We start from the raw sequence: 57,540 nt of genomic DNA on the forward strand, positions 1-57,540 counted from the left end.
TTGGTGCAGAACTGGCCGGCCCCCATGTTGAGCGAACCGATAAAGGCCTCACCCAGTTCCTTGCCGCGTGCCTTGAGGGCCTCCGGCAGCAGGAAGACCGGGTTGATCGAGCTCATCTCGGCGTAGACCGGGATCGGCTCCGGGCGCTCCTGGGCGGCCTTGGCCAGCGCCGTACCGCCATTGCGTGAGCCCGTGAAGCCGACCGCCTTGATGCGGGCATCGCGAACCAGCGCCTGACCGATGTCATTGCCGGAGCCGTAGATCAGCGAGAAGACCCCTTCGGGCAGCTCGCACTTGGTCACCGCCCGCTGTATGGCACGACCGACCAGCTCAGAGGTGCCGGGGTGGGCCGAGTGAGCCTTGACCACCACCGGGCAGCCCGCCGCCAGTGCCGAGGCGGTATCGCCGCCGGCCACCGAGAAGGCCAGCGGGAAGTTGGAGGCGCCGAAGACGGCGACCGGGCCCAGGGCAATATGGCGCTGGCGCAGGTCGACCCGCGGCATCGGTTCGCGTTCGGGCAATGCCGGGTCGATGCGCACGTCCAGCCACTCGCCGGCGCGGACTACCGAGGCGAACAGACGCAGCTGGCCACAGGTGCGGCCGCGTTCGCCCTGCAGGCGGGCCTGTGGCAGGCCGGATTCGGCCACGCCACGCTCGATCAGCTCATCGCCGATGGCCTCGATCTCGTCAGCGATGGTCTCGAGGAAGCGCGCCCGCGCCTCCAGGCCGGTCTCGCGGTAGGTCTCGAAGGCTTCCCAGGCCAGCTCACAGGCTTGCTCGACCTCGGCCTTGCTGCCGGCGGGATAGCCCGGCGACAGGGTCTCGCCGGTGGCGGGATTGATGGCGTGAATGGCCTGGCCATTGGCGGTCACGGCACGCTGGCCGATCAGTTGCGTTCCTTCCAGAGTCATAGAGCCTCCTGGGGTTACAGGGAATGGATCGAAAATTCGGTGTCTTCGGTAACGAACGCCAGCGGATTGCGCAGCGTGCGGCCGAAGGCCGGCAGGGCGATCTCGAAGCGATCGCCGTCGCGGGTCTTGATGCCATCGGCGAAGCTCAGCGTCGCGGTGCCGAAGAAGTGCACGTGGACGTCACCGGGGCGCCGGAAGCCTTGGTACTTGAAGTGGTGATGCTCGAGATTGGCCAAGCTGTGCGCCATATTGGCTTCGCCAGTGAGGAACGGCTTCTCCCACAAGGTCTCGCCGTCACGCACGATGCGGCTGACGCCCTCGAGGTGCTCGGGTAGCTCGCCGATCAAGAGCTCCGGGCCGAAGCTGCAGTGGCGCAGCTTGGAGTGGGCCAGCCACAGGTAGTTGAAGCGTTCGGTGACGTGGTCGGAGAACTCATTGCCGATGGCGTAGCCGATGCGCCAGGGCTGGCCGTCGTCGCCGATCACGTAGAGCCCAGCGAGCTCCGGCTCCTCGCCGGCGTCCTCGGCGAAGGCCGGTACCGGCATCGGCGCCTCGGGAGCCACGACGCAGTCGCCGTCGCCCTTGTAGAACCATTCGGGCTGGGCGCCGGTTTCGCCGGCGGCGGGCTTGCCGCCCTCCACGCCGAGCTTGAACATGCGCATCGAGTCGGTCAGCTCGGATTCGTCGGCCTGGGGCTGACTCGAGGACTGGGCGTGCATCGCCGAACGGGTATCGGCGCTGCCCAGATGGGTCAGGCCGGTGCCGGTGACCAGGCAATGCGCGGGGTCGGCGTGGGTCAGCGGCGGCAGCAGGCGCGCCTCCTCGATCAACTGCTGATAGTCGAGGCACGTCTCGGTCAGTGACGCCTCGATCACCTCAGCGAGACCGCGGCCATCAGCGATGGCGCGCCGTGCCAGGGTGTAGGTATCGGCGTCGGTCAGGCGGACCGTTTGCTCGTTTTCTACCAGCGCCGCTAAGGGCCGGTTCTGGTGCAAACATTGGATGATTCGCATTGCGTGATTCCTCGACATCCAGATGAGAAAAGGAGAGTCAGGCGCCGGTCGAGCATCGAAGTGACCTCATCATAGCGCCGCATCTCGGTGTATGTACAACATTAATGGTTATATGTTGATTCTATAGCCTTGCTTAGCGGAGCCAAGGTGGCGTCGGCTTTTACAAGGCACCGGCGACATTCCCTTGCCGCCAGGTGAGCTAACCGTTGGATCAGCCCACCAGCCACATGGCCAGGTTGGGATAGAACAGCAGGGCGAACAGCACGCACAGCTGGATGGCAATGAACGGCAGCAGTGCCACGAAGATATCTTTCAGGCTGATGCTGGGGGGAGCGACGCCCTTGAGGTAGAAGGCGGCCGGGCCGAACGGCGGTGACAGAAAGGAGACCTGCATGTTGACCGCGAACAGGATGCCGAACCAGACCGGGCTGTAGCCCAGCTGCTCAACGATCGGCACGAAGATCGGCAGGGTCAGCATCGCCACGCCAATCCAGTCGAGGAACATGCCGAGTACCAACAGGATTGCCATCATGACGAGGATGATCACCACCGGTTCGACGTCGAGGCCGAGAATCACTTGCGAGATGAATCGGTTGCCGCCCATCAGGTTGTAGACCCCGACCAGCGCCGCGGCGCCAATCCCGATCCAGATGATCATGCCGCAGGTGGTCATGGTCTGGCCGAGGCTGCCGTGCAGGGTCTTCAAGGAGAATTCGCCGCGGGCGACCACGGCCAACAGCACACCGAAGACACCCATCGCTGCGGCTTCGGTGACCGAGGCCACGCCGCCGTAGATCGAGCCCAGCACCATGAAGGCGATCAGGCCGGGGACGATGATGGCCTTGAGCGCCTGACCCTTGGTGGCGAAACTTTCCTCGCGATCGGCATCGGTCATCGGTGGGCCGAGCCGGGGATTCTTCAGACAGCGGATCAGCACATAAGCGATGTAGGAGCCCATCAGCAGCAAGGCCGGGGTGATGGCCGCAGTGAACAGATCGGCAATCGACTGGCTGGCGATCAGGCCATAGATGATCAGTACGATCGACGGCGGCATCATGGTGCCCAGCGAGCCACCGGCACAGACCACACCGATCGATAGATGCTTGTCATACCCCAGGCGCAGCATCTGCGGTAGCGCCAGAATGCCCAGCAGCACGATCTCGCCGCCGATGATCCCTGACAGTGCGGCCAGGAAGAAGGCCACCACGATGGTCTGGATGGCCACGCCGCCAGGCAGGCGCCCGGCGAACACGCGCATGGCGTTGAAGAGATCCTTGGCTATCCCTGATCGGTCCAGTAGCGAGGCCATCAACACGAACATTGGCACCGCTACCAGCGAATACTCGGTGACGAAGCCGAAGACGCGGCTGGTGACCAGTGGCAGGGCCTCAGGTCCGAACCAGCCGAAGGTGAAAACCAGCGCCACCAGGCCGGTGATGAAGGCAAGCGGCAGTCCGGTCACCAGCAGGGCGAAGATGGCCCCTACCAGCAACAGTGTTCCGTCGGCGATATCCATTACACGCTGCCCTCGGTGGAGGTGGGAGGTGTCGGCGGAGCCTGTCTGGCGCGCAATGACTGAACGCTATGAATGAGCGCCTGCACGCTCATCAGCACCAGCGAGGCCATGATGATGCCCTTGACCAGGGCCGGGAACGGAGGGTTCCAGGAGGTGCCCGAGCGCTCCAGCGACCATTCGCCGAGCGGGTTGTGAGAGGCGTCCCAGAACATCACGAAGGCGGCGTAGCTCATGCCCAGACAGAAGCCCAGGGTGACCAGATCATTGAAGCGGTCGAGCCATAGCTTGAGCCGCGGCCCGGCATTGTCGTAGAGCACCCGCACGCGGATGTGGTGGTTGCCGGCCATGGCCGCGGGGCCGCCGATGGCGAAGCTGACGGCGACCAGCATGACTACGCTCTCATGGACCCAGGAGGTCGGCGAGTTGAAGCCGTAGCGCATCAGGACTTCGAAGACACTGATCACCATGGCGATGAATACCAGCCAGGCGGCGCCGCGGGCACACCAGACGACGCCTCGATCGAAGGCGTTGCGCGACTTGTCGTCCGCTGCCGTCTCATCCGCCTTGGCGGCGGCGACGTCATCGTCGCCGGGTTGGGAAAACTTGGAAGACATGGTTCCTCCACGTGACGCCGCTTGGCGTCACGATGCTCAGGAAGTGGAGAAACGGGGCCGATCGAGATCGGCCCCCTGAAGATGTGAACGGTCGGTTTACAGCTGGTTGCGAGCGCGTAGGAAGGCGGTGACAGAGTCATAGTATTTCTGGGTCATCGCGTTCTTGCCTGCCCACACCTGCCATTCCTGCTCGGCGGCCTGGCGGAACTTCTTGCGCTCTTCCTGAGACAGGTCGATCGGATGCACGTCCGGGTTGTCGTTGAGCTCTTGCAGCGTCTGCAGATCCTGTTCCTTGAGCTGGGCAATCAGGTCATAGGCCATGTCGTCGAAGGCCGTTTCCAGGGTGACCTGCAGGTTCTCGGGCAGCCCGTCCCAGATATCCTTGTTGATCGATACGGCGATCATCGGCATGGAGTGGAAGCCCGGGTACAGCGGGTAGGGCGCGAAGGCGTGGATGCCCTGGGCATCGTTGTTGGAGAGCACCGTAGAGTCGGCGGCATCGATCACGCCCTTCTCGAGGGCCGTGTAGACCTCAGAACCCGGCAAGTTAACCGGTGCAGCGCCGATACGCTCGAAGATGTTGTAGACCATGCCCTGCGGAGCGCGGATCTTGAGGCCCTGAAAGTCATCGATGGACTCGATAGGCACCGAGGAGGGAATTGACTCCAGCGGGAAGGTCGCCGCACTGATCAAGTGCGTGCCATAGGGTTCGGCCAGTTCGTTGTAGAGCGCTTCGCCACCGCCTTGCTTCATGTATTCAAGGAAGTCGTAAGGGTTGCTCCATGCCCCTACCAGGTTGCCCATCATGCCGAAGGCCGGATCCTGGCCGGAAAAGTAGCTGGGATCGGTCATGTGGCCCTGAAGGATGCCCGAGGACACGGCCTGCAGGGTCTCGGTGGGGCCTACGATGGAGTTGATCGGCATGATTTCGATGTGCACCTGACCATCGGTCATGGTTTCGACCTTGTCGGCCCAGGCTTGCTTGATCTTGAAGCTGGGCTCGCCTGAGGTCTCCGACGCTTGGAACTTCCAGTCGTATTCGGCGGCCTGGGCGGTGCCAAGCCCGACCAGGAGGGCCGAGCCGGTGAGGACTATGACGTGTTTAAGCTTGAGCATGAAACTCTCCATAGAGGGAAGATTCTTGTTGTGGCGTGAGCTGACAGGGCAGCATCCCCATCTGGGAGGCTTAATGTTGAACATATAGCGTATTTGTTCAACATATACTTTTGTATGTATCGACTACCATGGCGGTTATCGGTAACGTCTAGCTCAATCTTCGCCGCATACAGGATCGAGCCGCAGGCCGCGATCCTTCGATAAGGAGTGACCTCCATGTCTCAGAATAAACGCCCGCTGCGCAGTGCTGCCTGGTTTGGTACCGCCGACAAGAACGGTTTCATGTACCGCAGCTGGATGAAGAATCAGGGCATTCCCGATCATGAGTTCGAAGGCAAGCCGATCATCGGTATCTGCAATACCTGGTCGGAGCTCACGCCCTGCAACGCGCACTTCCGCAAGCTTGCCGAACACGTCAAGCAGGGCATTCTCGAGGCCGGTGGTTACCCGGTAGAGTTCCCGGTGTTCTCCAACGGCGAATCCAACCTGCGTCCCACTGCGATGTTCACCCGCAACCTCGCCAGCATGGATGTCGAAGAGGCAATCCGCGGCAATCCGATGGATGCGGTGGTGCTGCTGGTGGGCTGTGACAAGACCACCCCGGCACTGCTGATGGGGGCGGCGAGCTGTGACCTGCCGACGCTGGTGGTCACCGGCGGGCCGATGCTCAACGGCAAGCATGAAGGCAAGGACATTGGCTCGGGCACTGTGGTCTGGAAACTCTCGGAGGAGGTCAAGGCCGGCAAGATCTCGATTCACGACTTCATGGCCGCCGAGGCTGGCATGTCGCGCTCTGCGGGTACCTGCAACACCATGGGAACGGCCTCGACCATGGCCTGCATGGCCGAATCGCTGGGCGCCTCGCTGCCGCACAACGCGGCCATTCCTGCGGTCGATTCGCGTCGCTATGTACTGGCCCACCTGTCGGGCAATCGCATCGTCGAGATGGTCCACGAGGATCTCAAACTCTCCAAGGTTCTCACCAAGGGCGCCTTCGAGAACGCCATTCGCACCAATGCCGCCATCGGTGGCTCCACCAATGCGGTCATCCACCTGAAGGCGATCGCCGGACGTATGGGCGTCGATCTGGCCTTGGATGACTGGAACCGCATTGGCCGCGGGACGCCCACGATCGTCGATCTGCAGCCGTCCGGGCGCTTCCTGATGGAAGAGTTCTACTATGCGGGCGGCCTGCCGGCGGTGCTGCGCCGCCTCGGCGAGGCCGACCGGCTGCCCCACAAGGGTGCCCTGACCGTCAACGGCCAGACGCTGTGGGACAACGTCAAAGATGCCCCGCTTTACAATGATCAGGTGATTCGCCCGTTGGACAACCCGTTGGTAGACGACGGCGGCATGTGCGTGCTGCGCGGCAACCTCGCCCCGGGAGGGGCGGTGCTCAAGCCCTCGGCGGCGAGCCCGGAATTGATGCGCCACCGCGGCCAGGCCGTGGTCTTCGAGGATTTCGACGACTACAAGGCACGCATCAACGACCCGGATCTCGAGGTGTCGGCAGACAGCGTGCTGGTGATGAAGCATTGCGGTCCACGCGGTTATCACGGCATGGCCGAGGTGGGGAACATGGGGCTGCCGTCGAAGCTGCTGGAGCAGGGGGTAACCGACATGGTGCGCATCTCCGATGCCCGCATGAGCGGCACCGCCTATGGCACCGTGGTGCTGCATGTGGCGCCGGAAGCCGCCGCCGGTGGGCCGCTTGCCGCCGTGCAAAACGGCGACTGGATCGAACTCGATGCCTATGACGGCCGCCTGCATCTGGACATCAGCGAAGACGAACTCGCCTCACGGCTGGCCGAAAGCGATCCCCGCGCGGCGTCGACACGCATTGCCAGCAGCGGCGGTTACCGCCAGCTCTATATCGAGCATGTACTGCAAGCCGACGAAGGCTGCGATTTCGACTTCCTGGTTGGCTGTCGCGGCGCCGAGGTGCCCCGGCACTCGCACTGAATACGGACACCGGCCAATCGCCGCGTTCCCCTCCCGTCTTGCCGCCATCCGATCCCATGCCTGCGACGCCCGAGACAGGCGTCGCAGGGACTAGGAGTTTGACCATGTCCTCGCCCCGTCTGACCTCGGATCAGCTGCGCTCGCGCTGGTGGTTCGATAACCCCGATCATCCCGGTACCACGGCGCTGTGCATCGAACGCTATCTCAATTACGGCATCACGCTCGAAGAACTGACCTCGGGTAAGCCGATCATCGGCATCTGCCAGTCGGGCTCGGACCTCACGCCCTGCAATCGCCACCACATCGAGCTGGTGAAGCGGGTCAAGGACGGCATCCGCGCCGCGGGCGGGGTGCCCTTCGAGTTCCCGCTGCATCCGATCCACGAGAACGTGCGCCGCCCCACTGCGGCACTGGATCGCAACCTGGCCTACCTGGGCCTGGTCGAGGTGCTGCACGGCTATCCGCTGGACGGCGTGGTGCTGACCACCGGCTGTGACAAGACCACTCCGGCCAGTCTGATGGCCGCCGCCACGGTCAACATTCCGGCCATCGTGCTGTCCGGCGGGCCGATGCTCAACGGCTGGCGCGGCGCCGAGCGTGTCGGCTCCGGCACCGTGGTGTGGGAGATGCGCAAGCGCCTGGCCGCCGGCGATATCGACTACCCCGAGTTCCTGTCGCGGATCGCCGATTCCGCGCCCTCGGTGGGCCATTGCAACACCATGGGCACGGCCTCGACCATGAATTCGCTAGCCGAGGCGCTGGGCATGAGCCTGCCGGGGTCGGCGATGATCCCAGGTCCTTACAAGGAGCGCGGGGCGGTGGCCTATAAGACCGGCGAGCGCATCGTCGACATGGTCTGGGACGACCTGCGGCCGAGCGACATCATGACCCGCGAGGCGTTCGAGAACGCCGTGGTCACCTGCTCGGCGCTGGGCGGCTCGTCCAATGCCCCGGTCCATATCAACGCCATCGCCCGCCACGCTGGCGTCGAATTCGACAACGACGACTGGCAGCGGCTCGGCCACGAGGTGCCGCTGCTGGCCAACGTGATGCCGGCCGGCGCCTATCTCGGCGAGGAGTTCCACCGCGCCGGCGGCGTGCCGGCGGTGATGCACGAGCTGCTCGAGGCCGGGCGGCTCCATGGCGAGGTGCCGACCGCCAACGGCCGCACCCTGGCCGATAACCTGGCCGGTCGTGAGACTGTCGACGAGGAAGTGATCCGCCGCTACGCTAACCCGCTGGTCGAGCACGCGGGCTTCCTCAACCTCAAGGGCAACCTGTTCGACTCGGCGCTGATGAAGACCAGCGTGATCGCGACGGACTTCCGCCAGCGCTTCCTCAGCGATCCCGAGGACCCCAATGCCTTCGAAGGCAAGGTGGCGGTGTTCGACGGCTCCGAGGACTATCACGCGCGCATCGACGATCCTGCGCTCGGTATCGATGAGCGCACCATCCTGGTGATGCGCGGCGCCGGGCCCGTTGGCCATCCGGGCGGCGCCGAGGTGGTCAATATGCAACCGCCGGAGGCGCTGATCCGCGCCGGCATCGACTCGCTGCCCTGCCTGGGCGACGGTCGCCAATCGGGCACTTCCGGCTCGCCGTCGATCCTCAACGCCTCGCCGGAAGCCGCCACCGGCGGGCCGCTGGCGCTGCTCGAGAGCGGCGATCGGCTGCGAGTGGATCTCGGCCGCTGCGAGGTGCGTCTGCTGGTCGATGAAGACGAACTGGCTTTGCGCCGCGAGCGACTCGAGTCCGCCGGTGGTTACCCCTATCCGGCGCATCAGACGCCCTGGCAGGAAATTCAGCGCTCGATGGTCGAGCCGCTGGACCGTGGCATGATTCTACGAGGTGCGACTGAGTATCAGGACGTCGCCCGTCGCAGCCCCCCGCGGGACAACCACTGACGCCATAGCAGCAAACGGCCGCCTCACCCCGGGGCGGCCGTTTACCGGAGAGCCTGCCGGGGCCATTAGGTGATGAGGTCGCAAGGTGGCTCAGGGTGTCGTGGCGGTAGAGGGTGTCGTGGCGCTACACTGCGGGCCGGTTTTCATTGCTTGCAGGAGGGTGTCATGTCCGAATTTCGCCTGGGTCTGGTCGGGGTCGGCAAGATCGTGCGCGATCAGCATCTGGCGGCTATCCAGTCCACTCCGGGGATAGAGCTTGTCGCTGTGGCTGATCCCTTCTCCGAGCTGGAAGGCATCGCGAGCTACAAAGACCTTGCCACCATGCTCGACGCCGAGCCGGCTCTCGATGCCATCGCGATCTGCACACCGACCCACCTGCGCCACGAACTGGCGCGGCTGGCCCTGGAGCGTGGCAAGGCGGTGATGCTGGAGAAGCCGCCGGGAGCGACGCTTGCCGAGACGGAGGATCTCAAGGCGCTGGCCAAGGAGCATGACGCCGTGCTGTTTGCCGCCTGGCACTCGCGTTTTGCACCAGGCATCAGCCACGCCCAGGATTGGCTCACCTCAAGAACTGTGACCGGGGTGACGATCGACTGGCATGAGGATGTGCGAGTCTGGCACCCAGGCCAGGATTGGATCTGGCAGGCGGGCGGTATGGGCGTCTTCGATCCTGGCATCAATGCGCTATCCATCGCCACACAGTTGATGTCGGTGCCGTTCTTTCTCAAGCACGCAGATCTCGAGGTGCCTGAAAACTGCCAGACGCCGATTGCCGCCAAGCTCGGCTTTCGCACCGCGGCCGGCGTTGCTGTAGACGCCGACTTCGACTTCCGTCATCAGGACCCGCCGCGCTGGGACATGCGCATCGACACCGATGCCGGGGTTCTCAAGCTTGAAAGCGGCGGTTCGCGCCTGATCATCGATGGCGAGGTGGTAATCGACGAGCCCGAACACGAGTACCAGGGCGTCTACGCGCATTTTCGTGAACTGCTGAAGACCGGCGAAAGCGATATCGATATTGCACCGCTGCGCCATGTGGCCGACGCCATGATGCTGGGTCACCGGCGCGCGGTTGAAGCGTTTATCGAATAGCGGCTGTTTATCGGATAGCGGTTGTTTATCGAGTGGCGGCCTTAGCGATGCCGATGACACCCTGATGTTACAGCCGCCGCCCGTCAGGCGGTTGAGCCGTGTCTATCGTTCAGGTGTCCGGCGTCAGGTTCATGCTGCTTCCCAATACCGATTCGCCGGGCTTGAGGCCGAGCGCATCGGCGGTGCCGGCAAGCACGGATTGAGCGGCGCGGAAGGCCTCGTGAGGGCGGCGGGTACGAATGGCCTCCATCATCTTACGATGGCGCTCCAGGCTCGCCTCGGGGTCTGTGGCGCTGACGTTGGACATCTTGATCAGCAGATAGATGGATGGGCGCAGGATATGGGAAAGCTGCGCCCATACAATATTGTGGGTGGCCTTGTAGATCGCGACATGAAAGGCCACATCGTAATCGCTGTGCAGGCGCTTCGTTTCCGGGCCAGCATCGCTGTGCATGTTCTGGCCCATGCCTTCAAAAGCTTCCTCAATCGCGACCAGGTCGCGCGCCGTGGCGCGTTGGGCGGCCATCATGGCGACATAGGGCTCGACATCCAGTCGAAATGACAGGATCTCGCGCTGGATCTTGGGGTTTGGCGCGGCATAGCGCGTCATCCATCCGGTGACGGTGGGGTCGAGAATATTCCACTCGGAATACTCGCGAACCCTGGAGCCATGCCCAGAAATGCGCTCGATGATGCCGACATCCACGAGTTGCCTTAGGTCGCTGCGCACCGCCGAGCGGTTGATGGCGAACTGTTCGCAGAGGTCGACTTCCTTGGGCACGTAGTCGCCGGGCTGATAGCGGCCGGAGAAAATCTCCTCGGCCAGAAATTCGGCGACGCTAGGGCGTTGGTTGGGCTTTTGCTGCTTTTCCTTCACGTAGGCTCTGTCCGGCAAAATGTAGGCTCAAGTTGTCATATGTTGAACATATGAGCAAGCTGACTAAAAACTAGCGACTATCCGCTGGAGATTTCTCTAGCAGGGCGATGAAGTGCTCGAGCAGGTCGTTGGCCTCGGGTGTCGCGTGGATGCCCTCGCACAGGGCCTCGACGTTCTGGCCGGCTTCACCCAGCCCCTCGCGCTGGTGCTCGAGGTAGTCACGCATCACCGGTGAGGTGAATTCCGGGTGGAACTGCACGCTCCACTGGCGCGGCCCCAGGCGCAGCGCCTGATAGGGATCGTGGGCATTGCACGCCAGCACCACCGCACCTGCTGGTGGCGTGAGCACCGATTGGGCATGCGTCAGGTGAGCCGGGAACCTGTTGGGCAGGGCGCCGAGCAGGGCATCCGCCTGACCGGCCTCGGTGAGTGCGACCTCGAAGGTGCCGACCTCTCGGCCGTCCGGGTGATAGCCGCTTTTACCGCCCAGCGCCTCGGCCAGCAACTGATGCCCGTAGCAGACCCCAAGTATTGGCAGGTCGCGTTCGCAGGCCTCGTGCAGCCAGGGCTTCAGCGCCTCGCTCCAGGGCTCGCCGTCGCTGACCATGGCGTGTGATCCGGTAATTAGCACCCCATCGAACTCTGCATGCTCAGGCGGCAGCGTATCTCTTTGCGCATCCTCTCTCGCATCCCAAACGGTCAGCTCATGGTCGGGCAGGCGGGCCTGGAACAGCGCCTCGAAGTCGCCATGCTTGGCGACAACGTCGGGGAAGCTGTCCCCGGTCTTGATCAGCAGCAGTCGTGGCGTGTGACTTTTCATACAGTGGTCTCGCTCATACAGAAGGCTCGTCCAATGGAAGCTCAGTCCTGGTGCATTGCCGTGCCCAGCGCCTGCATGAACTGGTCGCAGGCCGCGAGCTGATCACGTTCGACATACTCATCGGGCTGGTGGGCCTGGCCGATGCTGCCCGGCCCGCAGATCACCGTGGGCAGTCCCACCCCCTGGAACTGGCCGGCCTCGGTGGTGTAGGCGACCGCTTCATTAGGCTTGTCACCCAGCAGTGTCTTGCACAGCGCCACCGCCTCGGCATTGTCGCGATCGGCAAGCGCCGGCACGGTCTGAGTAATGTGCTCGGTGACGATGCCGGTACCCGGCGAGCGAACCTGCATCTCAGCCTCGAGTTCCCGGGCGTAGGCATCGAAGCGCGCATAGAGCGCCTCGAAGCTGTCACTTGGCAGATGGCGAATCTCCCAGTCGAAGTGACAGTCGCGGGCCTTGATGTTGATCGCCGTGCCGCCCTGGATACGGCCCACATGCAGGCTCGAATGCGCCACGTTGAAGGCCTCATCGATGCGCCCCTCGGCCTTGAGCTCCTCCATGATGTCCTCGATGCGGGTGACCAGCCGCGCGGCGACGTGGATCGCCGAGACGCCCTGATACACCTGGCTCGAGTGGGCCGCCTGGCCGGTGACAGTGGTGCGCAGATTGGTGATGCCCTTGTGGGCCACTACCGGCGCCATCAGCGTCGGCTCACCGACGATCACTGCCGCCGGGCGAGGCTCGTCGGCCATCAGCCGTTCGATCAGCCGCGGCGCGCCCAGGCAGCCGATTTCTTCATCGTAAGACAACGCGAGATAGATCGGCCGTTCGAGGGTCTGCTCGACCCAGTGCGGCACCTGGGCCAACGCGCAGGCAATAAAGCCCTTCATGTCACAGGTGCCGCGGCCATAGAGGCGACCATCGTCGCCGTCGCGCAGCGTGAACGGATCACTCGTCCAGGGCTGACCATCGACCGGTACCACATCGGTGTGCCCGGATAGCACCACCCCGCCCTCGACCGCCGGGCCGATGCGTGCCAGCAGGTTGGCCTTGCTGCCATCGTCGTTTTCAATCCGCTGGTAGGGCACGCCGTACTCGTCGAGATAGGATTCGATGAAGCGAATCAGCTCAAGGTTGGAATCGCGTGAGACGGTGGCAAAGCCCACCAGCGTCTCGAGCAGGGCGGTGGCGGTCATGATCTGACTCCTGAGAAAGGGGCGGACCAAAGTCTATCATGGGGCTGCATACTGATGAGGTGGTCGCACAATTGGAGTGTTCTTAATTTTGAACGCTGAGCGTTGAACGAAGGATTTGCGATCTATTGCTTGCTTATCCTACTATCATCGGCTTGGGCCCTACTCCATTTGTTCTTAGAAGGATAATAATATGTTGAATAAATTCAGCAGTCTGAAGAAAAACCTTTCCACATCGGCGCTGGGGTTGGGACTGGCACTCAGCGTCGTGGCCACTGACGTGGCGGCAGCGGATTACAACTGGCGTTTCAGCAACCTTTATAGCCGAGGCACCGCCTTTGGCGAGCTGTACGAAAATCTGGGCAAGAACATCGAGGAGCTCTCTGATGGCCGCATCAAGGTCCAGGTCCTCTATTCAGGCGAAGGGGTTGGAACCAGCGGGCTGCTGGGTGCCGTCAAATCTGGCCTGATCACCATGGGCGCTCCGTTCCAGTCGATGCACGCGGGTGAGCTGCCGGCGGGTGTCGTCGAGATCGGCCTGCCTGGTGGCACCGCCGATACCGATGAGCTCTACAGCCTTTTTCACGAAAAGGGATGGGGAGACGTCCTGGAAGAGGCGTATGGCTCCCAGGGACTGGTATGGCTCGAGCCGTACATCCAGCCGCCGGTCTACATCCTGACCAAGGAACCGATCGAGTCGGTGGAAGATTTCGAGGGTCTCAAGATCCGCGCCCCCGGCGCTTACGGCAAGTTCCTGCGTAACCTGGGGGCCTCGCCGGTTTCGCTGGCCTGGAGCGAGATTTACACCAGCCTGGCCACTGGCGTCATCGACGGTTCTATCGGTAGCAACATGATCGACCACCGCGACGGTAACCATGTTGAAGTCGCCAAATACATGTACCCCTTGCCGCTGGCCGGCGCTCAGGTGCTGCCGATCGTCGTCAACCGCAGTGCGTGGAACAAGCTGCCCGATGATCTCAAGGACGCCGTGCGCAAGGCCACCGAGATCCATGCTGAAGAGCAGTTGACCATGTCCAAGCAGTGGGAAAGCGAGGCGGTGGCAGAAATGGAAGCCAATGGGCTGAAGTGGAGCCCGGAGCCGAGCGAAGCTGACAAGGAGGCTTGGGCCGAAGCCGCTGCGACGCTGCGTGAAGAGTACGCTCAGCAGGACAAGTACAGCGAGCGGTTGATCGAAATCCTGAATGAGACCGGTTATTGATGATATGGCAGGCACATCGCCCGCCGTATCATCGCTCTTGAAAACGGGCAGAACGTTAAGACGCTCCCATGTTTTCAATTGTCAGTATCGGTCTTGTAGCCAATCGAGAGGCACTGCAGCACCTCATCGAGATTGGCATATATCTTGGCTTGCTGATTCTCAGCGGTGAGTAAGTCAAGAGAAGGCGGAAAGCACATGGTGCTTTCCGCCTTTTACATGATTTCAGGAGATCCCTTATGTTCCTCACCCTGCTGAGGGGGCTCTGCCACGGTATTGATCTTATCGTCATGCTGACCGGCAAAGCAGCTTCCTACCTAATGCCGGTACTGGCCGGTATCGTCGTCTTCGAAGTGTTCGCCCGTTATGTGCTCGGTAGTCCCACGATCTGGGCCTACGACCTGTCACTGTTTCTGTTTGGCTACATCACGGCGCTGGGCGGTGCTTATGCCCAGCAGAAACGAGCACACATCAATGTCGACATCCTCTATCTGAAGGTCTCGCCCAAGGCCAAGAGCGTCTTCAACCTCCTTGGTTACGCCCTGGCCATCTTCTTCCTGGCCATCATCATCAAAGTGAGCATGGGTAAGTTTTTCGAGGCCATCGAGTTCGACTATCGCCGCCAGAGCGAGTGGGCACCGCCCATGTATCACTTCTGGGTAATGATGGTCATCGCCTGTGCGCTATTCATTGCGCAATTTGTGCGAGACGCGCTGAACGACATTTTTTACCTGGCGACGGGTACCCCGCTGCTAAAACAAAAAGAGGGGGTCCATCATGGACATTGAACTGCTGACTGGGGTGCTGTTGCTGTGCATCCTGATCTTCTTCGCGCTGGGGGCCGCCGTGGGCCTTGCGCTGGGCGGTATCGCCATGGCCATTGGTTACATGACCTGGGGCGAGGGCATCTTCAACGTGATTCCCACCACCCTGGAATCGACCTTCTTCAGCTTTATCCTCCTGGCCATCCCGCTCTATATCTACATGGGGCAGCTGCTGACCAAGTCTGGGATCGGCGATGCCATGTTCAACGCCAGCCAGCTGTTGATCGGCAAGGTACGCGGTTCCCTGGCCATCAGCGTTATCGGGGTGTGCTCGATGATCGGTGCCATGGTCGGCATCATCGGTGCCGGCATCATGACCTCCGGCAGCATTGCGCTGCGCCCCATGCTGGACCGCGGGTATAACCGGCGCCTGGCGCTGGGCGTCATCATGGCGGGTGGCGGTCTGGGTATCCTGATTCCCCCCAGCATCCCCATGATCATGTTTGCCGCGGCGACTCAGAACTCGGTCGGGCGCATGTTCCTGGGCGCCATGATGCCGGCCTTGTTGACGATCGTGCTTCTGATTACCTATGTGGTTGTCAGCTGCTGGCTTAACCCGTCCCGCGCGCCCAAGGACGATGAGCATGACGACGCACCGGATCGCACACCTCGGCAGACATTCGTCATTCTTCGCGATGGCCTTTCCGCGCTGTTGCTGATCTTCGTCGTGCTGGGCAGCATCATCTCCGGCATTGCCACGCCGACCGAGTCGGGGGCTATCGGCGTCTTCGGTGCCATTCTGCTGGCGATTCTCTACAAGCGCTTCCGGCCGGCCATGTTTCAGTCTGCCGGTCTCCAGACCGCCACCCTGGTCAGCGTGGCCATGTGGATCATCTTCGGCGCCTCGGTGTTCAGCAATTTCCATCTGCTGATGGGGGTGCAGAGCATGGTGGCCGATCTCGCTGCAAGCCTGGACCTGCCGCCTATCATGATCATTATCCTGTTTCAGGTGATCATGCTGCTGCTGGGCTTCATTATTGACGAGTTCATCATCGTGCTGATGTGTGCGCCGCTGTTTACGCCCATCGCCGTATCCATGGGCTATGACCCCATCTGGTTCGGTGTACTGATGATTCTCAATATATTGATCGCTGTGCAGACGCCGCCCTATGGGTTCGCCTTGTTCTACCTGAAAGGCATTGCGCCACCTGATGTCGGGATGGGAGAGATCTACCGGTCAGTCACGCCCTTTGTGGCCGTGAACTTAGTGGTACTGATCCTGTGCATGGTCTTCCCGGAAATCGTGCTATGGCTACCTAATAAAGTCATGGGTTGAGGTGACACTATGTTCAATCACATCTTGATTCCCGTCGATCTCGTTCATCAAGAGCAGCTCGCTAGGCTAAAGGAGTCCGCCCGTTTGTTGATCGATGGTGCGGGCAGCATCACCTTGCTTTATGTGGACCCGATCACGGTCCACAAGGAAGCGCTGATGACTCAGTTGGGGGAAGACCAATACGCTGAGCATCAACGGGAGGCCGAGGCCCAGCTGCAGAGCCTGTCCGAGTCGCTGCAGCTGGAGAACGTCGCCATGAATGTCGTTACCCGAGAAGGCAGCGCTCATGATCAGATTCTCGAGTACGCCTCGGAGATCAGTGCCGACGCCATTCTGATGATGGCCAGCCGTCCTGGGCTCACCGACTACTTCATTGGTTCCACAGCCGAACGGGTGGTGCGACATGCCGATTGCTCGGTCTTCGTGATTCGCTAAGTCGTTAACCTCGTCGGAAAGCGGCCGTCAGATGTTTCTGGCGGCCGTTTTTTTTGTGCCGACAATCGAGACGCCATGGCCAGCAATGGATAGTCTTCGGCTGTGTCACAATTGCTATACGGCACCTAGCGCTGCCTGATATGTTTAGCTGGAAAACGACACTCCACGAGGAAGGCTGCATGCAGCACACCGAACGACATAGAACGCACCGCATTGGTTGGCTTCGCGCGGCTGTGCTCGGCGCGAATGACGGCATTGTCTCCACGGCGAGCCTGGTGTTGGGCGTGGCGGCATCGGGGGCGACGACGCAGACGATTCTGGTGGCGGGTGTGGCCGGCCTTGTCGCCGGTGCCATGTCGATGGCGGCCGGCGAGTACGTGTCGGTCAGCTCTCAATCCGATACCGAAAGCGCGGACCTGGCGCGGGAGAAACAAGAGCTCGCCGACAACCCCAGGCAAGAGCACGCGGAACTGAAAGCCATCTATGTCGAACGTGGTCTCGATGAGCAACTGGCCGGCCAGGTCGCAACGCAACTGATGGAACACGACTCGCTTGGCGCCCATGCGCGAGATGAGCTCGGCATATCGGACACCTTGGCCGCCAAGCCAGTGCAAGCCGCTTTCGCGTCGGCGGCCACCTTTGCGGTGGGTGCGGCAATGCCGCTATTGATGGTCGCGTTACTGCCGGCTGCCACGCTCATGTGGGGGCTGTCCGGCAGCTCGCTGGTTTTCCTGGCGCTATTGGGTCTGTTGGCTGCTCGGGCGGGTGGTGCCCCGATCGTTACTTCGGTGGTGCGCGTCGCCTTTTGGGGCGCCTTGGCGATGGGGTTAACCGCCGGGGTAGGGGCGCTCTTTGGTGTGGCGGCGTGATTGGGAAATCGCATGGACCGTGACGCCTACCGACGTGAGCCGTCGAAACTAAAACTCCACCGCCGCTTATTTTAAGTTCGGATGGAAAATAAAATAAGGTGCCTAGCGGGGCACGGATGAGCCGCCCTCGGCGATTGGCGCCCTGAGACGCTGCAGCGTAGCATTGCCGCCAAGATTCTCCTGCGGCTGCCGACACTACGTCCGGCGGCCGTCTGCATGACACCCTTTGATAAGGACCTGCGAACCCCATGTTCGAGCAGACCTTCAAGAACATCGACGATGTGCTGTGGAAAGAAGCCGGCTGCGCCACCGAGCTGGACTACACCGAACAGACCTCCTGGTTGCTGTTCCTCAAGTACCTGGACGACCTCGAGCAGCGCCGGGCCGTCAACGCCACTCTTTCCGGCAAGCCCTTCGACTTCATCATCGACACAGCCTATCAATGGTCGACCTGGGCGGCGCCCCGCAAGCGCGATGGCACCCTGGACCATGACAGAGCCCTGACCGGCGATGACCTGCTCGACTTCGTCAATCGCGAGCTCTTCCCCTACCTGCAGGGCTTTCGCGAGCGCGCCAGCGGCCCCGATACCATCGAGTACAAGATCGGCGAGATCTTCGGCGAGGTGCGCAACAAGTTCCAGAGTGGCTACAGCCTGCGCGATGCCCTGGAGCTGGTGGACAGCCTTCAGTTCCGCTCCCAGGCCGAGAAGCACGAGCTCTCGCACCTCTATGAAGCCAAGATCAAGAACATGGGCAACGCCGGGCGCAACGGCGGCGAGTACTACACCCCGCGCCCGCTGATCCGCGCCATGATCCGGGTGATCGATCCCAGGATCGGCGAGCGCCTCTACGACGGCGCGGCCGGGTCGGCGGGCTTTCTCTGCGAGGCCCACGAATACCTGCGCTACGGCTTCGGCAGCGACGAGCCGCGAAGGCTCACCACCGAGCAGCTCGACACCCTGCAGAACCGCACCTTCTCCGGCAAGGAGAAGAAGAGCCTGCCCTATGTAATCGGCATCATGAACATGATCCTGCATGGCATCGAGGCGCCCAACCTGGTGCACACCAACACCCTGACCGAGAACCTCGCCGACCTGCAGGAGAAGGACCGTTTCGACGTGATCCTCGCCAACCCGCCCTTCGGCGGCAAGGAGCGCAAGGAGGTCCAGCAGAACTTCCCGATCAAGACCGGCGAGACGGCCTTCCTCTTCCTGCAGCACTTCATCAAGCGCTTGAAGGCCGGCGGCCGCGCCGCGGTGGTGATCAAGAACACCTTCCTCTCGAATGCCGACAACGCCTCGAAGGCGCTGCGCCAGGAGCTCTTGGAGAGCTGCAACCTGCACACCGTGCTCGACTGCCCCGGCGGCACCTTCCTCGGCGCCGGCGTGAAGACGGTGGTGCTGTTCTTCGAGAAGGGCGCCCCGACCCGCGATATCTGGTACTACCAGCTCGACCCCGGCCGCAGCCTGGGCAAGACCAATCCGCTCAACGACGATGATCTCGCCGAGTTCGTCGACCTGCAGGCCAGCTTCGCCGACTCCGACAACTCCTGGAAGGTCAGCGTCGATGATCTGGACCGCGAGACCTTCGATCTGTCGGTGAAGAACCCCAACAAGGCAGAAGAAGCCCCGCTGCGCGACCCCGAGGTGATCATCAACGAGATCGAGACGCTAGACCGCGAGGCCGAGGAGATCCTGGAAGGGATTCGGGGGATGTTATGAATGAGGAGTGGACAAGGAAAAGCCTGGGTGAAGTCTGCGAAATTCTGGATAGCAGGCGTAAGCCAATCACCAAGAGAAACAGAGTCGCGGGCCCTTACCCGTACTACGGTGCTACAGGAGTTCTGGATTATGTAGATGGATATATCTTCGATGAGCTATTAGTGCTTATTGGAGAAGATGGCGCAAAGTGGGGCGCAGGCGATAATACGGCCTATGCCGTAGAAGGAAAGTGCTGGGTGAATAATCACGCTCACGTGATCCGTCCCAATCGAAATGTGATGCTTGATTCATGGGTTATTTATTATCTTAACACGACGGATTTAGCTCCTTTCATTTCCGGATTAACGGTACCAAAACTAAATCAGGGAAGGCTGCGTGAGATTCCGATCCCAATTCCGCCTCTCCCCGAACAAGAACGCATCGTCGCCATCCTCAATGAAGCCTTCACCGGGATCGATACGGTCGTTGCTAATACCGAAAAAAACCTCGCTAACGCCCGCGAGTTGTTCGATGAGTTCGTGGTTTCTTCTTTGAAAGATAATAGTCGTGAGTGGACTACATTGGGCGAACTATCTGAGAGGATGGAGTACGGATCTTCCTCGAAATCTGCAGGCGATGGATTGGTTCCCGTGCTACGCATGGGAAATATCGCAAGGGGAAGATTTTCCTGGTCTGACCTCAAATACTCTAGTAACCCTAGCGAGATTGAAAAGTATAAACTTGATTGCAATGATGTGCTTTTCAATCGGACAAATAGTCCAGAGTTGGTCGGAAAGACTGCAATTTATAAAGGAGAAAAAGAGGCAATATTTGCCGGCTACTTGATTCGAATTCACAGGAATAAGGCGTTGTTAGACCCTGATTTTCTCTGTTACTTCTTGAATAGCTCGCTTGCAATGAACTATGGGCGTTCAGTAATGAGCAGTAGCGTAAATCAAGCCAATATCAATGCTACGAAGCTTAAATCTTACCCCATGCCGGCACTCTCTATTGACGAACAGCAAAGCCTGGTTGAAATTTTCGAAGAGTTTTCTTCTGAAACCCAACGACTTGAGGTCATCTACCAGCAAAAACTCACCGCCCTGGCCGAGCTCAAGCAGTCCCTGCTGCAGAAGGCCTTCTCCGGCGAGCTGACGGCCAATGTGGCCGAAGCGTCGGTGGAGGAGGCGACGGCATGAGTACCGAGAGCCAGGCCCCCATCGTCATCTACCAGGGGGCCGACCAGGCGGTCGAGGTGCGGCTGGATGCCGAGCATGAGACGGTCTGGCTCACGCAGGCACAGATGGCCGAACTGTTCGACGTCAAGCCTCAGAACATCACCATGCACCTGAAGAACGTTTACGCGGATGGCGAACTGGTGGAGGAGGCAACCTGTAAGGATTTCTTACAAGTTCGGCAGGAGGGGCAGCGAGAGGTTAAACGCAAGCGCAAACACTACAGCCTGGATGCGGTGATCTCGGTCGGATACCGGGTCAGCTCCACACGGGCGACCCGCTTCCGGATATGGGCGACGCGCACCCTGCGCGAGCACCTGACACAGGGCTGGACGCTGAACCGCCAGCGCTTCGAGGAGAACGCCCGCGAGCTGGAGGCCGCCATGGCGCTGGTGCGCAAGACGGCCGGCAGCCCGGCGCTGGATGCGGCAAGCGGCCGTGGCCTCGTCGATATCGTCACCCGCTATGCCCAGACCTTCCTGCTGCTGCAACGCTATGACGAGGGCCTACTGACCGAGCCCCATGCTCAGGCTGGCGGCCGACTGCCGACGATTGAGGAAGCCCGCTCGGCGGTCACCACGCTCAAGGCCGAGCTGATCGCTAAGGGTGAGGCCACCGACCTGTTCGCCCGGGAGCGCGGCGACGGCCTCGAGGCGCTGCTCGGCAACCTCGACCAGACGGTCTTCGGCGAGCCGGCCTACCCCTCTGTGGAGGCCAAGGCGGCGCACCTCCTTTACTTCGTGGTCAAGAACCACCCCTTCGCCGACGGCAACAAGCGCAGTGCGGCCTATCTGTTCGTGGACTTCCTCTACCGTAATGATCGCCTGCTCGATGCTCACGGCGAGGTAGTGGTCAACGACGTGGGCCTCGCCGCCCTGACGCTGTTGATCGCCGAGTCCGACCCGGCCAACAAGGCGACCATGGTCCGGCTGGTTATGAACATGCTGGCCAGCCCTGTAGAAGACTGAAGGGATGGCTCGTTGGGAAAGGCCAAAGCTGGCTTCGCCCGCCAGAAACCCATATGTTGTGAAGGGTTACGGAGCTGGAAGGCTCCCGATCGTGCACCGACCGGACAAGGATTGACCGATGAATGAAGCCGATACCCGCGCCGAGCTGATCGACCCCGCCCTCAAGGAAGCCGGCTGGGGCAGGGTAGCAGGCAGCCGGGTACGGCGTGAGGTGATCACCCTGGGGCGACTGCAGGGCGGCGGGCAGCGCACCCGCGGCGACATCGCCGATTACGTGCTCTTCTACCAGGGCCAGAAGCTGGCGGTGATCGAGGCCAAGAAGCGTGATCTTCCCGTCACCGAGGGCCTGGCTCAGGCCAAGCGCTACGCCGAGCGGCTGCAAACACGCTTCGCCTATGCCACCAACGGGGTGGGCCTCTACCGTGTCGACCTGCACACCGGCGAGGAAGGCCCGGTAGCCGGCTATCCCACGCCGGAGGCGCTGTGGGCCGAGACTTTCCCCGAGCCCAATCCCTGGCGCGAACGCTTCGGCGAGGTGGCCTTCCACGACAACGGCAGCCAGTGGCAGGCGCGTTACTACCAGCATAACGCCATCAACCAGGCGCTGGAGGCCATCGCCGCCGGCCGTCGCCGCGTGTTGCTGACCCTGGCCACCGGCACCGGCAAGACGGCCATTGCCTTCCAGCTCGCCTGGAAGCTGTTCCACAGCCGCTGGAACCTGGCGGCCTGGCAGGGCGACGACGGTACTCGCCGTCGGCCGCGCATTTTATTCCTCGCCGACCGCAATATCCTCGCCGACCAGGCCTACAACAGCTTCTCCGCCTTTCCTGAGGACGCCCTGGTGCGCATCGCGCCCGATGCGATCCGCAAGCAGGGCAGGGTGCCCAAGAACGGTAACCTCTTCTTCACCATCTTCCAGACCTTCATGAGCGGTTGCGACGCGGTAGGTAACCCAGCCCCCAGCTTCGGTGACTACCCGCCGGACTTCTTCGATCTGATCATCATCGATGAATGCCACCGCGGCGGTGCCAACGACGAGAGCAGCTGGCGGGCCATCCTCGAGTACTTTGCCCCGGCGGTGCAGCTGGGCCTGACCGCCACGCCCAAGCGCACCACCAATACCGACACCTACGCCTACTTCGGCGAGCCGGCCTACGTCTACTCGCTGAAGGAGGGCATCAACGACGGCTTCCTGACGCCGTTCAAGGTACGCCAGATCGCCACCACCCTGGACGACTATGTCTATACGCCCGACGACGCGGTGGTTCAGGGAGAAGTCGAGCAGGGCCGGCGCTATACCGAAGCCGACTTCAACCGTCTCATCAAGATCAGGGAACGAGAGCAGTACCGGGTGCAGGTGTTCATGGAGATGATCGACCCGCGCGAGAAGACGCTGGTGTTCTGCGCCAACCAGGAGCACGCCCTGGCGGTGCGCGATCTGATCAACCAGATGAAGACGAGCCCCGATCCCAACTACTGCGTGCGGGTGACGGCCGATGACGGCGCCGAGGGCGAGCGGTTCCTGCGCCGCTTCCAGGACAACGAGAAGACCATTCCCACCATCCTGACCACCTCGCAGAAACTTTCCACCGGCGTAGACGCCCGCAACATCCGCAACATCGTGCTGATGCGCCCGGTGAACTCGATGATCGAGTTCAAGCAGATCATCGGCCGCGGCACGCGACTGTTCGATGGCAAGGACTACTTCACCATTCTCGATTTCGTGCGTGCCTACGAGCACTTCAGCGACCCGGAGTGGGACGGCGAGCCCGTCGCTCCCGAGCCGTGTTCCCGTTGCGGTGAGATCCCCTGTGTGTGCGAGGTGACCCCGCCCGAGCCTTGCGAACAATGCGGCAAACGCCCCTGCACCTGCGAAAAGGAGTCGCCGGAGCCTTGCGCGGTGTGCGGCGAGATGCCCTGCCAGTGCGAGGGAGGAGGGCAACAGGTGCTGGTGATCGAACTCGCGCCGGGCAAGGTGCGTCAGCTGCAGCACATGAGCGCGACCACCTTCTGGAGCCCGGACGGCAAGCCGATGTCCGCTGCCGACTTCATCCGTCAGCTCTACGGTGACCTGCCGGCACTCTTCCATGATGAGGAGACCCTACGCGAACTCTGGAGCCGACCGGATACCCGCCAGGGCCTACTAGATAGCTTGGCCGAAAAGGGCTACGGCGCCGAGCAGCTCAAGGATATTGGCCGCCTGGTAAACGCCGAAAACAGCGATCTTTTCGACGTGCTGGCCTACATCGCCTTCGCACTGCCGCCGCTCAGCCGCGAGCAGCGGGTGGCTACCCACCGCGAAAGGCTCTTCTCCGACTACGACTACCGCCAGCGCGAGTTTCTGAACTTCGTCATAGACCACTATATTCAGGACGGCGTTGGTGAGCTTGCCCAAGACAAGCTGCCTCAACTGATCGAACTCAAATACCAGACCCCGACGGATGCTATCGCCGAACTCGGCAGCGTCGAGAATATTCGCGAGGCCTTCATCGGGTTTCAGGCGAGGCTTTATGAGCCTGCATAGTATTAAGAGTTAGTCGTATAGAGGGTTAGTCGTATAGAGGGTTAGTCGTATTGCGGGTTAGCCGATGGCCGCGTCGACGAGCTTTTCGCTTTTGCCGATCAGGCGAACATCAGATGAAGAATGCCCTGGCCCGCGTCAACAAGCTGACTCAGTCGATCCTCGCCAAGGCCTTCCGTGGTGAGTTGACCGCCGACTGGCGCGCCGCTAGTCCCGAGTTGATCAGCGGTGAACATTCCGCCGAGGCGCTGCTGGGGCGCATCAAGGCCGAGTAATGAACAACTGAAGCGGGCAACAATACGGTGCAGCACCGCCATACTCGCAAGAGGAGACGCCTGATGCCACAGCAGGATGAACGGGAACTTCTGTCCGACCGGCAGCTGCGCAAGCTGGCCGGCGAGGCGGCCTTCGGTCGCGGCGTGGAGTATTTCCGTGAGGGCATGGTGGTGGGCTGGAACCAGAGCGGCACCACCATCAACGCCGACGTGGAGGGCACCGAGCGCTACCGCGTGATCCTGAAACTGAGCAAGCGCAGCCTGGAAGGCGGCTGCGACTGCCCGGCCTCCGAGGGCATCGATTTCTGCAAGCACTGCGTGGCGGTAGCCCTGGCGTACCGGACGAATCAGGCCGAGGAGGCTCGCCTGACGGAAGGCGATGCTACGGACCGGATACAGGCCTACCTGCAGCAGATGGACAAGCCGTCGTTGATCGAGGCGCTGCAGTCGCTGATCGCACAGGACCCGATGCTGCGCCAACAGTGGTCGTTGCGGGCCGATGCGGTGCTCGGAGTGCTGGATCACAAGGCGCTGAAGAAGCGCATCACGGCGGCCTTCCCCCTCAACCGTGACCTGTACCGTTACGGCCAGGTCAGCGCCTACTTCGCCAGGGCCGAGGTCATCGTCGAGCAGCTTGCCGAGCAGGCCCCGCAGCTGCCGGCGGACAAGTGTCTGGCGCTGGTGGACCATGCGCTGTCGCGCATGGCTAGGGCGCTGGAGACCATCGATGACTCTGGCGGCTTTCGCTTTCACTGCGAGCAGACCCTGCAAGACACGCATGTCAGGACCGTCAGGCGCCTCGATTGGTCCCCCGCTAAGCTGGCGACCTATCTCTATGACAAGGCGTTCGGCGGCAGCGAGGATAGCTATCCGTCGATACCCGATGCCTATGCCGAGGCGCTGGGTGACGCGGGCATGGCGGCCTATCATGCCTGCCTGCAGCGCGCCTGGGATGACCTGCCGGCCCTGCCGACAAAGGCTGGCTGGATGACGAAGTATCGCTATATTCGTCTGCGTGATCCCCTGCTCAAGCGCGCCGAGGCCGCCGGCGACCTGCCCGCCATGCTGGCGCTCTACCAGAAGACGGCCAGCGATGAGCGGGATTGCCTGGACGCTGCCCAGCGGTGTATCGCCCATGAGGCCTGGGATGAGCTGGAGACGTGGCTGGCGCGAGCGAAGCAGGCGGCATCCCGCGAGTTTCCGCATCAGCAGGTGGAACGCCAGCGGCTCGAGGTGCGCTTGTACCTGCAGCGTGGTGAGGAAGAGGCCGCCGCAGCGCTGCAATGGGAGATCTACCAGAGCACCCGGAAGCTGGGGGATTATCGCCAGCTGGTGAACCTGGCTACCGAGCATAACCTGGCCGTCGATTATCGTCGGCGTGCCCACGACTGGCTGGTGGACGGGCTGGACAAGACGCCTCAGTTACCCTTTGGCTGGGGCCCGCGGATGGTCGACAGCCTGCTGGAGATCTATCTGTTCGAGGGGCGCTGGGACGAGGCCCAGGCCTTGTGCGCCGAGCGGGCGGTGTCGCCCACGCTGCTGCATCAGCTGGCCCAGGCGCTGAAGGCGCCCGACGAGAGCCTGCCGCTCTACCTGCGCCTGGTGCGTCATGAGGTGCAACAGACCAACAACCAGGGCTACCGGGATGGCATCGCCCTGTTGCGGGAGCTGCAGGGCCGGCTCGAAACTGCGCCTCAGCGCGATGCGTTCGAGGCGGCGCTGGCGCAGCTGCGTAGCGAATTCAAGCCCAAGCGCAACTTCATCAAGTGGCTGAACGAGGCCTTCTCCGGGTAAGCGGCGATGCACGACCCGAGCGGGGTGCCGACGCGTATCGGCTCACTCCCGCTCGTCCTTAGTGGAACGCAGTAGCACCCGGTCCATGCCGCGGGTGCTCAGTATCCGCTTGAGCGCTGCGAACAGATGAGTGGGCACCGTTACCGCATATCGGGGTCGCGGACGTGGGCTTTCTAGCGCGTGGATCAGCTTTTTCACCACGGCCTCGGGGCCGAGGGTGAAGGCGCCGCCACTGTCGCTGCCGGCTAGCCGTGCCTCGACCTTCTGGTAAGTGTTGGCATGGGCGCTGTGGGCGGTATCGATATGTGCCTGGAAGGCGCGATGCGCATTCTCGCGAAACCGGCTGGTGATGGGGCCGGGCTCGATCAGGCTGACATGAATGCCGCTGCCCTTGAGCTCCATGCGCAGGGTGTCGGTGAGGCCTTCGAGGGCGAACTTGGAACACACGTAGGCGCCACGATAGGGCAGCGCGGCAATGCCGAGTACCGAGCTGTTCTGCACGATGCGGCCGTGCCCCTGGGCGCGCATCATCGGCAGCACCAGGGTGGTGAGTTCATGGGTGCCCAGCAGGTTGGTTTCCAGTTGGGCCCGCAGAACGTCACGGGACAGATCCTCCACCGCGCCGGGCTGGCCGTAGGCGCCGTTATTGAATAAGGCCGTCAGTTGCCCGCCGGTGCGCTCTTTTATCGCCTCCACCGCGGCCTCGATCGAGGCGCTGCTGGCAAGGTCCAGCGGCAGGGTTTCCAGGCCTTCCTCCTTGAGCCGCTCGACATCCGCTTCGGCCCGCGCCGTGGCGAACACCCGCCAGCTGCGGGCCGTCAGGGCATGCGCCGCGGCGTGGCCGATGCCGCTCGAGCACCCGGTGATCAGTATGCTCTTTGTCGTCGTGTCTGGGGCCTGTGACATCCGTTGCTCCTGATAGCTTTTTTGTTTGTGGCGGCTGGCTTGCGGTGCCTGTCAACGTTGTTGGTCGGCTCGCCATGCGCACGCTTGTGTTCCGCGCTCTCGTGGCAATATGGGAGCGTAACCCGTATGTGATAGCTCACTCTTGGGTTTGCTCAGTCTCCCACCAGCGTCAGTCTGCTGGCGCCGTTGCCCAGCGGATTGACCTGGATCTGTACCGGGATGCGTTCGTGCATTTCCTGAATATGCGAGATCACGCCGACTCGACGCCCCTGCGCCTGTAGGCCATCCAGCGCTTCCATGGCCAGCGCCAGGGACTGAGGGTCGAGGCTACCGAAACCTTCGTCGATGAACAGCGATTCGATGGCGAGTTCGCCGGAGGCCATCGAGGCGAGTCCGAGGGCCAGGGCCAGCGACACCAGGAAGGTCTCGCCGCCGGAGAGTGAATGCACCGAGCGCTGTTCGTCGGCCATGTCGTGATCCTCGACCAGCAGCCCGAGCGGGCTGCCACCCCGGCGCAGCCGATAGCGGGGCGCGAGGTTGTGGAGGTGGGCATTGGCGTGGTCGAGCAGCAGTTCGAGATTGTAGGCCTGGGCAATGCGCCGGAAGGCCTTGCCGTCGGCGGAGCCGATCAGGGCGCTGATGCGGCCCCAGCGTTGCTGCTCGGCCCGGGCGGCATCGAGTTCGGCCTGAGCGGCCTGCTGGCGGGCGCGGCGGCGGTCGTCGTCGCGCAGGGCATGAACGGCGTCATCCCGGTGCTGCTGCGCGGACTCTCGCTTGGGCGCTAGCTCGGTGAGCTCATCCGCAAGCTTTGCCTTACGCTGCTGAATTTCCGTCTCCGTGTCGTCACTCAGCAGGGCATTATTCAAAAGCCCATCGCTTAGACGGTCATCGCTCACAGAGTCATTGTCTTCGGCGCCTGTTTCGTCGACCAGCGCTTGCCCGCGGCGGTGCGCAAGCAGCGCCTGGCGGCGCTCGTTCAGGCTGGCATCGCTGCGCTGAAGGGCTTGCTCTGCCTCGCGGATGTCCCGCTCCTGGCGGTGGGCTTCGTCCTCGGGCTGCGCCAGCAGGCGGGCGAGGGTGTCATCATCCAGTGCCGGATTTGCCTGGCGCCATTCTTGAAGCTCTCGCTCCAGGGGGGCGCGTTCCTCTTCAAGGCGTTTTAGCTGGGCGGCTTCGTGGCGCTCTTGCTGAGTGAGCTCTCCCTGGCGGCGCTCTGCCTCATGCAGGGCTGCCAGGGCGCTATTCAGTGCCTGCTGGGCGTTGGCTTGGCGGTTATCGAGCTGCTGCTGCCAGGCATCGGCGCTGTCATGTTCGCCGAGCCGTTGGTTGAGTTCGCGGGCAACCTCGTCGCGCTCTTGTTTGAGGGGCGGCAGTCGCTCGGAGAGTGCCTGAAGCTCTGTTTCGACGCTTTTCCGCTGGGTGTCCAACTGCGTCAGGGTTAGCTCGTCCTGTCGTAAGGCTTCCTGCAGCGGTGCCAGTTCGGTTTCGGCGCGCGTCAGTGCCTCGAGTGCCTGCTCATGGTGTTGGCGGTCGCTGTCGTTTTGCTGGCGCTGCTGGCTTAGCCAGGCCTCGCGCTCGGCGGCATCAATGGCGTCGAGTTCGGCGCTTAGCGGCTGTTCGGCTAGGGCCTTTTGTGCACTGGTCAGGCGCTGCTCGGCGGCCTGAAGGTCGCGGCGCTGCTGCTCGAGCGAGCTTTCCAGGGCACGATACTGGCCCAGCAATTCATCGCGGGCCTGCTGGGCTTGTTCCCAGTCGCTCTGTGCCTCACTGAGCTGGCGGTCCTCGTCGGCCTGCTGGGCGGCAAGCTGCGCGGCTTCGGGGGTTTCCGGCGGCTGGTGACGCCAGGGATGATCCTGGCCGCCGCATACCGGGCAGGGTTCATCCTCCTGAAGCTGCTCGCGCAGCTTGATCACGCTCTCGCTGCGCACGGCGCGGCTGCGTTCGATAAAGGCCTGCACGCTTGTATAATGCTGGTGTCGTTCATCGAGCCGTTGCCGAGCGGCCTTGCCCTTTTCCATGAGCTGGGCCTTGCGCGCCTCGTCACTCTCCAAGCGCTTTACCAGCGATTGCTGGGTATCAACGGCCTGCAGGTGTTCCTGCCAGCGGCTGTGCAAGGTGCTCAATGAAAGCTGGCGCTTTGAGGCCCGATCGTGGGCCTGCTGGGCCGCCTGGCGGGCGTCGCTTAACTGGCTGTGCTCACCCATCAGCTCTCGAAGCTTTGCCTGCCATTCGTCGCGGCGGCGCCGGTGTTCCTGCTGCTGGGCCTCGGCCTTTCGCTGGGCCTCATCGATCTGGTTGGCCTGACGCTGGTACTGCTCGTGGCTCGTCTCAATATCCGCCAGCCGCTGAGCCAGGCTGTCGCGCCGCTGTGCCTGTTCCCGGGCCTGGCGCAGTGCCGGCTCGGCGTCCTTTCGTGCCTGGCTGGCCGCCGTCAGTGCTTGCTGGGCCTTGGCGTGTTCCTGAGCAGCGCTTTGTTGCGCCGCCTGGGCGTCTTCCCGTGCTTTCCGGGTGTTGGCAAGGGCCTTTTCGAGCCTGTTGATCTCGCTGGGCAGCTCGGCCTGGCGGGCGAGGCGATGGCGCTTCGGGGCGATCAGGCGTCGCCACTCCTGGTCGGCACGAGCGGGGTCGAGCGCCTGCCAGCGGCTTTCGGCCTCTTGCTGCTGCTGGCGACCTTCCTGGTAGGCCGCGTTCAGCCGTTCATCGGCACTATGCCATTGCTGGCGGGCCTCCAGGCGTTTGGCTTCTTGCAGTCTGGCATCCAGTTCGCGCTCGGCGGCATCAACACTGCGTTCCAGCTCGGCGCGGGCCTCGGGCTCGGCGGGCAGGTCGTCGGCGAGGTGGGTATTGAGTTCGGCAACGGCCTGATTAGCGGCCTTGGCGCGCTGGAAGGCGGCGATGGAAAGCTGTGAGTACTCGGCGGTATCGGTGAGCTTTTCGAGTAGCTCGCTTCTGGCATTGTCGTCGGCCTTGAGGAAGGCGGCGAACTCGCTTTGGGCGAGCATGACGGCGCGAGTGAACTGGTCGAAATTGAGCCCCAGGCGTTCCGGCAGCAGGTCCTTGAATTCATTTTTCTGAGCGGTCAGCAGGCGGTCGTCGTCGAGGTCAGTGAGCGATTGCTCCGCGCCCTGAAGGCGGCCATTGGGCTTGCCGCGAGCACGGCGGACCGCCCAGCGGGCGCGGTAGCGTCGACCATCGCGGCCCAGAAAGTCGACCTCGGCATGGCCCTGGCTGGTGCCGCGCCGCAGCAGGGTGCGAGGGTCGAAGCTGGTCACATCGGTGTCGCCGCTGTCCGGCACCCGGGCCTGATCCTGGCGGGCGCCGCGCAGCCGCGGGGTGTTGCCATAAAGGGCCAGACACAGGGCGTCGAGCAGGGTGCTCTTGCCCGCGCCGGTGGAGCCGGTGATGGCGAACAGGCCGGCGTCTCTGAGGGGCGCGGCGGTGAAGTCGAGTTCCTGACTGCCAGCCAGCGAGGTGAGATTTTCGAGGCGGATGGCGAGAATCTTCATACGTCAGCCTCCGCGTCCATCACGTCCTGCATCAGTAGCGCGAAGTCGCGTTTTACCTGGTCATCGGCGGGTTCGCCGTACTCCTCTTCCCAGGCGCGGGCGAACAGCGCCTGGGGCCCCAGGCTATCCAGCGTGACGCGGCGCGAGCCAGGCGCCTCGCCGCCTGCCTTGGGGTAGCGGGTGTGGATGCGCAGCAGCCGCAGCGCTCGGCCTTCGAGGGCGGCATCGACCCGGCCGCGCAGGTCAGGCTGCGGACCATCGAGATCGATGCGCAGCTCGAGCCACGGCCAGCGCTCAGTGGCGAGATCGGGGTCGTCATCGAGGGCATCGAGCTCGGTGAGCACGCTGTCGAGATCGGCGGGGCCCAGGCGCTTGAGCTCAACGCTACGGGGAATCAGCAGCGTTTCGGTAGCGGCGAGGGTCTCGCCTTCGAGCACCACTTCGACCACCTGGTGGGGGTAGTCGACTTCGCTGAAGTCGAGCGGGATGGGGCTGCCGCTGTAGCGGATGCGCGCTTCGCCGACCTGCTGGGGCCGATGTAGATGGCCCAGTGCCACGTAGGCGATATCGTCGGGAAAGAGGCTCGCTGAAAGCGATTCTTCGCCACCGATCACGATCGGCCGCTCGCTGCCCTCGGACACGGCGGCGCCACGCAGGTGGGCATGGCTCATGGCGACCAATGCCTGATCCGGCTGGCGCTTGTCACGTGCAGCAGCGATCAGCTGTTCATGGACGGCGCTTATACCGGCCACGTAGTCATTACGAACACCGTCATTACGGCCACCGCTATTGAGAGCAGCATCATCGCGGCCATTGGAGCCCTTTCGCTCGCCGTCGTTCGCCGTCAGGCCCGTGCGACCGGTGACCTCGGCAGGGCGCAGGAAGGGCAGCGCCAGGCACCAAGCGCGGGTCTCGCCGGCGGCATCGGTGAGGGGCACTAGCAGACGCTCGGCGTCGAGCTGGCCGTCGTCTCGCCAGTGAACGCGGCCCAGGGCATGGGTGTTGAGGCGGCGCATCAGCGGGGCGGGCAGCTCGACTCGATTACCGCTGTCGTGGTTGCCGGCGATCAGCACGATGTCCAGCGACGGCAGACGCCGATGTGCCTCGACGATGAAGTCGTAAAGCAGCTCCTGAGCTTTCAGCGAGGGATTGACCACATCGAACAGGTCGCCGGCGACCAGCAGGGCGTCGGCCTGGCGGGCGTCCAGGGTATCGAGCAGCCAGGTGAGAAAAGCCCGGTGCTCAACGTGGCGCTCCTGGCCGTGAAAGGTCTGGCCGAGGTGCCAGTCCGAGGTGTGAATCAGCTTCAAGGCGGGCTCCGCGTCCATGAATAGCAGGTCACCATCATACTGCCAATGAGCAACCCGCTGCAGGGGCCATCGCAGATTGGTGTACGTGGATTAAGCGTTCATCGCCTGGGGCAATGGGCCTCTGTGGCGACTTGCAAAGGCCGGGAATGTGAACTTGACTAAAGGCTAGTTGCTAAGAATGCATATTTTGCTAGCGAAGCCTGTGCATGGCAGCTATCAAGCCACAGATCATGGTTCTTAGGGGCCGTGGCATGGTTTTCGGACGCTGACACTACAGGGCCATGCCGTTTCACCCACATGGCGTCTCATGCAAGAACGGGATTAATCCGCACTGGCCTAATCCGCTGGGCATTAGCCACAAGCGAATAACAACCGCATAACACGCGAACAGAACCGAAGGATGCAGCCTATGATGACCAATCCGCTAACCAGCAAGCGGCCCGCCAACTTGGGTATCCATGAGGGTCGTCTCGCCAACTGTGATGAGCGCCACAGCAGCGTTTCAAGCCAGGCTGAAGATGATGCCCACTACATCGCGCCATTGGAGCCGGGTGACCGTACGACGGCACAGTTGATGAAGCGCCTGCAGACGGCTCTTGCCGGCTGTGAACAGGCCGAGGTCATCACGGTTACCGACACTTATCTGCATGCCGAATGCCATTCACCGCTGGGGTTCATCGACGATTTGGAATTCTTCTGGTCGGATGAAGAGGGCGTCTGCCATGTGCGGAGTGCCTCGCGTCTTGGTGTGACCGACCTCGGCAAAAACCGTGCGCGGGTCGAGAAGCTGCGCATGCTGCTCGAGGGCTGGGGTTTCTGCGATTAATTCAGATGATGTTTCTACACGGCGCTGGCCTCTGACGGCGGACCTCCACGATTGGGCGCTGGAACCTCGTGAGGCCATCGCGCTGCAGAAGCGCCTGGCGTCTCAACTTGAAACAGCGGACCGGTTACCCCGAGAGGGCCATCGGCCAGAGGTAGAGCGTATTGCCGGTGTGGACATCGGTTTCGAGGACGGCGGTGCGATCACTCGCGCCGCCGTCGTCGTGTTGGCCTGGCCGGGGCTTGCGGTGCTCGAAGAGGTCGTGCATCGCGAGCCCACGCGCTTTCCCTATGTGCCGGGGCTGCTGGCCTTTCGTGAATTGCCGGCGGCGTTGGCTGCTTTCTCCCAGCTTTTAAGGCGTCCCGATCTGGTGATGGTAGACGGCCAGGGGATTGCTCACCCGCGGCGGCTCGGTATCGCCGCCCATCTGGGCCTATGGCTCGACCTGCCCACCCTGGGTATCGCCAAGAAGCGACTCTGTGGCCGCCATGGCGAGGTGCCCGACACGCGCGGTGACTGGACGCCGCTGCTCGATGACGATGAGGTCATCGGCGCGGTGCTGCGCTCGCGCTTGGGTGTCAAACCGGTGTACGTGTCGCCGGGGCATCGGCTGTCGCTGGCATCTGCCGTCGAGTGGACGGTGGCTTGCTTGGGGCGCACCAAGCTTCCCGAACCAACGCGGCTGGCGGATCGCCTGGCGTCGCGGCGTGGCCGCAGGGCGGGCAACGGTCAGGCTTGAGCTTGAACAGGCGCTTTGTATCGCGGCATTGCGACAGGCGTCATTCATGATGTGTCACGCTTGAAGAGGGGCTATCGGCTACAATGTGGGTTCTTCACATTTTCCTGCCGCCGAGCCGCCGATGTCCTCTGCTTCTTTATCGTCCACTACCGTTATCGGTGAGCATGCGCTTGCCAACCGTGCCCTTGCCGATCAGGCCATCGCTGCCTCCCGTGCTTGGGTCGAAGCCATGGTAGTAGGCCACAACCTATGCCCTTTCGCCGGCCGCGAGGTGAAGCGCGATACCATTCGCTACGTGGCGGTGTCGGCCCATGATTGGAACGAGACCCTGGGTGCGCTGCTGGCTGAGTGCCAGCGACTCGACGAGGACGCCACCCTTGCCACCACGCTGCTGGTATTGAGCGATGGGGTAAACGACTTCGACGACTATCTGGATCTGCTAGGCGTTGCCGAGGCGCTATTCGAGGAACAGGGCTACGAGGGCGTCTACCAGTTGGCGAGTTTTCACCCGGACTATTGCTTCGATGGCGTCGAGGAAGACGATCCCGCCAATTACACCAATCGCTCGCCCTGGCCGATGCTGCATCTGCTGCGCGAAGACGCCATCGCCGAAGCCTTGGCCCACTACCCCGACCCTGAAGCCATTCCTGAGCGCAATGCCGCTGCCATGACGGCGCTGGGGGGCGAGGCGCTGGCAAGCAAGCTGGCGACATTGATGAAGACGGGTGAGCCACGCACTTGAAAGACAGTACTTAAGAGACGGTGCCTGAGAGACGGCACTTGATTAGCGGCGCCATCATCGCCATTGATGATAGTAGATGACGTTTTACGGGCCTTCATCCCGAGGGCCTTACTCCACAGGAGGTGACATGACGCAGATCACCCGTGCCGGTACTCCCGTCGAGGTCGATGGTGACCTTCCCCAGAGCGGCCAGTCGGCCCCGGCTTTTACTCTGACTAATCAGGCCCTTGAGGACGTGACCCTTGCCAACTACGCCGGCAAGCGCAAGGTGCTGAACATCATTCCGAGCGTCGATACGCCGACCTGCGCCACCTCGACGCGCAAGTTCAATGAGTACGCCTCCCAGCTCGATAATACCGTGGTGCTGGTGGTCTCGGCGGACCTGCCGTTCGCTGCCAAGCGTTTCTGTGGCGCCGAGGGCCTGGACAACGTCGAAACGCTCTCGACGTTTCGTCACCCCGACTTCCATAAAGCCTATGGCGTGGCGCTGTCATCCGGGCCGATGACCGGGCTGACCGCGCGTGCGGTAGTGGTTGTCGATGAGCAGGACCAGGTGATCCATAGCCAACTGGTCGGCGAGCTGAAAGAGGAGCCTGACTATCAGGCGGCCATGGATGCCCTGGGGTAAAGGCACTCACCTTGGCGCCTGGTGGAGTGACGTATTACGCCCCCTGATCGAGCGCCTCGAGCAAGCACTCTAAGCGAATGCTTTGAGTAAGTACGCGGAGCGAGTACCTTGAGTAATGTCGCTTGAGTAGTCGCTTCAGTCAGTACCTTCAAATGGTAAATCAGTCCCTTCACGAGTCGCACGGTCAGTACTCAAGATCCGTGCCCACGATACGTACTCATGATACGTACTCATGATAAGTACTAAGGAGACAGTATGAGCATCAAGAAGAAAGGTTCTGCAGAATGGCAAGGCAGCCTGAAAGATGGCAAGGGCACGGTTTCGACAGAAAGCGGTGCACTCTCCTCTAATCCCTACGGCTTCAAGCAGCGCTTCGAGGGGCAGGCCGGTACCAACCCTGAAGAGCTGATCGGCGCCGCCCATGCCAGCTGTTTCTCCATGGCGTTCTCGATGATGCTGGGCGAGGCCGGCCTCGAGCCTGAAAGCATCAAGACGGAGGCTACCGTTAGCCTCGATCAGGACGACAGCGGTTTCACCATCTCTGCCATACACTTGAGCTGCGTGGCGAAGATTCCCGGTGCCGATCAGGCCACCTTCGATGATGCCGCGAACAAGGCCAAGGAAGGGTGCCCGGTCTCGAAGCTGTTCAATGCCGAGATCACGCTGGATGCGCGCCTGGAAAGCTAACGCCTAGATCAGCGACCAGCCTGGCTCGCCCAAGCGCTAGCCTTGGCCGGTGAATCATGAGCGTCTGCTAGCGCTCAATCAAACGACGGCCATTCCGGTGACACCGGAATGGCCGTCGTCGTTTCTGCAGGGCTTCTTGTCAGACCTGGCGGAAAGCGTGTGCAGCAAGAATGGGTCGAAAGAACGCCCCGTCAGCAACCTTGGAAGTTGCCCGGCGAGCGTTCAGGCGGCAGCGTCGACCAGTGCTCGGATCAGTCGCTGCTGTGGGCGATTGAAAATCAACCATTCGGGATGCCACTGCACGCCCATCAGGAAATCGTGCTCCCGGGATTCGATACCCTGCACCAGACCGTCTCTATCCCTTGCGACGATTTCGATGCCGCGACCGGCATCCTGTACCGCCTGGTGGTGGAGGCTGTTGATGCGACACCAACTGACGCCGAGAATACGATGCAGCTTGCTGTCGGCGACGATGTCGACGGTCTTGCGCGGCAGCACGGTACGCCGGCGTTTGAGCCCCTCGTAGGTGGTGTAGATGTCGCTGTCCAGTGTGCCGCCCATATAGACGTTGATCAGCTGGGCGCCGCGGCAGATGCCGAGCACCGGGCAGCGGCTGGGGATGAAGCGCTCCAGCAGGTCGAGCTCCAGGGCGTCACGTTCGGGGTCGACGCGGACGTCGAACCGTACTTCGCCGCCGTACAGGTGCGCTTCAATATCATCGCCGCCGCCGATGATCAGGCCGTCGAGTGTTTCCGGCACCGGGCGAGACGGCGATAGCCTCAGCGGGCGACCGCCGTGGCGCCAGACCGCCAGCCAGTCGAAGAACCAGGCGAGGCGGCTCTTGCGGTCCGAGGTGGTGATACCGATCAGTGGTCGGGTCATTCGTCCTTCATCCAGTGCCTGAGCTTATCGAGCCAGCGTGACATGGGCGAGCGGGCATGATGGGTGAGAAAGTCATTAGCGCGCTCGGCGAGCCGCTCGGGGTCGGCGGCGAGGCGCTCCACCGTCAGCCAGCGGTTCCACTCCACCACCGAGCCCCAGTCCCTGGCCGAGAGGTGGGCGTTGGGCAGGCGGTAGTGGAAGGTCGGCCGCGGCTTGACCAGCTCGTTCTTGAGCAGGGCATTGGGGTGGTCCGGTCGCAGCCAGGCGAACAGCGGCAAAAAATCGAGCTCGCGGTTGCGGGTCGGGTTGTCGTGCAGGTAGTCAGCAATCAGGGTGTCGAGATCCGGCGCATAGTTGGGGTCGAGCACCTTGAGGGCATAGGCCTTGGGGAAGGGGTTGGCGTGGGGCAGCACTTCGCGGGTGATGTCGATGTCGATCTGGTCGCGCAGCCAGGGCGCCAGTAGCAGGTAGGCACGCAGGTGAGCGAGCAGGCTGTCGATATCGGTGCCCGGCACCTCGGGGTTGAGGTGCAGCCCGAAGCCGTAGAGCAGGCTATCGTCGGTGCCCTTGGCGCCATGGCGGCGCAATGCGCCGAAAAGCGCATCGAGCTCGCCGAGTTCATTCCAGGGCACCGGTGGACAGACGATCTCGGTGGGCACCAGGCCGGCCACTACGTCCCCCAGCAGCTCACGAGAGCGCGTGTGAAGCTCGATATGCCACTGATGCCGCTGGCGGGCCCATTCGTCGTCACTGCTCGGTTGGGCGGCGGTTACCTTGTCGTCCGGATGCACCATCTTGGCATCGAGCTCGATGGTGAACTCTCCCCAACGGGTGCCTTCCACTCGCCAGCGATGTGGGCTGAGTGCGATGACCTGACCGCCAAACTGCTCGGCCACCAGACTCGCTGCCGCAGCTGGCGAGACGCAGGCAAATTCTATCTCGACGCCGACACGGCGGAGGTTGCCTTCCCCGGTAGTGGTAACAGGGGGCGATTGCGGATCCATGCCACACTCCCGTAAGCCTGAATTGGCACCGCAAGACTATCATACCTCGGCCGGCGACCCACCAGGGGCGCAGGTGCTTGTCGGTAGGCAGTGACAGGGTGCCTCGGCGCGGGCATTCCTTTACCCTGAGGTCCGGGCGTCACGGGTCTTATTGATGACAGACCTGCTTTCTTTTCTCGCTTTCTTTTCACTTTCAGTCACGTAGGGAGTCTTCATGAGCGAGCCTGCTCCATGCTCTTCGCTTGTCAGCCATCGGTTGATCTGGGGGCTGCTGACCCTGTTGACCATGCTGCTGTTGCCATCGATGGCGCAGGCACAGGCGCCGGGCCTGGGGCTCACGGGACTTGCTGGTGACTCATCCAGCAGCCAGCCGAATCCCAAGGCGGTGGTGGAGTCCTTGGATACTGTGATCGCGACGCTCGACAACGCGGAGCGGCGGGGCGCGCTGTTGGAAGAGCTGAAGGCGCTGCGCGACAGCACCGCTCAGGTCGACGGTGGCAGTCCTGATGCCGGGCCTCAGGGGTTGCTGGGCGCTCTAGCGGATACCTTCAACGAACTGGGGGAGCAGGCCGATGATGGACAGTCGCCGCTTGACCTGTGGCAGCAGCGACTGATTCAGGCCTGGCAGGATGTTGGAGAGCTTGCCAGTAACGCCGGCAATGCGGCGTTGCTGCGCCTGGCCGTTGAAGCCACAGTGATGCTGTCGGTGTGGGTCGGGCTGCTGCTACTACTGATGGCGCTTGCCCGTCTGGTGGTGCGCCGCGTCGGCGTGCCGCTGGAACTGCCGCGCGAACCTAAGGCATGGCTGCTTGGCGTGCATTTCCTGCGCCGCCTGCTGCCCTGGGCGGTGGCCTTTGCCATCATGCTGGCACTGTCACAGTTCGTGGAACCCAATGCCGCGGTCAGCCTGGCGCTGGTCACCGCCTATGTGTCGCTGTGCGGACGGCTGCTGGCGTCGGCCTGCGAGGTGGTGTTCTCGGCCTTTACCCGCGGGCATCGTTATATCGCCGTGCGCTTCCTGCGGACTCGGGCCTTGCGGCGACTGTTCCTGATCGGTGCATTGATGGCGCTGGGTGACGCACTGGACTCCCCGCAGCTGATCGCCCAGTTGGGCAGCGATCTGGCGGGTTTCCTGTCGATCGTCACTAACCTGCTGGCGGCGATGATGAGCGGTATCTTCATTCTGCGCTTCAAGCAGCCGATCAAGCACCTGATCCGCAACCGCCCGTATTCGCAGCGTAAGGCGCAAAGCACGATCAATTACGTGGTGCGGGTACTCGGCGGTCTGTGGCATGTCCCCGCCCTGCTGCTGGTGGGGGTCTCGCTGGTGGCGCTGGTGGTCACCGTGGGCGATGCTGGCGGTGCCTTGCCCCGGGCCATCGGCACCGCGGCGCTGCTGATCCTGACGTTGGTGATCAATGGCCTGCTGCGCCGTTACGGCGCGACACTCGAAGGGCGCAGGCGGGTTTCCCAGTATCGACGCCGCCTTGAGCGCTTCGGGTATGCCCTGGCGCACATGCTGTGCTGGGCGACCTTTGCCGAGCTATCGATGCGCGTATGGGGCGGTTCGCTGCTGGGTGTCGGCCAGGAGGCGGCCGGCGCGCGTATTGGCCAGGCGTTGATCAGCATCGGTTTTACCTTGCTGATCGCCTGGCTGGCCTGGATCTTTGCCGATACCGCTATCCAGCGGGCGTTGGCGAGCTCGGCCCGCTCCCGAGGGCGGCGCGTCAACAGTGCCCGGGCTCAGACCATCACTCCGCTGATCCGCAACGTGGTCTTCGCGACCATCGTGGTGATCGCTTCGATCGTTGCCCTGGCCAACCTGGGGGTCAACGTCACGCCGCTGCTGGCCGGTGCCGGTGTGATCGGCCTGGCGATCGGCTTCGGCGCCCAGACGCTGGTGCAGGACCTGATCACGGGTATCTTTATCCTGATTGAGGATTCGTTGGCCATCGATGACTTCGTCGATCTGGGCGGTCACCTGGGCACCGTCGAGGGGCTGACCCTGCGCACCGTGCGGCTGCGCGATCTCGATGGCATTGTCCACACCATCACCTTCAGCCAGATCAAATCGATCCACAACATGTCGCGCCAATTCGGTATCGCCTTGATGCGCTTGCGCATTCCCCATGAGATGAAGATCGATGATGGCATTACGCTGGTGCGGGAAGTCGCCGACGATCTGCGCCATGACCCCCTGATGCGCCATCACATCTGGTCGGCGCTTGAGATGCAGGGCATCGAGCGCTTCGAGGAGGGTGCTGCGGTGCTGCGCATGCGCATGCGCACGGCGCCGGTCATGCAATGGGACGTGGCGCGCGCCTTCAACCTGCGGTTCAAGCAGCGCCTGGAAGAGGATGGCCTGGATCTTGCGATGCCGCGTTTGAGCGTGCAGATGGAAGGTCGCGGTGGCGAGGCGCTGGATGAGCAGGCGCCGGAACCGGAAGCCGAAACGGAGACAGCGAGCGAAGACTCAGGGCGTGATGTGTTGGGTCGTTCGCCGGGCGAGGCTGGGCGTGCCGCACCGCCGGGGGCCAGGCGTGATCAGGGGACACCCGGAGTAGGCTAAAACGGCTCAATGAGGGGAGTGCGAAAATAGCGGGGGCAGTTCAGAGGCTACTGGCGAGGTGAACGGTTGGCGGTAGTGTGCGTTCAGACCAGCCAGTAATGGTAGAGCGCCGCGCCTGCTGCCGCGCCGAGCACCGTGGCCCCGATCAGCAGCATCGCCAACAGCCAGGGGGCGCGCCACTTCCGCCAACCGTCGTGCAAGCCGACGGCGCGCTCGACCCGTGCTATCAGCAGGTCGTGACGGGCGCCGGTGTTATCCGGCGGCAGCGAGAAGTCGTTGGCGGTATTGTCCTGCCAGAAGGGGCCGTGGGTCAGACCGAGTCTTGCGCGCAGCAGGCCGATATCGCGCAGGGTGCCGTGCAGGGCATCGTATTCTTCACGGCGCTCGGGTTCGCCCAGCACTATTCTGGCATCGGCCTTGAGGGCGTTGTGATGGCAGGCCTCGATAGCCCGCTGGATGTCCTTATCGTTGGCATCATTGGGCAGTCCCAGTCGCTGATAGAGATCCCGCATGCTCAGCTAGCTCGCATTAGATATTCATAGGCGTTCTTGATCCGCTGGAAACGCTGAGAGGCCGTTGCCATGCGTGCCTCGCCCTCGGCGAAGAAACGGTCGGGATGGTGGGTCTGGGCCATGCGGCGATAGGCCTTGCGAATCTCGCCGCGGCTAGCCCCGGGAGGCAAGCCAAGCACCGCCAGGGCGCGATGGGCGCGCGCATCGTTGGGTGGCGCCTGCTGCCAGCGTTGGTTCTGGCCCGCGTTGCTACGCTCCTGGCGAGCTTTTTCCTGGCGTTGCCGTTCTTGCCGAGCCCGTTCCTCTCGAGCCTGGTCCTGCCTCGCTCTTTCCTGCTGCGCTCTTTCCCGATGAGCCCTTTCTTGGCGAGCATTCTCCTGGCGCTGTCTTTCGCGCTCGCGGGCTTCCTGTTCGCGTCGCTCACGCTGCCGGCGAAGCTCCTGTTCCTGTCGTTCTCGTGCTTCCTGCTCGCGGCGTCTCTCATCTTGCTCGTGTTGTCGTGCCTCTTCCTGCTGGCGCTGGTGTTCCTTGGCCAGCCAGTAATCGCGGCGACTGGGGTCCTCGGGCACGGCGTAGGGTCGCCCTGCCTGTTCGGCATAGAGAGTGGCGAACAAGGAAGGGATGACGCCCAGCAGGTCGGCAAGAAAGCGCAGCACATGATGTTGGGAAATGCTGGGCTCGCCGTCGACGACGGACACGGCGATCGCCTGGCGCAGAAAGGGATAGGCCTGTTCGCCGCCACGGTCCTTTTGCATCACCTCGGCGGCAAGCTGGATGGCATCGAAGTCCTGACGGTCGGCCAGGGCGAAGATCGGTTCCAGGTCATGGCCGTGGCGGCATTCGCTGGCCAATTCCGTGAGGTGACGGCGCTGTGCTTCATTGAGAGGCCCCCGACAGGCCATCACCCAAGCAAGCAGCAGCAGCCCGGCGGTATCGGCCTGGCTTCGACTGGTCAGCAATAGGGTCTCGAAGGGGTTGAAGCGACCGCTGGGCATTCTGGCTCCGAAGTGTCTCACGGGACAATTATTGTCATGATGCGGCATCTGCAGCCGTGAGGCGTCGACAGCCGGTTACTACTTATGCCGGTCAAGAAATACGTATGCCGATCAAGAGTGACAGATCCTATCGACAAATACGTATCCAAAGAGTATCGGCGTCAGGCGTCAGGGCTTTAATCCGTCCCACGGCCCCGTCGGCATGCTACGTCGAGGGGGTGGCGCTTTCCAGTCTAGGGTCTGGGGTCAGGTACTCATCGGCGAGGACTTGCCGATGTTTTCCGGGCCGAAAGAATCAGGCAGCAGGGTCTCCATATCGTAGCTCTTGAGTACCTGGCCCTCGGCGTTAAGCACATGAATGCGCGTGGCCGGGGAGGCAAATTCGCGAATGCGCTGGCGACAGTCGCCGCAGGGCGTGCACAAGTGCTCGCCCGGGCCGATCACGTAAAGCGTGGCGATCTGTTGGGTGCCTGAAGAGACCATGGCGGCGATCGCCGAAGCCTCGGCGCAAAGCCCCTTGTAGTTGGCAATCTCGACGTTGCAACCGAGAAACCATTCTCCTTCGGGCGTTTGCAACGCCGCACCCACCGGGTGCTGTGAATAGGGCACATAGGCGCGGTTGCGGGTGGCGATCAACTGCGCACGCAGCGAGGCATCGAGGGTAGCGGAAGCGTCGGGCATGGGAGCGGCTCTCTTGGCAGTACTTATTTGGTAGTACTTAATTTCATAGTACTTATTTGGCTGTACTTGTTTGGGCAGTACTCGTTGGGCCGTACTCTTCAGGTTAGGGCGCGTCGGCAGGGCGAGCTTTTTCCAGCATATCGCCAAAAAAGCATGGCTGCTGGCGGGCGCTCAACCAGTACCGCCCCGGCCAGGGGCTCGGGGCGGCAGGAGGGGTGAAAGGCGCTGCGTCAGCCGGCGGCCAGTGCGATGAAGAAGCCCGCGATGGTGGCCGACATCAGGTTGGACAAGGTGCCCGCCAATACGGCCTTGACGCCGAAGCGGGCAATCTCGTGGCGACGCCCCGGTGCCAGGCTGCCCAGGCCGCCGAGCAGGATGGCGATCGAGGACAGGTTGGCGAAGCCGCACAGGGCAAAGGAAAGGATGGCCACGGTGTGCACCGACATGGCCGCACCGGTGGCGGCAACCATCTGCTCGCCTTCGATGTAGGGCGCCAGGTTGATGTAGGCGACGAACTCGTTGACCACCAGCTTCTGGCCGATGAAGGAGCCTGCCAGGTTGGCTTCCTCCCAGGGAATGCCGAGCAGGAAGGCCAGTGGCGAGAAAAGCCAGCCTAGCAGCTGCTCAAGGCTCAGCGACTCCAGACCGAACCAGCCGCCGACGCCGCCGAGAATGCCGTTGATCAGTGCGATCAGGCCGATGAAGGCCAGCAGCATGGCGCCGACGTTGGCGGCCAGGCGCATACCGGAGCTGGCGCCGGAGGCGGCCGCATCAAGCACGTTGGCTGGCTGGTCGTCATCCTGGACGTGCTGGATGGAGTCGGCATCGTCATCCTTGGGCGTCTCGGTCTCTGGCATCAGCAGCTTGGCGAATAGCAGGCCACCCGGCGCCGCCATGAAAGAGGCCGCGACCAGATATTCCATGGGAATGCCCAGCGCCGCATAGCCCGCCAGCACCGAGCCCGCCACCGAGGCAAGGCCACCACACATCACCGCAAACAGCTGCGAGGAGGTCATGTTGTTGATGAAGGGGCGCACCACTAGCGGTGCTTCGGTCTGGCCAACGAAGATGTTGGCGGTGGCCGATAGCGACTCGGTGCGCGAGGTGCCGAGCACCTTCTGCAGCGCGCCGCCAAGCAGGCGGATCACCCACTGCATGATGCCCAGGTAGTAGAGCACCGCGATCAGCGACGAGAAAAAGATGATGACCGGCAGGACCTTGATGGCAAAGATGAAGCCCACGCCGGAGGGGTCGGCCAGCCCGCCGAACAGGAAGTCGATGCCGTCGTTGGCATAGCTCACCACCTGACTGACGGCATCCGAGATGGTCTTGAGGACTGACTGGCCGAAAGGCACGTACAGCACGAAGGCGCCGATGCCGGCCTGGATAGCGAAGGCGCCACCCACGGTGCGCAGGCGGATAGCGCGCCGGTTGGAGGAAAACACGAGGGCGATCAGGATGAGCGTCGCCATCCCCACCAAGCTCATGATTATGGTCATGGGAAGTCCTTCATGGGAGCGAATGCTGCCCGGGCGGCGAGGCGACCCGGGCCCTGGGCATTACAGGAAGTTGTACTTGAGCGTGTAGATGACGGCGTTCTGATAGTCCTCGGGGGTGCCTAGCTTATTGTCCGAGTAACGGTACTGAACGCCGGTGGTCACGCTTGAAATCGGGTGCCACCATAATGAAACCGCTCCATTGGTGCCAACGCTTTCCGCCTTGTCGCCGACATAATTCTGCGCGAGGTAGTCATCGTCGCGCGCGAAGGTCTGTTCATGCCAGTTGGTGACGCTGAACTGCTGGCCGAGTGCCTCGAAGCCATAGCCCAGAACCCAGCCGGCCATGTAACCGTTCATGCCGGTGTAGCCATCACTCTGCACGCGCGCCGCACCCAGGAAGGGCTTGAACCACAGGCCGTTGTCGAAGGTCTGGATATAGCCCACACCCAGGACCTGGTCCTGTTCGCGGCCGTTGTAGCCATAGTCACGGAAGTCATAAAGGTGAGCGTAGATCGTGAAGGGCGAGTCACCCAGATAGATATGGGAGGTGAGCTTGCCGGCGGTACGGAAGTTGTCCTTGCCACCGCTCTGTTCGTCGAACTGATCGTTGCCCGGGTTCTCCAGGTCGAAGAAGCCGTAGAACTCGCCCCAGGCGAAGCCGGCGCCACCCTCTAGTTCGAGAAAGGTGAAGTCGCTCTTGGCGGCGTTGGTCGAGGTGCGCTCCTCCGTGCCGGCTGACCAGTCGAGGTAGTTCACCGAGACGTTGGCGAAGGACCAGATCGGGTCCATGTCTGCGGCCTGGACCGGCGCACTGCAAAATGCCAGAAGGGCGCTTGTGCAGAGCAGAGTGGACGCTCGGCGCAGGGAAGGGGAGGACATGATAGCAATTGCCTTGGTTCGTCTATTGTTTTGGAAATGCGTGTTCTGTAAATGCGTGTTTTGAGAACGCGTGTTGCTGTAACGCTAGAGCACCCGGAGAAGCAGGAACCTGCTGGTGGAAATAATACCAAATGGTATGACGCATCTAACAATTTTTTGCACCAACGCTAGGTTGCGCTTTCTCATGCTCTCATGATCAGCTGCTTGCTCAGCGATACAGCGGGACGAGCCGATATTGCTGATGAAGAAGCAGGGTCAGCAGGGCATGTTGTCGCAGGCTCGGGATTCCTTCCTGCAAGCATTTCGCCCTTCCCTCCTTCTCAACCCTCCCTACGGCGCCTCGTGTTAGGCTTTCCTGGCATCTCGCGTCGCCTCACCTGTGCGCTACCTGCGACACCCCTGCGACAAATCGTCACTGTTGCGTGGGGGGTATTTCTCCGACGATACGCGGTCAGTGTAGCCAGACCTTTGTGGTAGCTGAGCGTTTGCTCATAAGGTCTGGCTGCGATGCGTGATAGCCCTTTGCTGCATCGGATGCTGCTTGCGGTCATGGATAAGGACCCAGGACGCGACGGTTGTGGCATTTGTTGTGCGCATACATTAGCCGGCTAATTTTCAACCAGTACTAATTTTCAACCAGTACTAAGGTTAGCCTGATTTCGTGCCCTGACGAGGTCGTAGGATGAGAAGAAAGAAGTACTTACGTGTGCTGAGTCCGCTGGTGCTCGTGTCGCTTGCCCTGTTACTGACAGGGTGTGACTCGGCGCTGATGGATCCTAAGGGGCAGGTCGGGGAAGAGCAGCGAACCCTGATTCTGACTGCGTTCGGTCTGATGCAGATCGTTGTCATTCCGGTAATCGTGATGACTATCGCCTTCGCTTGGCGCTATCGCCGCAGCAACCGGAATGCCACTTATAGCCCCGACTGGCACCACTCCAACAAAGTCGAAGCGGTGGTGTGGTTCGTGCCCTGCGTGATCGTTGCCTTCCTGGCGGTGTTGACCTGGTATACCTCACACAGCCTGGATCCTCACAAGCCCATTCAGGCCGAAGGGGACAATGCTCAGGAGCCGATCGTCATCGAGGCGGTCTCACTGGACTGGAAATGGCTGTTCATCTATCCGGAACAGGGCATTGCCACGGTCAACGAGCTGGCCTTCCCAGAGGATACTCCGGTGCGCTTCCGCGTCACCTCTGGCTCGGTGATGAACTCTTTCTTCATTCCTCGCCTGGGCAGCCAGATCTACGCCATGGCCGGCATGGATAACGATGTTCATCTGATCGCCGATGAGCAAGGGGTCTATCCCGGTCGCTCCACAAACTACAGTGGTGCTGGCTTCTCGGATATGACGTTCGATGCTCACGTCGGCTCCCAGCAAGACTTCGAGGCTTGGGTGTCCAAGGTACGTGAGTCGTCTGAGTCACTGACCTTCCCTGATGAGTATTACGACCTCGCTGCGCCCACCGAGGTCAACGAGATCCAGTACTTTTCTGAGGTATCCCCGGCTCTCTACGAGAGCATCATCAAGAGCTTCCATGCCGGCGGTGACCACGAAGAGCGTGTGGCAAAATATGCCGACAGCTATGCCGATGGCTTTGGCCATGGTCACAGCGACGAAAGTCATGGCGAATCGGACGAGTCTCACGGCGAGCCCATGAGCGCGGAGGCAGCGGAGTAAATTATGTTCGGAAAACTCAGTCTAGAGGCGGTCCCGTACGACGAGCCGATCATCATGGTGACCGTTGCGGCCATCGTGTTGGGCGGGCTCGGGATGACGGGCGCCATCACGTACTTCAAGAAGTGGGGCTACTTGTGGAAGGAATGGATCACCTCCATTGACCACAAGAAGCTTGGCATCATGTACTTCATCGTTGCCTTGGTGATGCTGATTCGCGGCTTCGCGGACGCCCTTATGATGCGCTCCCAGCTGGCCATGGCGTCGGCCGGGGCGGAGGGCTTCTTGCCGCCTTCGCACTACGACCAGATCTTCACCGCCCACGGCGTGATCATGATCTTCTTCGTTGCCATGCCCATGGTCATCGGCCTGATGAACTTGGTGGTGCCGTTGCAGATCGGTGCGCGTGACGTGGCCTTCCCGTTCCTTAACAACCTGAGCTTCTGGTTGTTCGCGGCGGGTGTGATCCTAGTCAACGTGTCACTTTTCGTCGGTGAGTTCGCCAAGACGGGCTGGTTAGCCTACGCGCCACTATCGGGACTCGACTACAGTCCCGGCGTCGGCGTGGACTACTGGATATGGGCGTTACAGATATCGGGGATAGGTACGACCATGACGGGGATCAACTTCTTCGTCACGATCATCAAGATGCGTACCAAGGGCATGACGATGTTCCGTCTGCCGATCTTTACTTGGACGTCGCTCTGCGCCAACGTGTTGATCATTGCCTCCTTCCCGATCCTGACCGCGACCATCGCGTTGCTGACCCTCGATCGTTACCTGGGCATGCACTTCTTCACCACCGACCTCGGTGGCAACATGATGATGTACGTCAACCTCATCTGGGCCTGGGGCCATCCTGAGGTGTACATCCTGATCCTGCCGGCATTCGGTGTCTTCTCAGAGGTCATCGCGACCTTCGCCAAGAAGCGCCTGTTCGGCTACAACACCATGGTCTGGGCCACGGTGGCGATCACAGTTCTGTCGTTCGTGGTCTGGCTGCACCACTTCTTCACCATGGGCGCCGGCGCCAACGTCAATGCCTTCTTTGGCATCATGACGATGATCATCGCCATCCCCACCGGTGTTAAGATCTTCAACTGGCTGTTCACCATGTACCGCGGCCGTCTGGAGATCACGTCCCCGGTGCTGTGGACCCTGGGCTTCATCATTACCTTCACCATTGGCGGCATGACCGGCGTGATGCTGTCGGTGCCGGCGGCGAACTTCGTGCTGCACAACAGCCTGTTCGTCATCGCCCACTTCCACAACGTCATCATCGGCGGCGTGGTGTTCGGCATGATGGCGGGTCTGACCTACTGGTTCCCGAAGGCCTTCGGCTTCACCCTGAACGAAAAGTGGGGCAAGCGTTCCTTCTGGTGCTGGATCACCGGCTTCTATGTGGCCTTCATGCCGCTGTATGTACTGAGCTTCTTTGGTGCCGTGCGTCGCATGCAGTCCTATAACAACCCCGAGTGGCAGCCACTGATGATTGTGGCCTGGGTGGGTGCATTGATTATCGCGGCCGGTATTGCCTGCACCTTGATCCAGTTCTACGTCAGCATCCGTGATCGCAAGCAGAACGAAGATGTGTCTGGCGATCCGTGGGACGCACGTACCCTCGAGTGGGCTACCTCTTCGCCGGCGCCGTTCTATAACTTCGCGCACCTGCCTGAAGTGACGGACGTGGATGGGTTCTGGGATGCCAAGAAGGCTAACGGTGGCGTGCCGCCGCTGTCCGAGGCGCCCTACGAGGATATCCACATGCCGAAGAACACCTGGGAAGGCCCGGTCATGGCACTGTTTGCGACCATCGCCGGCTTTGCTCTGGTGTGGCACATCTGGTGGTTGGCTATCGTGGGTGGCATTGGTGTGTTTGCGACCTTCATGGCGCGGATCTTCAACGATGACGTCGACTACTACGTCCCTGCGGCGGAAGTGGAGCGCATCGAGCGCGAGCATCGTCAGCGCTTGAAGCAGAAGGGTGATCTCGCGCACTCAACTCGGCTGGAGACGCAGAGCTAATCATGGCAACCGATACTCTTAGCAACCAAGGTCATGCCCACGGGCATGACCAGGATCATCACGACGATCACCACGATACCGCGGGCACCAAACTGTTCGGTTTCTGGGTCTACCTGATGAGCGACCTGGTGATCTTCGGGTCGCTGTTTGCCACCTTTGCCGTGCTACTGAAGGGCACGGCTGGTGGGCCGACACCGGGCGAGATCTTTGAGCTACCGTTTGTGCTGGTCGAGACCTTCCTGCTGCTGTTCTCGAGCTTTACTTACGGTATGGCCGTGCTGGCAATGAACGCCAATCAGGCGGCCAAGGTCAGCCGCTGGCTGTGGATCACCTTCGTCCTGGGTGCTTCGTTCGTGGCGATGGAGATCTACGAATTCCAGCACCTGATCCATGAAGGCTTCGGTCCGGATCGTAGTGCCTTCCTGTCGGCCTTCTTTACCCTGGTCGGCACCCACGGCCTGCACGTGACCTTCGGCTTGATCTGGATTCTGGTGATGCTGATTCAGGTCAAGAAAAAAGGTCTGAATGAATTCACTCGTCCTCGGATCATGTGCCTGAGCCTTTTCTGGCACTTCCTGGACATCGTCTGGATCTGCGTATTCTCCTTCGTTTATCTGATGGGAGTCCTGTGATATGAGCGGCTCACAAACGTCTCACGACAACAGTCATGGCAGCGTCAAGTCCTATGTGACGGGCTTGGTTCTGTCCATCGTCCTGACCATCATTCCCTTCGGGGTAGTGATGAGCGGCGACTTCAGCCCCTTGGCGATGGTCGGCGTCATCACTGTGACAGCGGTGCTGCAGGTGCTGGTTCAGCTGGTGCTGTTCATGCACATGAGCGCTAAGACTGACGAAGGCTGGAACTTGACGTCGTTCGTCTTCGCCGTGGCGATCCTGGTTCTAGTCATCGGAGGTTCCCTGTGGATCATGCATCATCTAAACCTCAACATGATGATCGGATAACGCAGCCCTCCATGCTCAAGGACTACCTGACACTCACCAAGCCGGGGATCATCGGCGGTAACTTGATCTCCGTTCTGGGCGGCTACTTTCTAGCCGCCCAGGGCGGGTTCGATCTGCCGCTGTTTCTCTCTGCCGTGGTGGGTCTGGCGCTGGTGATTGCCTCTGGATGTGCCTTCAACAACGTCATCGACCAAGATATCGATCGCGTGATGCGGCGCACTCAGAATCGTCCGCTGGTACAGGGGCGCGTCACCGCGGGTGCTACGCTGTGGTTCGCCACGGCGCTGGGGCTGGCAGGCTTTGCCCTGCTGGCTCTGGGCACCAACGCCTTGACGGTTGGGCTGGCCACGTTTGGCTTCGTTATCTATGTCGTCGTCTACAGCCTGTGGATGAAGCGTCATTCCGAATACGGCACCCTGGTCGGTAGCCTCTCTGGGGCCATACCGCCGGTAGTGGGCTACTGTGCCGTCAGCGGCACCTTCGATACCGGTGCCATGACGCTGCTGACCATCTTCTGCCTGTGGCAGATGCCGCATTCCTATGCGATTGCCATCTTCCGCCTGGAAGACTATCGCGCTGCATCGATTCCGGTATTGCCGGTGGTGCGTGGCATTCACCGTGCCAAGCATCACATCCTCGGCTATATCCTGGCGTTCATTCCGGCGACCCTGGCGCTGAGCATTGCGGGCTATGCCGGCCCCGGCTACTTCATCGTCGCTCTGGGTATGGGAGTCTATTGGCTGTACCTGGCGTGTAAGGGCTATCGTGCCCAAGACGAGGAGCGCTGGGCCAAGAGCGTGTTCGGATTTTCCATTCTCACCATCACGGCACTGAGTCTGATGATGTCATTGGATGCCGCCCTCCCTAATGCGCCGCTTTTATGGACTTCGCTGCGCTGATCTCACCCTGATCTCTTTCAGAGCTCTCCCCGAACAATCCAAAGCGTTGAGACGACGGTGATAACCGTCGTCGACGCTTCCTCCTTCCTTCTGACTATACTGCTGATAAGGCACGCTTCATGTGTGTGCTTGAGGTCGGTTCATGACGATCTCTCCTGCTGATAGATGGAGGTATCCGGATGCTGACGCATGTCTGGGGCTTGATGGCCCATCCGCAACGCGAATGGAAACAGATCAAGGGAGAGCGCGAGACGCTCACCCACCTCTACGAGCATCATGTGCTGCTGCTGGCAGCCATCCCGGTCATCTGCTCCTATATCGGCACCACCCAGGTGGGCTGGGGGCTGGGGGGCGAGACCACGATACAGCTCGGCTACCTGGATGCTTTGGGGGCCGGCGTCGTTTTTTATCTGGTGATACTCTCGGCGGTGTATGCGGTGGGCAAGGTGATCCGTGCCATGGCCAAGCGTTTTACGCCCAACCCGCCGAAACAGAGCGAGTGCATCGTGTTCGCTGGCTATGTGGCCACGCCGATGTTCATCAGCGGTCTTGTGGCTATCTATCCCATTATCTGGCTGTGCCTGCTGGCCGGTATTCTTGGGCTCTGCTACACCGCCTATCTGCTTTACCTGGGCATTCCGGCTTTTCTCGACATCAGTCGCGAAGAAGGCTTCATCGTCTCCAGTTCCACACTCGGCATCGGGGTGCTCCTGCTAGAGGTGCTGCTGGGCCTGACAGTCCTGCTCTGGGGCTACGGGGAGCGCATCATCCTGGCACTGCTCGGGAACTGAGGCGCCAAAGGGTCGCATGTCCGCGCAGGAAGCGCTGGTTCGCGACCCATCATTACCGATACGCATGACAGACATGAACAGGGCAGCCCATTGGCCGCCCTGTTCATGTGCCGGGTTCTGTCATCTGCCTGGGCTCTGCGCTGTCGTTTACTGAAAGAGCTGGCGCTGCCGACCTTAGGCAAGACGCCGAGCCGATACCTGGCGATTGTCGGCTTATCTCCCATGATACGGGGTGCGGCATGTCGCCATCCCGCCTTGTGGCTATCTCGGGGCAGCACTAGAGTTTAAGTAGGCCCTGGCGAAACCATCCCCCTTGCGCGCGTCGCATTCAGGCCATGCCAAGCATCGAGCGCGAGGCTTGCCAGACCATTCTGTGCCATCAGCATTCATCAGGAGGATGTACCATGCACGCTGTCGATGTCATGACGCCAACGGTTATCAGTGTTTCCCCCGAGACAGGTGTCCAGGAAATTGCTCGCCTGTTGCTGGATCACCATATCAGTGCGGTACCCGTGATCGATGATGACCAGCATCTGCTGGGTATGGTCAGCGAAGGCGACCTGATGGGACGCGCCGAAAATCAGGCAGAGAAGCCCACGCCTTGGTGGCTGGCGCTGGTCTCTTCGGGGCCCGAAACGGCGGCCAGCTACATCAAGACACATGGCCATACGGCACGAGACATCATGTCCCACCCGGTGGTCGAGGTGGAGGAAGATGTCCGCGTCGCTGATATTGCCCGGCTACTCGAGAAGCGCCATATCAAGCGGGTGCCGGTGACCCGGGACGGCAAGTTGGTAGGCATCGTCAGTCGTTCCAACCTGCTGCAAGGCCTGGCCATCACTCCGCCGGCCAGCGAGGGAACGGTCGATGACCGCAGCCTGCGTGAAGCGCTCAGCAAGGAGATCGAGGACAAGCTCAACACCGTACGCGTCAACGTTATCGTCAAGGACGGAGTCGTCGAGCTGTGGGGCCTGGTCGCCAGTGATGAGGAAATGAAGGCGGTACAGCTGGCCGCCGAGAACCAGCCAGGCGTCAAACGGGTCGAGAACAATATGAGCCGCATGCCGCTGGGGTTTGGCGCCTTGTAGTATCTAGTAGTGTATTGCCTTAAGTGGCCTGCATTTCGTCAATTGCGACTAATCTGCGAGTGAGTGGTCGCTTTCTCGCGGTGATCGCCAACCGCTGTCGATCACATAATTTACTGGCGCAATCATGGAAAATGATCCACGTTAGAATAGGGATATAAAACACTGTTTGAAAATCCGGCTTGATTAGCGTTGTTAGTCAATTCGGTGAGTCGGAATGGTTGTTCAATGCGGTTGGCTGCGGCAGTCGATTAAGCGCGTTGGACGACATCGTCGGATAACAGTGCCGTGATCGGGATTTCTAACGGAGGAGATGAGTCATGAAGCGATTGATAGCGCCGGTGGCGGCTTGCGCCGTGGTGGGGGCCTTGGGTGTGTCGGGCAGTGCACAGGCAGAACAGATGAGTATTACACCGGCGGCCTACCTTGGCGCCGATGTCATGTTCTGGAACTTCGATCCGCAGGGAAGCTCCTCCGCCGAGAGCGAAGCGTTACGACTGAGAGCCGGCATGCAGTTCAACGACTACTTTGCCATTGAGGGCCACCTGGCCACCGGCGGGTCGGATTCGATTGGTGGCGTGGATATCGATCTGGATTACCTGGCAGGCATCTTCGCCAAGGGCTTCCTGCCGGTCTCCCGGGAATTCCGGCTCTATGCATTGCTGGGTGCCAGTGAGGTTTCCTTCAATGACGTCACTTTCAACGGCGATGACAGTGAGAGCGGTTTCTCCGGCGGTGTCGGCGCAGAGTTTGATATGAGCCGTAACCTGTCTTTCGGCGCCGACTACATCCGCTATCTCGATGAAGACAATTTCACCTTCGACGGTTTCAGTCTGGGCGCTACCTACCGCTTCTGATGCCGGCAGACGCTGCTGTGTTCTGGCGTCATGCATGACGCCAGCGGCCACAACCAGGCCCCGTCCATGTCAGTCATGGCGGGGCCTTTTGCCGAAGTGAGCGTGGGCGGGTGTCTCAGACCTGCTGATAGAGCCGGGCGCCGGCATCCCGGAAGGCTTGGGCCTGCTCCTCCATGCCCTTTTTTACCGCTTTCGGGTCATCGTCGAGGCGACGGTCAGATGCCTCGTCTCGGGTCTCTCCCTGGGTCCCGTCTTTGATCGCGTTATTGGAAACATGGTCTCGCACTTCCTGACTGATCTTCATCGAGCAGAACTTGGGCCCACACATCGAGCAGAAATGGGCCACCTTGGCCGAGTCCTTGGGCAGGGTCTCGTCGTGGTATTCCCTGGCCGTGTCCGGATCCAGCCCCAGATTGAACTGATCCTCCCAGCGGAACTCGAAGCGCGCCTTGGACAGCGCATTGTCCCGACGCTGGGCGGCGGGATGGCCCTTAGCAAGATCCGCGGCATGGGCGGCGATCTTGTAGGTGATGATGCCGGTCTTGACGTCGTCCTTGTTGGGAAGGCCCAAATGCTCCTTGGGGGTCACATAGCAGAGCATGGCGCAGCCGTACCAGCCGATCATGGCGGCACCGATGCCGGAGGTGATGTGATCATAGCCCGGCGCGATATCGGTGGTCAGCGGCCCTAGGGTGTAGAAGGGCGCCTCGTCGCACTCGGTAAGTTGCTTGTCCATGTTTTCCTTGATCAGGTGCATGGGCACGTGGCCGGGTCCCTCGACCATCACCTGGACGTCATGCTTCCAGGCGATGCGCGTCAGCTCACCGAGGGTCTCGAGCTCGGCGAACTGGGCCGCGTCGTTGGCATCGGCCACCGAGCCCGGGCGCAAGCCGTCTCCCAGCGAGAAGGCGACATCGTACTGCTTGCAGATCTCGCAGATTTCCTCGAAGTGGGTATAGAGAAAGCTCTCCTGATGGTGATAGAGGCACCACTTGGCCATGATCGACCCGCCCCGGGAGACGATGCCGGTGACCCGCTTTGCCGTCAGCGGCACGTAGCGCAAGAGCACGCCTGCATGAATGGTGAAGTAATCGACACCCTGTTCGGCCTGCTCGATCAAAGTGTCGCGAAACACCTCCCAGGTCAGATCCTGAGCCACGCCATTTACCTTCTCCAGCGCCTGGTAGATGGGCACGGTGCCCACCGGCACCGGCGCGTTGCGGATGATCCACTCCCGGGTCTCGTGGATGTTCTGGCCGGTGGATAGGTCCATGATGGTGTCCGAGCCCCAACGGATGCCCCAGGTCATCTTGTCGACCTCATCCTCGATCGAAGAGGTCACCGCCGAGTTGCCCAGGTTGCCGTTGATCTTCACCAGGAAGTTGCGGCCGATAATCATCGGCTCGGATTCCGGATGATTGATGTTGCAGGGGATGATGGCACGTCCGGCGGCCACCTCGTCGCGCACGAACTCGGGTGTGATCTCCTCGGGGAGCCTGGCACCGAAGCCCTGTCCTGGGTGCTGGTGGTCAAGGATGTGCTCTACCTCTTCCGAACCCGTATACGTTGAACAGCGCGCCTGGCGGCGCAAATTCTCGCGGATGGCGATGAACTCCATCTCCGGGGTGACGATGCCCTGGCGGGCATAGTAGAGCTGGGTGACGTTGCCGGCCTTGCCATCCTTTCCGGGGCTTGCGCGCCTTGGAGAGCGTTGCAACTCGAAGCGCAGTGGCGCCAGCATGGGGTCGTTGGCGCGGCGCCGGCCATACCCCGAACTGGGGCCATCCAGCCAGTCGGTGTCGTCGCGCTCATCGATCCAGGTTTGGCGCAGGGCAGGCAAGCCGCGGCGCAGGTCGATCTCGGCACCCGGATCGGTGTAGGGCCCGGAGGTGTCATAGACCAGCAGCGGCGGGTTGTGCTCGACGCCGTCGGTGGTGGTCGTTGGTGACAGGGCGATTTCGCGAAAGGGCACGCGGATGTCCGGGCGCGAGCCCTCGACATGGAGCTTGCGCGAGCCCGTCATGGGCGCGATGGCGGCCGCATCGACGCGGGCCTGCTCGTTGAGAAAGTGCTGGGTGTTGCTCATGCGATGTGTTCTCCCGGTAACATCAGGGAGGACAAGCGAAGGAGAGACAGGGGCAGGCGGTTTTCGGCACCGGCGGGGAAACGGCCTGCCTGTCGCTTGATCCCTACGCTGGTCCTAGCCAGGTCAGGTTCAACGGGATCCGTCCTGTCAGGCGCCTTTAGCGCCTGTTGGATGATCTCAGCCGGTATCACCGGCACCCCGTCAAGCGAGTGGTGGGAGCCTTGGCTCCCGGTGGTGGCTTGCAATGGCCGTTCGGCACCACCAAACCGAGCGGTCTTTTCCAGCGAGCCCATTTTGGCAGGCCCTGTGCGACAGGCCCTATGCGACAGGCCCTGTGAGACAGGCTCAGTTGCGCTGATCGAGGCCCATCTGCCAGAAATCGATCTCGAGCCGTGTGGCCTCGCTGAATATCTGGCTCAGTTCCTGGAAGCGTCGCGGCCCGACCTCCGCTAGGCGCGCATCGAGCCAGGCCATTTCATCCACCATGGCCTGCTGAAACTCGGGGCCTTCGTACAGCGTGATCCAGGCGTCAAAAGGGTTGGCCGCGCCGCGCACCGTGGTGGGTTGGGTATTGAGCCAGGTCGCGATTTCGCCGTAGCCGATCAGGCAGGGCGCCAACGCCACGTGGAGGTCCAGAAGGTCGCCGCGGTGGCCGGCCTCGAGCACATAGCGGGTATAAGCCAGTGTCTCGCGGGCCTCGGGCACTGCGGCCAGATCGGTCTCGGAAATGCCCCAATCGCGGCAGAAACCGACATGCAGGTCTAGTTCGGTATCCAGAATGGTCGAAAGCCCCGCCTTGGCCTGGCGCAGGTCGCTCAGGGTACGGCTCTTGTAGGCGGCCAGCGCGTAGGCGCGGGCAAAGTGGATCAGGAACAGGTAGTCTTGTTGTAGATAGCAGCGAAAGGCGTTTTGATCGAGGGTGCCGGCGCCGAGGGTGCGCACGAAGTCGTGCTCGATATAGCGGTGCCAATCCTGTTGGCAGGTGGCGGTGAGATCGCTGAAGCAGTAGCCCATCTGGCCTCCGGTGACGGTCGTGATCCGGGGCACGGGCAGGGTAGGCGTATCGGGGGCAAGGCGTAACCGGGCGAGACTGGTGCAGCCGTGCCCTGCCACCGCTTGATTCCTACGCCGGTACGAGCCGGATCAGGTTCAACGGGATCCCCCCTGTCGCGTGCGCTGGCACGGCGTTGGGCGGTCTCAGCCGGTATCACCGGCACCCCGTCAAGCGAGTGGCGACAGTCTAGCAGCTTGTCGTGTCCTTGCCAGTCCGCGCTATGCTTGCGCCGTATCCTGCACAACGACTCTTCCACTGAAATGAGGATGTCACGGATGATGTCAGCCGCTTCCCGGACGCCCGCTTTGACCCTGCTGGTAGCCGGCGACCCCGACCAGCTCACCGGCAGCTACGTCTATGACGCCCGCATCGCCGAGGCGCTGCGCGAGCGCGGCTGGGAGGTTGTGGTAGAAGGGCTCGCCGGGCGCTTCCCGACACCCGATCAGCAGGCGATCGAGAGTCTTGAGCGCGCCCTGACGCGACAGCCCGAAGGCGCTCGGGTGGTGCTCGATGCCATGGTGATGGCAGGTCTGCCCGAAGTAGTGGCGCGTCATGCCAACCTGCTCGAGCTCACCGCCCTGATGCATCATCCGCTGGCCGACGAGACCGGCCTGAGCGATATCCAGCGGGAAAGCTTTCGCGTCAGCGAGACGCTGGCACTAAGGGCGATGCATCGGGTGATCGCGACCAGCACCTTCACCGCCGAGCGGCTGGCCGATTTCGGTGTGCTGCCATCGCGCCTTCACGTGGTCGAGCCGGGGGTCACGCCAGTGCCATTGGCGAACAGCGTCGATCGCCATGTCGATGGTACTGAGCCCGCTCGGTTGCTTTGTGTGGCGAGCCTGACGCCACGCAAAGGGTATGAGGTGCTGATCGAGGCGCTCTCCGAGCTTTCCGACCTCAGTTGGCAGTGCGACTGTATCGGCGGCTTGGAGCTCGACCCTGACCATGCGAGTCGGGTCGAGGCGATGATTGAGTCAAAAGGGCTGGGTGAGTGGGTCTACCTGCTGGGGACCCGCTCGCCTGAGGCGCTTTCATCCTACTACGCAGAGGCGGATCTCTTCGTGCTGCCGTCCTATTACGAAGGCTACGGTATGGTGGTGACCGAAGCGCTGGCCCGTGGCCTGCCAGTGATTACCACCACCGGCGGCGCATTGCGTCATACCCTGCCTGAAGGCGCGGGTATGGCCGTAGAACCGGGAGATGCCAAGGCCTTGGCGACGGCACTGCGCCGCTGGTTCGAAGACGGCGAGCTTCGGGCTCAGTTACGTAAGGGAGCCGTTGAGGCCAGGCGCCAGCAGCAGGATTGGCACAGCGCTGCGCAGGCCTTCGCCGAGGCGCTCGGCGAAGGCTAGCGCTTTTCGCTACTGTCGCTATCAGCGGGCAGCGCCGGGGTACCAGACATAGTTCCAGGTTTCCGTCAGCGGTTGGCCACGCAGGGTTAGCGATAGCCGCATGTCGGCTGGCTGATCGCCGTCGGGCTGGAGGCGAAAACTCGCCCGCCATGTCTTGCCGTCGGGCAGCAGCTGCACCTGCGGCGTGAGGGTCTCGCCGCTGGACGTGGTCAGCGTCATCTCCACGGGTTGGCTGGCATCCAGGCTCGACAGCTCGC

Annotated in this window: 50 protein-coding genes and 2 riboswitches (2 of these 52 only partly in view); of the genes, 29 read left to right on the forward strand and 21 right to left on the reverse strand. The window is 61.9% G+C overall.

All coding sequences use genetic code 11. From position 1 onward, the window contains the following. From BCL93_RS05360 to BCL93_RS05380, 5 genes are all read right to left on the reverse strand, one after another. Window positions 1-911: the 5' portion of an aldehyde dehydrogenase (NADP(+)) gene (locus tag BCL93_RS05360; RefSeq protein WP_112054082.1), read on the reverse strand. Its footprint begins 667 nt before the window's first position; the window shows 911 of its 1,578 coding nt (coding positions 1-911); its start codon is at window positions 909-911; its stop codon lies beyond the left edge, outside the window. Window positions 912-925: 14 nt separating this feature from the next. Next, window positions 926-1,924, reverse strand: coding sequence for an AraD1 family protein (gene araD1 / locus BCL93_RS05365; RefSeq protein WP_112054083.1), 999 nt, complete (start codon window positions 1,922-1,924; stop codon window positions 926-928). 211 nt (window positions 1,925-2,135) lie between these two features. After that, window positions 2,136-3,440: a TRAP transporter large permease gene (locus tag BCL93_RS05370; protein ID WP_112054084.1), complete on the reverse strand. Its 1,305-nt coding sequence runs from the start codon at window positions 3,438-3,440 to the stop codon at window positions 2,136-2,138. Beyond that, window positions 3,440-4,054 carry a TRAP transporter small permease subunit gene (locus BCL93_RS05375; protein WP_112054085.1) on the reverse strand — a complete coding sequence of 205 codons (615 nt, stop codon included), beginning with the start codon at window positions 4,052-4,054 and terminating at the stop codon, window positions 3,440-3,442. The genes BCL93_RS05370 and BCL93_RS05375 overlap by 1 nt, the downstream gene beginning before the upstream one ends. Before the next feature lie 96 nt (window positions 4,055-4,150). Beyond that, complete coding sequence (locus BCL93_RS05380; RefSeq protein WP_112054086.1) at window positions 4,151-5,170, reverse strand: TRAP transporter substrate-binding protein; 1,020 nt, start codon at window positions 5,168-5,170, stop codon at window positions 4,151-4,153. Between the two features lie 216 nt (window positions 5,171-5,386). Between BCL93_RS05380 and BCL93_RS05385 the strand changes: the two genes are divergently transcribed. The 3 genes from BCL93_RS05385 to BCL93_RS05395 all read left to right on the forward strand — a co-directional run bounded on the left by BCL93_RS05385 (window position 5,387) and on the right by BCL93_RS05395 (window position 10,128). Then, window positions 5,387-7,132 carry an IlvD/Edd family dehydratase gene (locus tag BCL93_RS05385; protein ID WP_112054087.1) on the forward strand — a complete coding sequence of 582 codons (1,746 nt, stop codon included), beginning with the start codon at window positions 5,387-5,389 and terminating at the stop codon, window positions 7,130-7,132. A 104-nt stretch (window positions 7,133-7,236) separates the two neighbouring features. Continuing rightward, window positions 7,237-9,036 (forward strand): IlvD/Edd family dehydratase, encoded by a 1,800-nt coding sequence (locus BCL93_RS05390; protein WP_112054088.1) that lies wholly within the window; start codon window positions 7,237-7,239, stop codon window positions 9,034-9,036. Between the two features lie 165 nt (window positions 9,037-9,201). Beyond that, window positions 9,202-10,128, forward strand: a complete 927-nt coding sequence (locus BCL93_RS05395; protein ID WP_112054089.1) for a Gfo/Idh/MocA family protein — start codon at window positions 9,202-9,204, stop codon at window positions 10,126-10,128. Window positions 10,129-10,237: 109 nt separating this feature from the next. Here the strand turns inward: BCL93_RS05395 and BCL93_RS05400 are convergent, their stop codons facing one another. From BCL93_RS05400 to argE, 3 genes are all read right to left on the reverse strand, one after another. After that, entirely contained in the window at window positions 10,238-11,005 is a 768-nt protein-coding gene (locus BCL93_RS05400) for a FadR/GntR family transcriptional regulator (protein WP_112054090.1), read from the reverse strand. Between the two features lie 70 nt (window positions 11,006-11,075). Continuing rightward, the gene (locus tag BCL93_RS05405; RefSeq protein ID WP_112054091.1) at window positions 11,076-11,825 is read right to left on the reverse strand and encodes a glutamine amidotransferase; all 750 of its coding nucleotides are present in this window, start codon (window positions 11,823-11,825) and stop codon (window positions 11,076-11,078) included. A gap of 41 nt (window positions 11,826-11,866) precedes the next feature. Beyond that, window positions 11,867-13,021, reverse strand: a complete 1,155-nt coding sequence (gene argE / locus BCL93_RS05410) for an acetylornithine deacetylase (RefSeq protein WP_112054092.1) — start codon at window positions 13,019-13,021, stop codon at window positions 11,867-11,869. A 190-nt stretch (window positions 13,022-13,211) separates the two neighbouring features. Here argE and BCL93_RS05415 point away from each other — a divergent pair, with 190 nt between their 5' ends. The 11 genes from BCL93_RS05415 to BCL93_RS05460 all read left to right on the forward strand — a co-directional run bounded on the left by BCL93_RS05415 (window position 13,212) and on the right by BCL93_RS05460 (window position 26,131). Further along, window positions 13,212-14,237 (forward strand): TRAP transporter substrate-binding protein, encoded by a 1,026-nt coding sequence (locus BCL93_RS05415; protein ID WP_112054093.1) that lies wholly within the window; start codon window positions 13,212-13,214, stop codon window positions 14,235-14,237. Between the two features lie 236 nt (window positions 14,238-14,473). Continuing rightward, complete coding sequence (locus BCL93_RS05420; protein ID WP_112054094.1) at window positions 14,474-15,022, forward strand: TRAP transporter small permease subunit; 549 nt, start codon at window positions 14,474-14,476, stop codon at window positions 15,020-15,022. Beyond that, window positions 15,012-16,334, forward strand: a complete 1,323-nt coding sequence (locus tag BCL93_RS05425) for a TRAP transporter large permease (protein ID WP_112054095.1) — start codon at window positions 15,012-15,014, stop codon at window positions 16,332-16,334. The genes BCL93_RS05420 and BCL93_RS05425 overlap by 11 nt, the downstream gene beginning before the upstream one ends. 9 nt (window positions 16,335-16,343) lie before the next feature. Continuing rightward, on the forward strand, window positions 16,344-16,769 hold the full coding sequence (locus BCL93_RS05430) for a universal stress protein (protein WP_112054096.1): 426 nt from the start codon (window positions 16,344-16,346) through the stop codon (window positions 16,767-16,769). Window positions 16,770-16,948: 179 nt separating this feature from the next. Then, window positions 16,949-17,638 (forward strand): VIT1/CCC1 transporter family protein, encoded by a 690-nt coding sequence (locus tag BCL93_RS05435; protein WP_112054097.1) that lies wholly within the window; start codon window positions 16,949-16,951, stop codon window positions 17,636-17,638. Between the two features lie 248 nt (window positions 17,639-17,886). After that, window positions 17,887-19,359, forward strand: coding sequence for an N-6 DNA methylase (locus BCL93_RS05440; protein WP_112054098.1), 1,473 nt, complete (start codon window positions 17,887-17,889; stop codon window positions 19,357-19,359). Beyond that, a complete protein-coding gene (locus tag BCL93_RS05445; protein ID WP_112054099.1) occupies window positions 19,356-20,537 on the forward strand; it encodes a restriction endonuclease subunit S in 1,182 nt (393 codons plus the stop codon). Before BCL93_RS05440 ends, BCL93_RS05445 begins: the two co-directional genes overlap by 4 nt. Continuing rightward, a complete protein-coding gene (gene rhuM, locus BCL93_RS05450) occupies window positions 20,534-21,541 on the forward strand; it encodes a RhuM family protein (protein WP_112054100.1) in 1,008 nt (335 codons plus the stop codon). The genes BCL93_RS05445 and rhuM overlap by 4 nt, the downstream gene beginning before the upstream one ends. A gap of 118 nt (window positions 21,542-21,659) precedes the next feature. After that, the gene (gene hsdR / locus BCL93_RS05455) at window positions 21,660-24,065 is read left to right on the forward strand and encodes an EcoAI/FtnUII family type I restriction enzme subunit R (RefSeq protein ID WP_112054101.1); all 2,406 of its coding nucleotides are present in this window, start codon (window positions 21,660-21,662) and stop codon (window positions 24,063-24,065) included. Between the two features lie 113 nt (window positions 24,066-24,178). After that, window positions 24,179-24,337, forward strand: a complete 159-nt coding sequence (locus BCL93_RS17230) for a hypothetical protein (protein ID WP_181463034.1) — start codon at window positions 24,179-24,181, stop codon at window positions 24,335-24,337. Window positions 24,338-24,400: 63 nt separating this feature from the next. Beyond that, window positions 24,401-26,131, forward strand: a complete 1,731-nt coding sequence (locus BCL93_RS05460; RefSeq protein WP_112054102.1) for an SWIM zinc finger family protein — start codon at window positions 24,401-24,403, stop codon at window positions 26,129-26,131. A 42-nt stretch (window positions 26,132-26,173) separates the two neighbouring features. Here the strand turns inward: BCL93_RS05460 and BCL93_RS05465 are convergent, their stop codons facing one another. The 3 genes from BCL93_RS05465 to BCL93_RS05475 form a co-directional block, all read right to left on the reverse strand. Then, window positions 26,174-27,037: an SDR family oxidoreductase gene (locus BCL93_RS05465; RefSeq protein WP_112054103.1), complete on the reverse strand. Its 864-nt coding sequence runs from the start codon at window positions 27,035-27,037 to the stop codon at window positions 26,174-26,176. 152 nt (window positions 27,038-27,189) lie between these two features. Beyond that, entirely contained in the window at window positions 27,190-30,543 is a 3,354-nt protein-coding gene (locus BCL93_RS05470; RefSeq protein WP_112054104.1) for an AAA family ATPase, read from the reverse strand. Further along, the gene (locus BCL93_RS05475; protein WP_112054346.1) at window positions 30,540-31,853 is read right to left on the reverse strand and encodes an exonuclease SbcCD subunit D C-terminal domain-containing protein; all 1,314 of its coding nucleotides are present in this window, start codon (window positions 31,851-31,853) and stop codon (window positions 30,540-30,542) included. Before BCL93_RS05475 ends, BCL93_RS05470 begins: the two co-directional genes overlap by 4 nt. A 409-nt stretch (window positions 31,854-32,262) precedes the next feature. Here BCL93_RS05475 and BCL93_RS05480 point away from each other — a divergent pair, with 409 nt between their 5' ends. From BCL93_RS05480 to BCL93_RS05500, 5 genes are all read left to right on the forward strand, one after another. Next, window positions 32,263-32,679, forward strand: a complete 417-nt coding sequence (locus BCL93_RS05480) for a DUF1499 domain-containing protein (protein WP_220086243.1) — start codon at window positions 32,263-32,265, stop codon at window positions 32,677-32,679. A gap of 31 nt (window positions 32,680-32,710) precedes the next feature. Beyond that, a complete protein-coding gene (nfi, locus tag BCL93_RS05485) occupies window positions 32,711-33,415 on the forward strand; it encodes a deoxyribonuclease V (RefSeq protein WP_112054350.1) in 705 nt (234 codons plus the stop codon). Between the two features lie 121 nt (window positions 33,416-33,536). Next, window positions 33,537-34,157 carry a DUF1415 domain-containing protein gene (locus BCL93_RS05490; RefSeq protein WP_112054105.1) on the forward strand — a complete coding sequence of 207 codons (621 nt, stop codon included), beginning with the start codon at window positions 33,537-33,539 and terminating at the stop codon, window positions 34,155-34,157. Window positions 34,158-34,284: 127 nt separating this feature from the next. Beyond that, window positions 34,285-34,785, forward strand: a complete 501-nt coding sequence (tpx, locus tag BCL93_RS05495) for a thiol peroxidase (RefSeq protein WP_112054106.1) — start codon at window positions 34,285-34,287, stop codon at window positions 34,783-34,785. 255 nt (window positions 34,786-35,040) lie between these two features. Further along, complete coding sequence (locus BCL93_RS05500) at window positions 35,041-35,472, forward strand: OsmC family protein (protein ID WP_112054107.1); 432 nt, start codon at window positions 35,041-35,043, stop codon at window positions 35,470-35,472. A gap of 222 nt (window positions 35,473-35,694) precedes the next feature. Here the strand turns inward: BCL93_RS05500 and BCL93_RS05505 are convergent, their stop codons facing one another. Together BCL93_RS05505 and BCL93_RS05510 are read right to left on the reverse strand one after the other, a co-directional pair. Next, a complete protein-coding gene (locus BCL93_RS05505) occupies window positions 35,695-36,354 on the reverse strand; it encodes a gamma-glutamyl-gamma-aminobutyrate hydrolase family protein (protein WP_112054108.1) in 660 nt (219 codons plus the stop codon). Further along, window positions 36,351-37,358, reverse strand: a complete 1,008-nt coding sequence (locus BCL93_RS05510) for an amidoligase family protein (RefSeq protein ID WP_112054109.1) — start codon at window positions 37,356-37,358, stop codon at window positions 36,351-36,353. Before BCL93_RS05510 ends, BCL93_RS05505 begins: the two co-directional genes overlap by 4 nt. A gap of 214 nt (window positions 37,359-37,572) precedes the next feature. Between BCL93_RS05510 and BCL93_RS05515 the strand changes: the two genes are divergently transcribed. Continuing rightward, window positions 37,573-39,927: a mechanosensitive ion channel family protein gene (locus BCL93_RS05515; protein ID WP_112054110.1), complete on the forward strand. Its 2,355-nt coding sequence runs from the start codon at window positions 37,573-37,575 to the stop codon at window positions 39,925-39,927. An 83-nt stretch (window positions 39,928-40,010) separates the two neighbouring features. Here the strand turns inward: BCL93_RS05515 and BCL93_RS05520 are convergent, their stop codons facing one another. The 5 genes from BCL93_RS05520 to BCL93_RS05540 form a co-directional block, all read right to left on the reverse strand. Continuing rightward, window positions 40,011-40,439 (reverse strand): hypothetical protein, encoded by a 429-nt coding sequence (locus tag BCL93_RS05520; protein WP_181463035.1) that lies wholly within the window; start codon window positions 40,437-40,439, stop codon window positions 40,011-40,013. Between the two features lie 2 nt (window positions 40,440-40,441). Further along, entirely contained in the window at window positions 40,442-41,434 is a 993-nt protein-coding gene (locus BCL93_RS05525) for a DnaJ domain-containing protein (protein WP_181463036.1), read from the reverse strand. A gap of 246 nt (window positions 41,435-41,680) precedes the next feature. Then, on the reverse strand, window positions 41,681-42,115 hold the full coding sequence (gene cdd / locus BCL93_RS05530) for a cytidine deaminase (RefSeq protein ID WP_112054112.1): 435 nt from the start codon (window positions 42,113-42,115) through the stop codon (window positions 41,681-41,683). Window positions 42,116-42,345: 230 nt separating this feature from the next. Then, a complete protein-coding gene (locus tag BCL93_RS05535; RefSeq protein WP_112054113.1) occupies window positions 42,346-43,614 on the reverse strand; it encodes a NupC/NupG family nucleoside CNT transporter in 1,269 nt (422 codons plus the stop codon). Window positions 43,615-43,674: 60 nt separating this feature from the next. Beyond that, entirely contained in the window at window positions 43,675-44,493 is an 819-nt protein-coding gene (locus BCL93_RS05540) for an outer membrane protein OmpK (protein WP_112054114.1), read from the reverse strand. A gap of 682 nt (window positions 44,494-45,175) precedes the next feature. Here BCL93_RS05540 and cyoA point away from each other — a divergent pair. The 8 genes from cyoA to BCL93_RS05580 all read left to right on the forward strand — a co-directional run bounded on the left by cyoA (window position 45,176) and on the right by BCL93_RS05580 (window position 52,788). Next, complete coding sequence (cyoA, locus tag BCL93_RS05545; protein WP_112054115.1) at window positions 45,176-46,171, forward strand: ubiquinol oxidase subunit II; 996 nt, start codon at window positions 45,176-45,178, stop codon at window positions 46,169-46,171. A gap of 3 nt (window positions 46,172-46,174) precedes the next feature. Then, complete coding sequence (gene cyoB, locus BCL93_RS05550; protein WP_112054116.1) at window positions 46,175-48,193, forward strand: cytochrome o ubiquinol oxidase subunit I; 2,019 nt, start codon at window positions 46,175-46,177, stop codon at window positions 48,191-48,193. Window positions 48,194-48,195: 2 nt separating this feature from the next. Further along, entirely contained in the window at window positions 48,196-48,825 is a 630-nt protein-coding gene (gene cyoC / locus BCL93_RS05555) for a cytochrome o ubiquinol oxidase subunit III (protein ID WP_112054117.1), read from the forward strand. A gap of 1 nt (window position 48,826) precedes the next feature. Next, a complete protein-coding gene (gene cyoD, locus BCL93_RS05560) occupies window positions 48,827-49,156 on the forward strand; it encodes a cytochrome o ubiquinol oxidase subunit IV (protein WP_112054118.1) in 330 nt (109 codons plus the stop codon). Window positions 49,157-49,167: 11 nt separating this feature from the next. Further along, on the forward strand, window positions 49,168-50,055 hold the full coding sequence (gene cyoE, locus BCL93_RS05565) for a heme o synthase (RefSeq protein WP_112054119.1): 888 nt from the start codon (window positions 49,168-49,170) through the stop codon (window positions 50,053-50,055). Window positions 50,056-50,234: 179 nt separating this feature from the next. Then, the gene (locus BCL93_RS05570; protein ID WP_112054120.1) at window positions 50,235-50,846 is read left to right on the forward strand and encodes a Yip1 family protein; all 612 of its coding nucleotides are present in this window, start codon (window positions 50,235-50,237) and stop codon (window positions 50,844-50,846) included. A 404-nt stretch (window positions 50,847-51,250) separates the two neighbouring features. Further along, entirely contained in the window at window positions 51,251-51,934 is a 684-nt protein-coding gene (locus BCL93_RS05575) for a CBS domain-containing protein (RefSeq protein ID WP_112054121.1), read from the forward strand. Window positions 51,935-52,251: 317 nt separating this feature from the next. After that, on the forward strand, window positions 52,252-52,788 hold the full coding sequence (locus BCL93_RS05580) for a porin family protein (protein WP_112054122.1): 537 nt from the start codon (window positions 52,252-52,254) through the stop codon (window positions 52,786-52,788). 115 nt (window positions 52,789-52,903) lie between these two features. On the opposite strand, the gene thiC is transcribed toward BCL93_RS05580, so the two are convergent. Together thiC and tenA are read right to left on the reverse strand one after the other, a co-directional pair. Continuing rightward, window positions 52,904-54,874 carry a phosphomethylpyrimidine synthase ThiC gene (thiC, locus tag BCL93_RS05585; protein ID WP_112054123.1) on the reverse strand — a complete coding sequence of 657 codons (1,971 nt, stop codon included), beginning with the start codon at window positions 54,872-54,874 and terminating at the stop codon, window positions 52,904-52,906. 83 nt (window positions 54,875-54,957) lie between these two features. Then, a riboswitch (TPP riboswitch) is annotated at window positions 54,958-55,085 on the reverse strand. 134 nt (window positions 55,086-55,219) lie between these two features. Then, on the reverse strand, window positions 55,220-55,888 hold the full coding sequence (gene tenA / locus BCL93_RS05590) for a thiaminase II (RefSeq protein ID WP_112054124.1): 669 nt from the start codon (window positions 55,886-55,888) through the stop codon (window positions 55,220-55,222). An 89-nt stretch (window positions 55,889-55,977) separates the two neighbouring features. Next, window positions 55,978-56,105, reverse strand: a riboswitch (TPP riboswitch). A 98-nt stretch (window positions 56,106-56,203) separates the two neighbouring features. Here tenA and BCL93_RS05595 point away from each other — a divergent pair. Then, window positions 56,204-57,283, forward strand: a complete 1,080-nt coding sequence (locus BCL93_RS05595; RefSeq protein WP_258395999.1) for a glycosyltransferase family 4 protein — start codon at window positions 56,204-56,206, stop codon at window positions 57,281-57,283. Between the two features lie 21 nt (window positions 57,284-57,304). Here the strand turns inward: BCL93_RS05595 and BCL93_RS05600 are convergent, their stop codons facing one another. Further along, window positions 57,305-57,540, reverse strand: the end of a protein-coding gene (locus BCL93_RS05600) for a glucan biosynthesis protein (RefSeq protein WP_258396000.1). It continues 1,630 nt past the right edge of the window; only the last 236 of its 1,866 coding nucleotides appear in the window; the start codon falls outside the window, past its right edge; its stop codon occupies window positions 57,305-57,307.

The organism is Onishia taeanensis (genome assembly GCF_003268885.1).
GTDB lineage: Bacteria > Pseudomonadota > Gammaproteobacteria > Pseudomonadales > Halomonadaceae > Onishia > Onishia taeanensis_A.

Bases quoted from the DNA above. Each gene is read 5' to 3' on its own strand.
- BCL93_RS05375 (WP_112054085.1), bottom strand. From the start codon at position 4,054: ATGTCTTCCAAGTTTTCCCAACCCGGCGACGATGACGTCGCCGCCGCC.
- BCL93_RS05425 (WP_112054095.1), top strand. From the start codon at position 15,012: ATGGACATTGAACTGCTGACTGGGGTGCTGTTGCTGTGCATCCTGATC.
- BCL93_RS05405 (WP_112054091.1), bottom strand. From the start codon at position 11,825: ATGAAAAGTCACACGCCACGACTGCTGCTGATCAAGACCGGGGACAGC.
- BCL93_RS05505 (WP_112054108.1), bottom strand. From the start codon at position 36,354: ATGACCCGACCACTGATCGGTATCACCACCTCGGACCGCAAGAGCCGC.
- BCL93_RS05430 (WP_112054096.1), top strand. From the start codon at position 16,344: ATGTTCAATCACATCTTGATTCCCGTCGATCTCGTTCATCAAGAGCAG.
- argE (WP_112054092.1), bottom strand. From the start codon at position 13,021: ATGACCGCCACCGCCCTGCTCGAGACGCTGGTGGGCTTTGCCACCGTC.
- BCL93_RS05535 (WP_112054113.1), bottom strand. From the start codon at position 43,614: ATGACCATAATCATGAGCTTGGTGGGGATGGCGACGCTCATCCTGATC.
- BCL93_RS05515 (WP_112054110.1), top strand. From the start codon at position 37,573: ATGAGCGAGCCTGCTCCATGCTCTTCGCTTGTCAGCCATCGGTTGATC.
- BCL93_RS05390 (WP_112054088.1), top strand. From the start codon at position 7,237: ATGTCCTCGCCCCGTCTGACCTCGGATCAGCTGCGCTCGCGCTGGTGG.
- BCL93_RS05460 (WP_112054102.1), top strand. From the start codon at position 24,401: ATGCCACAGCAGGATGAACGGGAACTTCTGTCCGACCGGCAGCTGCGC.
- BCL93_RS05595 (WP_258395999.1), top strand. From the start codon at position 56,204: ATGATGTCAGCCGCTTCCCGGACGCCCGCTTTGACCCTGCTGGTAGCC.
- BCL93_RS17230 (WP_181463034.1), top strand. From the start codon at position 24,179: ATGAAGAATGCCCTGGCCCGCGTCAACAAGCTGACTCAGTCGATCCTC.
- hsdR (WP_112054101.1), top strand. From the start codon at position 21,660: ATGAATGAAGCCGATACCCGCGCCGAGCTGATCGACCCCGCCCTCAAG.
- cyoC (WP_112054117.1), top strand. From the start codon at position 48,196: ATGGCAACCGATACTCTTAGCAACCAAGGTCATGCCCACGGGCATGAC.
- tpx (WP_112054106.1), top strand. From the start codon at position 34,285: ATGACGCAGATCACCCGTGCCGGTACTCCCGTCGAGGTCGATGGTGAC.
- araD1 (WP_112054083.1), bottom strand. From the start codon at position 1,924: ATGCGAATCATCCAATGTTTGCACCAGAACCGGCCCTTAGCGGCGCTG.
- BCL93_RS05465 (WP_112054103.1), bottom strand. From the start codon at position 27,037: ATGTCACAGGCCCCAGACACGACGACAAAGAGCATACTGATCACCGGG.
- BCL93_RS05415 (WP_112054093.1), top strand. From the start codon at position 13,212: ATGTTGAATAAATTCAGCAGTCTGAAGAAAAACCTTTCCACATCGGCG.
- BCL93_RS05380 (WP_112054086.1), bottom strand. From the start codon at position 5,170: ATGCTCAAGCTTAAACACGTCATAGTCCTCACCGGCTCGGCCCTCCTG.
- BCL93_RS05385 (WP_112054087.1), top strand. From the start codon at position 5,387: ATGTCTCAGAATAAACGCCCGCTGCGCAGTGCTGCCTGGTTTGGTACC.
- cdd (WP_112054112.1), bottom strand. From the start codon at position 42,115: ATGCCCGACGCTTCCGCTACCCTCGATGCCTCGCTGCGTGCGCAGTTG.
- tenA (WP_112054124.1), bottom strand. From the start codon at position 55,888: ATGGGCTACTGCTTCAGCGATCTCACCGCCACCTGCCAACAGGATTGG.
- thiC (WP_112054123.1), bottom strand. From the start codon at position 54,874: ATGAGCAACACCCAGCACTTTCTCAACGAGCAGGCCCGCGTCGATGCG.
- BCL93_RS05580 (WP_112054122.1), top strand. From the start codon at position 52,252: ATGAAGCGATTGATAGCGCCGGTGGCGGCTTGCGCCGTGGTGGGGGCC.
- BCL93_RS05490 (WP_112054105.1), top strand. From the start codon at position 33,537: ATGTCCTCTGCTTCTTTATCGTCCACTACCGTTATCGGTGAGCATGCG.
- BCL93_RS05570 (WP_112054120.1), top strand. From the start codon at position 50,235: ATGCTGACGCATGTCTGGGGCTTGATGGCCCATCCGCAACGCGAATGG.
- cyoE (WP_112054119.1), top strand. From the start codon at position 49,168: ATGCTCAAGGACTACCTGACACTCACCAAGCCGGGGATCATCGGCGGT.
- BCL93_RS05510 (WP_112054109.1), bottom strand. From the start codon at position 37,358: ATGGATCCGCAATCGCCCCCTGTTACCACTACCGGGGAAGGCAACCTC.
- BCL93_RS05525 (WP_181463036.1), bottom strand. From the start codon at position 41,434: ATGCCCAGCGGTCGCTTCAACCCCTTCGAGACCCTATTGCTGACCAGT.
- cyoA (WP_112054115.1), top strand. From the start codon at position 45,176: ATGAGAAGAAAGAAGTACTTACGTGTGCTGAGTCCGCTGGTGCTCGTG.
- BCL93_RS05470 (WP_112054104.1), bottom strand. From the start codon at position 30,543: ATGAAGATTCTCGCCATCCGCCTCGAAAATCTCACCTCGCTGGCTGGC.
- cyoB (WP_112054116.1), top strand. From the start codon at position 46,175: ATGTTCGGAAAACTCAGTCTAGAGGCGGTCCCGTACGACGAGCCGATC.
- BCL93_RS05480 (WP_220086243.1), top strand. From the start codon at position 32,263: ATGATGACCAATCCGCTAACCAGCAAGCGGCCCGCCAACTTGGGTATC.
- BCL93_RS05395 (WP_112054089.1), top strand. From the start codon at position 9,202: ATGTCCGAATTTCGCCTGGGTCTGGTCGGGGTCGGCAAGATCGTGCGC.
- BCL93_RS05440 (WP_112054098.1), top strand. From the start codon at position 17,887: ATGTTCGAGCAGACCTTCAAGAACATCGACGATGTGCTGTGGAAAGAA.
- BCL93_RS05540 (WP_112054114.1), bottom strand. From the start codon at position 44,493: ATGTCCTCCCCTTCCCTGCGCCGAGCGTCCACTCTGCTCTGCACAAGC.
- cyoD (WP_112054118.1), top strand. From the start codon at position 48,827: ATGAGCGGCTCACAAACGTCTCACGACAACAGTCATGGCAGCGTCAAG.
- BCL93_RS05435 (WP_112054097.1), top strand. From the start codon at position 16,949: ATGCAGCACACCGAACGACATAGAACGCACCGCATTGGTTGGCTTCGC.
- BCL93_RS05370 (WP_112054084.1), bottom strand. From the start codon at position 3,440: ATGGATATCGCCGACGGAACACTGTTGCTGGTAGGGGCCATCTTCGCC.
- BCL93_RS05445 (WP_112054099.1), top strand. From the start codon at position 19,356: ATGAATGAGGAGTGGACAAGGAAAAGCCTGGGTGAAGTCTGCGAAATT.
- BCL93_RS05420 (WP_112054094.1), top strand. From the start codon at position 14,474: ATGTTCCTCACCCTGCTGAGGGGGCTCTGCCACGGTATTGATCTTATC.
- BCL93_RS05500 (WP_112054107.1), top strand. From the start codon at position 35,041: ATGAGCATCAAGAAGAAAGGTTCTGCAGAATGGCAAGGCAGCCTGAAA.
- BCL93_RS05575 (WP_112054121.1), top strand. From the start codon at position 51,251: ATGCACGCTGTCGATGTCATGACGCCAACGGTTATCAGTGTTTCCCCC.
- BCL93_RS05520 (WP_181463035.1), bottom strand. From the start codon at position 40,439: ATGCGGGATCTCTATCAGCGACTGGGACTGCCCAATGATGCCAACGAT.
- rhuM (WP_112054100.1), top strand. From the start codon at position 20,534: ATGAGTACCGAGAGCCAGGCCCCCATCGTCATCTACCAGGGGGCCGAC.